Source organism: Microbacterium sp. ARD31 (assembly GCF_031844425.1).
Genome location: NZ_JAUZVE010000044.1, coordinates 1 through 56,998, shown reverse-complemented (window position 1 = coordinate 56,998; position 56,998 = coordinate 1). Strand labels below are relative to the sequence as shown.

The window sequence follows — 56,998 nt, the reverse complement described above, 5'->3', positions numbered from 1 at the left end:
CTACCAGGCCCGCGGCGAGCACGCGATCGTCGCCGAGCGGGAGCGGGTGGCGCGCGACGTCCACGACGTGCTCGGCCACTCGCTCACGGCGTTGTCGGTCAAGGCCGAGCTCGCCGCCCGGCTCATCGACATCGACCCGGCGCGCGCCAAGGAGGAGCTGGAGTCGATCCAGACGACTGCCCGACAGGCGCTCGCCGAGGTGCGCGCGACCGTCGGCGGCCTCCGGGCCGGGAACCTCGACGCCGAGCTCGCCGCCGCCCCCCGGGTGCTGGCCGACGCCGGCATCAGCACGCGGGTCGTGGGCGAGGTCGCCGACACCGATCCGCGGCACCGGGCGCTGCTGGCCTGGGTGCTGCGCGAGTCGGTCACCAACGTCGTACGCCATGCCCGCGCACAGTCGGTGGTCATCGAGCTCGGCCCGCACGGGATCGCCGTCACCGACGACGGGTGCGGGCGCACCGGGCCGGAGGGCAACGGGCTGCGCGGCCTGCGCGAACGCGTGGGCGGTGCCGGCGGCACGCTCGACGTGCTCGACGCGGCGCCCGGCACCCGCGTGGAGGTGGGGTTCCCGTGATCCGACTGCTGCTGGCCGACGACCAGGCGCTCGTGCGCGGCGCCCTGGCGGCCCTCCTCGACCTCGAGACCGACCTCGAGGTCGTCGCCCAGGTCGGCCGGGGCGACGAGGTCGTCGACGCGGCCCGCGCGTCGGGCGCCGAGGTCTGCCTGCTCGACATCGAGATGCCCGGGCTCAACGGCATCGACGCCGCCGCGGCCGTACGACGCGAGCTCCCCGGCGTGCGGTCCCTCGTCGTCACCACCTTCGGCCGCCCCGGCTACGTCCGCCGCGCCATCGAGGCGGGCGCCTCCGGCTTCGTCGTCAAGGACACCCCCGCGCGCCAGCTCGCCGACGCCGTACGACGAGTGCACGCGGGGCTGCGGGTGATCGACCCCGACCTGGCCGCGGAGTCGCTGATCGACGGGCCCAGCCCGCTGACCGACCGCGAGCGGGAGCTGCTCACGCACGCCCTCGACGGAGCGCCGGTGGCGACCATCGCCGCCCGGGTCCACCTCTCCGAGGGCACCGTCCGCAACCACCTGTCCGCCGCCATCGGCAAGACCGGCGCGTCCACCCGCAGCGAGGCGGCCCGGATCGCCCAGGACCGCGGCTGGCTCTAGGCGGGCGCCAGGAACCGGTAGGTGACCGTGAACCGGTCGACGTCGACGGAGTCGGAGCCACGTGTCGTGAAGGTCCACTGCACGCCTGGCGGGACCATCACCTCGTTGTCGTCGGCGTCGAGCGTGACGCGTCCCGCGCCGCCGTAGAGGTTCGTGGCCCAGGGGGTCTCGCCACCACTCGAGCCCCGCACCGAGGCGGACGGCGCGCCCGACGTCCGCAGGCTCAGCTCACCGGCGTCGTCCTCCCCGGTCGTGGTGGGCGCTCCGGTGAAGCCCACCTTGGCCTCGGCGACGCCGCGCACCCCGAGACCCGCCGGCACGGGCAGGAAGTGGGTCCGCGACGCGAGCGGGTACCTGAACGGCCCGCTGCACTCCACGGAGCGATAGCTGAGACCCTCGGCGAACAGCGCGCTCGGCACGACCGTCCCGCACGGCTGGGCGTCCCCGCAGCCGCTCCCCAGGCAGGGCTCGGTGTAGGTGCTGCCCAGCGCCGTCACGGTCTCCGCGCGCTCCTGCCACTCGAGCGCGTCGGCGGACACCCAGATCCTCAGCGGGGTCGAGCGCCCGGTGTTGCCGGCCAGGTCGCGGCCGGTTGCGACCGCCGTGTAGCGGCCAGGGGCCAGCGGCCTGCCGCCGCGCACTGCCGCCCACGGCACCGTGCGACCGGTGCCGAAGCCGGGATCGTCGTCGTCGAGGTCGGCGCGGCGCACGACCCGGCCCCGGGAGTTGCGGATGACCAGCTCGAAACGTCCGATCTTGTCGTCCCACACGTTCGCGCTCAACGCGATGCTGTCCCGGACGGCCGTGCTGCGGGGGTAGACCCGCGCGGGAGTCCCCGGCTCGGCGCCGTAGGTGGGGGCCGTGAGGGTCGGCGCGAAGGAGGTGTCGACCTGGACCTTCTCGGTGGCCAACGACGTCGCGTAGCCGACGGTGGCCGTGTCGTAGAGGCGGACGGAGTACGCACGGTCCGGGACCTGCTTGCCGGACTGGTTGCGGCCGTTCCAGGTCCAGGTGTGCGTCCCCGGTGACAGCGAGCCAAGGTCGACGCGACGGTCGACCGTGCGCTCCGAGGCGGGCCCGATCGTCAGCCGCAGGTGCGTGCGCTCGGACACGGTGATGCGAAGTCGCAGCTCGTCCTTCACCCCGTCGCCGTTCGGGGAGAAGCGGCTCGGTGCAGCGAGGTCCCAGCGCGCCTGGGCGCTCCCGACGGCGCCAGCAGGCGCGATGCCGAGGGTGGGGGGTGCGAGGAGGGCGAGGCCCACGGCGCACCTGACGAGACGTCGTAGCACGAGATCATCCTTCTTCCGGGCGTCAGAGGTCGCGGCGCTCCTCGACGTGGGTGGTGGTCGAGCGCTGCTTGTTCATCACCAGGCCGAGCACGAGGGCGAGGACGCCGGCGACCACCAGGATCCAGCCGACCGTGCCCGGGTCGACGACCTCCTGCACCGCGTCGGGGAACTCCTTGATGGCGAACAGCAGGATCAGGCCGATGACGAGAAGCAGGATGCCCAGTCCGATACCCATGACAGCTCCTTGGTCGAGGTGGGACGGCCGCGTCGGGGACGGCCGTCCCGGGCAGCGTAGGGCGCCGGGACGCACGAACGGCGCAACCCGCCCCCGCAGGGGTGGGGTGCGCCGTTCCGCTCGGAGCCGCGTGTCAGCGGACCTTGCCGACCTTGATGTTCACGGTCTTCGAGGACGCGGCAGCGGTCGCGGTCACCTTGACCGAGAGCTTCGTGCCCTTCATCGCCTTCGTGACCTTGAGCGTGGACTTCGTCGCCTTCTTGATCTTCTTCGCGCCGGCGAACCACTGGAACTTGTACGACACGCCCGTGCTGCGCAGCAGCTTGTCCAGGCCCGTCAGCTTGACCGTCTTGCCGACCTTCGGCTTGCCGGCCACGTCGATGGTGGCCACCAGCGCCGCGAGGGCCGTCGGGACGTCGACCGTGGGGGCCGGCGGGGTCGGCGTGGGCGTCGGCGCGGGCGGGACGACGACCGGGTTGGTCACCGGACCGACGGCCGCGGACTCGGCGTTGCCGTACTCCCAGTCCTCGGCACCGGCGGTCACCAGGACGGTGATCGACTTGCCGAGGTCGGCGGCGGTGAGGGTGTACGTCGAGTCGTACGAGCCGTGGATGAGCTCGCCGTCACGCAGCCAGTCGTAGTAGTACTCCGTCGGGGTCGGCGACCAGGCGCCCGCCGAGGCGGTGAGCGTGGACCCGACGACCGGTGCGCCGGTGATGCTCGGACGGACGGTGTTCTGCACCGTGGTCTCGACGACGTGCTCGCCGGGCACCAGCCGGGCGTCGATGCCGGTCGCCTCACCCGCGACCGCGAGGGGCACGTCCTTGGCGTACTCGAGGCGACCGCGGTTCTGGTAGTACTCGTTCGCCTCCTGGCCGTCGACGACCGCGGCGAAGCGCAGGCGGTAGGTGCCCGCGCGCAGGCCGTCGAGCTCGTAGGTGCCGTCGGCAGCGGTCCAGGCGGAGCCGACGAAGTCCCACTCGCTCCCGGACTTCACCAGGGCCTGGACCCAGGCGTCCTCGATGCCGGCGCCGGCCGCGTCGGTGACCCGCCCGCTGACGGCGGCGTCGAGCGCGAGGGTGGCGTCGACGCCGGGCACGGTGCCTGCCGCGGTCACGGTCAGGTCCTTCGCCGACTCGAGGCTGGACGCGTCGTCGTAGTACTCGCTCGCGTAGGTGTGCGACTCGCCCACGTAGCCGTCGCTGAAGGCGACGCGGTAGGTGCCTGCGGCCAGCCCCCCGACGTCGTACGTGCCGTCGTCGTCGGTGTAGCCGGACCGCACCCAGACGTAGTCGACGTAGCCGTCGTCGTCGACCTGCCGCTGGTAGGCGACGACGCGGATGTCGGCGAGGTCTGCGCCACCGGGTCCGGTGACGTGGCCGGTGACGTGGCCGCCGGCGTTGAGGTCGGCGCTGGCCACGGCGCTGCCGGCGGAGGTCACGGCGATCGTGTCGGCGTCGTCGACGTCGGCGGCATCGTCGAAGAACTCCTCGACGTGGTCGTTGTAGTAGTCCTCGAAGCCGACGCGGTAGTTCCCCGGCGCGACGGTGATCGAGTAGCGGCCGTCCGCATCGGTGTCGGTGTAGTCGAAGGCCTCCCAGTAGCTGTCGTCGCTGTTGTACGTGTACAGCGCGACCTCAACGCTCTCGAGCGGTCCGCCCGACCCGGTGACGACACCGGAGATGGTGCCGTCCGCGGCGTGGGCCGCCGGTGCGACGCCGAGGACGGCGGCCGCCAGCGTGGTGGTGAGGAGTGCGACGGCAGGCCGACGCAGACGTGCATGCATGAGGAACCCCCAGTAGGACCGCTGCGCCGCGATTCGGCCCGGTCGGTCGTGGCGAACGTAGGTGCTGCGGCAGGCCCGCGTGGGCGAACGACGAGAAACCACCCGGACCTGTCCCTCGCCCCACCTACCCAGGGGTGGGCCTACCCTCTGGTCCATGACGTCACCCGTGACCTCGAGCGCGACCGATGCCGAGCGGCTGCGCGCCCTCGTCGCCGTCTGGTGGGAGGCGGTCGACTCCTTCACGCGCCTGCTCGAGCACGTCGGCGACGACCAGTGGGGGACGCAGACCGACCTGCCCGGCTGGGACGTCCACGCGGTCGCCGCGCACACTGCCCACCTCGAGGCCCTGCTCGCCGGCCGGCCGCACGACGACGTCGAGGTCGGTGAGGCCCCGCACGCCCGCGGGATGATGGGCCGGTTCACCGAGCAGGGCGTCGTCGCCCGCCGCCGCCACACGCCCGACGCCCTCATCAGCGAGATCCGGGAGTCGACCACCGCCCGGCACACCCAGCTGCTCGCGGACCCGCCGACCGATCCCTCGGCGCCCGCACCCGGCGCCTTCGGGGCGATCGGCTGGACGACGGGGCTGCTGCTGCGCAACCGTCCGCTCGACGTGTGGATGCACGAGCAGGACGTACGACGTGCCCTGGACCTGCCCGGGAACCTCGACTCGGCGCCGGCACGGCACAGCGCCGACTACCTCATGGAGAGCCTGCCCTACGTGGTCGCCAAGCGCGCGCAGGCACCGGTGGGCAGCGTCGTACGCCTCGAGGTGGCGGGGCACGAGCCGGTGACGGCCGTGGTCGGCGAGGACGGCCGCGGTCGGCCGGGAGGTCCGGACGACGGCGATCCCACGGTCACCCTCGCCACGGACCGGGAGACCTTCGTCGTGCTGGCCGGGGGGCGTCGGCCGGCCGCGCCGGGCGGCGTACGGGTCACCGGCGACACCGCGCTCGGCGAGCGGGTGCTCGCGTCGATGGGCGTCACGCCCTAGCGCCCCTTAGCCTCGGTCGGTCACCCGCACCAGGCCGGCCAGCGTGCCCATCCAGAGCGAACCGCCTGGACCGATGGCCGGACGGGCGCCGTCGCCGCCGGCCAGCAGGCCCGTGCCGGCCCGCACGCCCCACATGCTGCGGCCGGTCTGCACGTCGAGGCCGGTGACGTACCAGGCGCTGACCCCGAGCAGCGAGGGGCGCTTGGTCCAGGCGTAGACCAGCCCGTTGGGCCAGCTCGCCGCGACACCGGAGCCGGGCGCGACCTGGTCGCTGGTCCACCGCTCGGCGCAGGCTCCGTCGACGAGGTCCACCCGCGCGATCCCGGGGGTGCTGGTGAAGCCGAGGAGCGTGCTGCGCGGCGAGGAGTAGTCGTGGTCGTTGGCCACCACGACGCCGGCACCCACCGGCGCCAGGTCCGCGTCGACGGCACCCTTGCCCTTCTCGAAGACCGGCTGGCGGCAGACCTCCTCACCAGTGCCGCGCCGCAGGAACACCACCGCGAGCTGCTCCTCGGTCGTGTCGGTGACCGCGACCGCTCCGCCGTCGACCAGGACGGGTGCGGTGCCGGACGGCTGCTCGGTCACTGCGGTCCAGGCGACCTGCGGTGCGCCGTCCGGTCCGGCGGAGAGGCGGTGCACGGCCTCGGTCGTGGCCAGGAGCACGCCACCGTCGGGGTCGGCGGCGAAGCCGTGCTGCACCTCCTCGTCGAGGTCGAGCAGGCCCACGTCGCCGGAGCCGGGTGCGATCGTGCCGACCAGACCGTCGCGCGAGGCCCACCACACCCGGCCGGACCAGTCGGGCGCGACCGCGACGACGCAGTCACCGAAGGGCACGAAGGGCTTGAGGTCCCAGGTCGAGTCCGTGCGCAGACCGAGCCCGCCCTCGGCCGTCACGGTGCTGACTGCGAGCACGCTGCGGTCGGTGGTCGCCACGACCACCCGGTCCTGCGCGTCGAGGTAGGCCGCACCACCCGGGCAGGCGGAGCGGTCGTCGCCCGCCGGCAGCTCCTTGGTCGCCCGCGGACGCATCGAGTCGGCGTCGACCAGGCGCAGGCTCGGGCCGGACCGGTCGTCGCAGAGCGCGACTAACCCGTCGGCCGAGGTGACCTCGATCCGACCGCAGTGCTGGAGCCCGAACCACGCCGTCTCGACGTGGGGCTGGAGGCCCAGCGGACCGGCGCGGCCAGACGCGGGTGCGGCGAGCTGCGGGTTGGTCGGCAGCTCGGCGGCGACGGCCTGCGGGGTCGCCGGGCGACCGACGTACGACGGCGCGGCGAGGACGCCGGGGGCGGGCGGGATCGGCAGCCAGCCGTCTGGCACGACGACCACGGCGGCGACCAGGACGGCCACCGCGCCGACCGTGCGGACGGCGACCTGCCGGCTGACCTGCAGGTGGTCCTGCACCCACCAGCGCAGGCGTGGCACGCCGAGCGCAGCTGCAGCGACGACCAGGACGGCCGGGCCCCACGCCAACCAGGCGAGCAGCAGCACCCCCACCACCCAGACCACCGGCAGACTCTAGGTCAGCAGGCGGCCCCGATCCGGGAGGCGCCACGGCGCCGGCCCGGGCGGCCGGGCTCAGTCGGTGACGTGGCGGATGTGCGGCGCGGTCACGGTGAAGTCCGCGAACGCGCCGTGCCCCTCGCCGTGTCGCAGGAAGACCCGCGACCGGCGGGGGACGGGAATCAGAGGGCGCGCCGCCTCAGGGATCACGACCACCTCGGGCTCACGCCGAGGGAGCAGTCCCCCCGTGACCCGTTCGAGCTCGGCGAGCCGACCGGCGATCTCCGACGTGTCCATCCTGTGCTCGCCCATGAGCGAACCCCCTCTGGTCCCCACCACCGGGCGACCCCCCACGGATCGCCCGGGGGCCACGTTAGGAGCGCGACCCGCCGCTCGGGAACGGGCTGGACGAAGCCTGCGAAAAGTCTTGAGGGACGGTCCAGACCAGGACCGTCCCTCATCGACGAGCTGACGTGCGCTCGAGCCGCAGGCTGCTCAGGCTGCCGGGAAAGCCGGCACCTCGTCGGCCACCGACCCCCTCGGACGTGGCGCGTAGACCACGACCCGACCGGTGCCCTCCTGGCCGGCCCGCCCCACCGGGCCGACGCGGATCATCGGACCGCCCCCACGGTCGCGATCCTGCTCTGCGTGCGCACGTCCATCTCTCTCCCCTGTGATCCCCCGGATGTTTCCCCCGTGACACCCGCGCCAGGCACCCCCGAGCCTGGCGCGGTGTCGACATCAAGGATGCGCGAGCAGCCGTCCTGATACATCCGCAGGACTACGGATCCGGGAAAAGTGCGTCAGGCAGCGGCGGCGCGCGCCTCGCTCTCGAGCTTGCGGCCGAGCAGGCGGCGCGTACGCCGGTCGCCGGTGGCCATCTTGTAGAGGACGGCCAGCTGCTGCGGGGCGTTCTTCGCGTTGGTGGTGGCGAGCCAGCCGTTGGGGAGGGAGAGCCGGACGACCTTGTGCCAGGCCGAGTAGACCTGCTGCGGCATCGGGCGCGCGCAGTAGGTGAGGTCGTACTTGTCGAAGAGCGCCTTCACCTTCGGCGCGATCTCGGCGTAGCGGTTGGACGGCAGGTCCGGGAAGAGGTGGTGCTCGATCTGGTGCGACAGGTTGCCGGTCATCAGGTGGAGGAACTTCGAGCCGGAGATGTTGGCGCTGCCGAGCATCTGCCGGACGTACCACTCGCCCTTGGTCTCACCGTCGATCGAACGCTTCTCGAAGGTCTCGACGCCCTCAGGGAAGTGGCCGCAGAGGATGACCGAGTTGGACCACAGGTTGCGCACCACGTTGGCGGTGAAGTTCGCGGCGAGGGTCGGCAGGAAGGAGCCGGTCGGCAGGGAGAGCAGCGGGTGGACGACGTAGTCCTTGGTGGCCTGCTTGCGGATCTTGCCCAGGACCGCCTTGGCGCGACGGCGGAACTCGGGGTCCTTGGTCTGCTTCTTCTTGATGACCGCGCCGAGCTCGAGGTCGTAGGCGGCGATGCCGTACTCGAAGAACACGGCGTTGATGAAGCAGAAGAGCGGCTGGGCCAAGGAGGCGGGCGTCCACGCCTGGTCCTCGTCCACGCGCATGATGCCGTAGCCGAGGTCGTTGTCCTTGCCGATGACGTTGGTGTAGGTGTGGTGCAGCTCGTTGTGGCTGTGCTTCCACTGCTCGGCCGGCGAGGCCATGTCCCACTCCCAGGTGGACGAGTGGATCTTCGGGTCGCGCATCCAGTCCCACTGCCCGTGGAGGATGTTGTGGCCGATCTCCATGTTGTCGAGGATCTTGGAGATGCTCAGGCCCGCGGTGCCGAGGATCCAGGCCGGCGGGAAGGCGCTGAAGAGCAGCACCGCCCGCGAGCCGAGCTCGATCTTGCGCTGGGTGTCGATGACGCGGCGGATGTAGGCCGCGTCCTTGGCGCCGCGGGTGTCGAGCACCTCCTGGCGGATGGCGTCGAGCTCGATGCCGATCTGCTCGATGTCGGCCTCGGTGAGGTGGGCGATCGGGTTGGTCTGGCCGAGCACGGCCTTCTTCTGCACGGTGGTCATCTCGGATGTCCTTCCAGGCTCTGGTGGTTGAGGTGCGAGCGGAGCGGGCCTCGAAACCACTCGGTGGGGTCGGTGGGCGTCAGTGGTCGATGTGGCAGGGGCCGGCGGCGGCGTTGATGCAGGTCTGCACCTTGATCTCGCCGGTCTCGCCGGGGACGGCGGTGGTGATGGCGCCGTTGCGGAGGTCGCGGACGCTGCCCTCGCGCAGCGGGATCACGCAGCCCATGCAGATGCCCATCCGGCAGCCGCTCGGCATCAGCATCCCGGCCTCCTCGGCCGCGTCGAGGATCGGCGTGGCGCCGTCGAGCTCGAGGGTGGTGCCGGAGGAGAAGGTGACCGTGCCGCCGTCGCCGGGCTCGACGCGCGCGGTCCGGAACTGCTCGGTGGTGAGGGTCAGGCCCGCGGCCTCGTGGTGGTCGGCAAGGGCGTCGAGGAGGCCGGCCGGCCCGCAGGCGAGGGTCTGGCGCTCGGCGAGGTCGGGGACCAGGTCGGCGAGGTCGGCGACGTCGAGGACGCCGTGCTCGTCGTCGTACCGCGCGACGAGGCGGATCGCGCCCGCGGCGTCGAGGGCCTCGAGGTCGCGGATGAAGATCGAGTCGGGGTGGCTCGGCGCGACGTGCACCACGACGATGTCGTGGTCGGCGCTGCGCAACGGCCGCAGGACGCCCTCGTCGGTGCTCGGGAAGAGGTTGCGCAGCATCCCGATGACCGGGGTGATGCCCGAGCCGGCGGTGACCATGAGGAACTTGCCACCCGCGGGCGGCAGCACGAACTCGCCGGCCGCCTGCTCGAGGTGGACCAGGGTGCCGGGACGCGCCTCGTGGACGAGGTGGTTGCTGACCAGGCCGTCGGGCACGGCCTTGACGGTGATGGAGATCCGGCCGTCGCGCCGCGGGCCGTGGGTCAGGGAGTAGGCGCGCCACTGGCGGACGCCGTCGACGTCGATGCCGATGCGGAGGTACTGGCCGGGCACGTGGCCGGCCCAGTCGGCGCCGGGGCGGATCACGATGGTCGCGGCGTCGGCGGTCTCGGGGTGCACGGACTCGATGCGCCCGCGCAGGTCCGCGCCGGAGCGCAGCGGCGCGAAGAGGTCCATGAAGTCGGCCGGGAGGTACGGCGTGGTGGCAGCCTCGGCGACGCGGACCAGGTGGTCGCGGACGCGGGCGCCACGCACGGGCGGCTCGAGAGTCGTGCTCATGTCATCAAATGTCGCGGATCCGGCGCGGATCTTCCTGCCCCTCGCACGTGAATCGGGGCTAGACTCTTGTTCGTCGCGAACAAAAGACCGACCGGGAGGCCCGATGTCCACACGCCCTGTGCGCGGTGCCACACAAATGCAGACGGTGGTCGGCCTCGACCCCGAGGTGGCCGAGGCGCTGCGCGCCCGGCTGGCAGAAGTCGCCGACCGCGTCGTGCTCACCATCATCGACGAGGTGCCCAGCTATGCCGGCGCGTTCAGCGGCCGGATGGGCGAGGTGATCCGCAACGCGGTCCAGCTCGCGCTCGGCGGCTTCCTCACCCTCGCCACCCGCCAGCACGGCAAGACGCCCCCCAAGGCGCCGGCGATCGAGGGCGCCTACCAGCTCGGCCGCGGCGAGGCCCGCAGCGGCCGGACCGTCGAGGCGCTCCTCGCCGCCTACCGCGTCGGCGCGCGCACGTCGTGGCGCGACATGGCCGACGCCGCGGTCCACGCCGGGATCGACGCCGAGCAGCTGGCCCGGTTCGCCGAGCTGGTCTTCGCCTACATCGACGAGCTCTCGGCCGCCTCCGTGGCCGGGCACACCGACGAGCTCGAGAGCAGCGGCCGGGTCCGGCAGCGCAACCTGGAGCGGCTCGCGCGGGCGCTGCTCACCGGTGCCCCGGTCGACGCCGTCAACGCGGCCGCCGAGCGCGCCGACTGGGAGCCGCCCGGCGCGCTGACCGCCGTCGTGTTGCCGGAGTCGCAGGTCTCCCACGCCCTGACCGCGCTCGACCCACGGACGCTCCAGCCCACCGACGACGTCCCCGGGCTGCCGGAGGGCCACGCCTCGCTGCTCGTCCCGAGCACCGGCTCGGCCACCGCGCGGCGCTCGTTGCTGCGCGCGCTCAGGGGCACCGACGCCGTGGTCGGCCCCAGCACGACGTGGTTGGAGGCGTCGGCGTCGTACCGCCGGGCCCTGCGATGCACCGCGCTGGGGCTCGAGGGCCTGGTCGACTCCGACGAGCACCTCGCGGCGCTCGTGCTGGCCGCCGACGCCGAGGCCCGCGCCGACCTGCGAGCCCGGGTGCTCGCGCCGCTGGCCGACCTGCGGCCCTCCACCGCCGAGAAGCTCACCGACACCCTCCGCAGCTGGCTCCTGCACCACGGCCGCCGCGACGCGGTGGCCGAGGAGCTCTTCGTCCACGCCCAGACCGTGCGCTACCGCGTCGGCCAGCTCCGCGAGGTGTACGGCGACCGGCTGGAGGACCCGGCCTTCGTGCTCGACGCCACCCTCGCGCTGGCCTGAGCGGGCGCCTCAGGACCCAGCAGCCTCGGGCCGGGGCAGGAACGCGAGCTGCGCCGTCTTCGGCGGGAGGTCGGGCATCGGGGCGGGGATCTCGGTGACCGGGCCGAGCTCGGCTCCCAGCCGCTGCAGCAGCGCGACGGACTTGTGGTTGGCGACGTCGGGCTCGAGGACGACGCGGCACACCCGGGGGTCAGCGAAGACGTGGCCCAGGAGGAACTGCACCAGCTCGGGCGTGCGCCCGGCGCGGGCCGCGTCGTTGGCGAGGAAGAGGTGCACGCCGAGGTCACCGGGCTGCCGGTCGTAGTGCTCGCCGATCTCGTCGACGAACGGGTCGTAGGTCTGCACGAGCGCAACGGGGCGGTCGCCGAGGAGCACGAACGAGGCCGTGAGGTGGTCCTGCTCGTCGATCCAGCCGTAGATGCCGGCGACCTCCTCGACCGTGCGCGCGCCCATGCCCCAGAAGGCCGCACGCGGCTCGGTGAACCACCCGTGCAGCAGCGGGGCGTCAGCGTCGGGGGCCACGCGGCGGAGGGCGAAGGTGGCGGTGACGGGGAGCAAGGTGCCGTCCTTCCAGGCGGGGAACTGGTCGTCGTGGTGCGCGTCGCCCGGGATGCCGCGAGCACCGAGCGGGACCGCCCAGCGGCTGCTCGACCGGTCGGCGAGGTCCCACACGAGGCGGGCGATCGGACCGGTGGTGCAGGCGTCGGTGCCGGGGATCCACCGGGTGGAGGCCACGCACTCGGTGTCGCCGTCGAGCCCCTGGCCGGTGACGGCCGGGAGGTACGGCGACGGGTCGAGGCCGAGGTCGGCCAGGGCGTGGCACGGCGCGAACCGGTGGCGCTCGCCCCAGGTCTGCGGCGGCAGGGCCGCGACCTGCGCCAGCGCGTCGGCCGCGAGCGCCGCCAGGTCGAGCCCGGGAGGCGGCGCGGCGAGCAGGTCGGGCAGGACGCGGGCCACCCGGCTGGGGAGGTGCCACCACGGCACCAGCACCTCGGCGTGGACCGGTGGCGTCGCCGCCCGGGCCGACGCGAGGACCGGGTGCGCGACGAGCGCGGCGACGAGCGCGTCGCGCACGGCGGCGTACGTCCCGGCGGTCGTGGAGCCGGCGGACATCGCTCCGTCCCAGTCCTCCAGCTGCGCGACGATCCGGCGGCTCGGGTCCGGGAGGTCGCCGAGGCCCCGCAGCAGCGCGAGCAGCGCACCGCCCGAGGTGTCGAGCACGTCGGTGACGACCGACGTCGCGGCCGCGACGTCGACGTGGCCCTCCTGCAGGAGCGCGGCGATCCGGTCGCGGCGCCAGGAGGGGGCGAAGCGGTCGGACAGCACGTCCCAGCGCTCGTCCGTGCGGTCGTTCGCCGTCACGGCCACGTCCGACGGTGCGACCTCGGTCCGGGGCAGCTCGGCCCAACCGGTCCACTCCCCGCCCTCGCGGACCGGCACCCGGCCGGCGACGCGGTGGAGCACCCGTCCGGACGTGTCGGCGACGAGGACGTTGTTGACCGGTTCCACCCAGTGCTCGAGCGCCGCGTCGACGTCGGCGACCGAGCGGGCCCGGAGGAGCGGCAGCACGGCGCAGAGCCCGGTGTCGCCCAGCTCGGCCGTCGGCGTCCGGACCACCAGGCGGCCGTCGACCACGTCCACGTCCTGGTAGTCGGCCATCGCGTTGGTGACGGCCCACGCGACGTGCCCGGTGTGGCCGAAGTGCTGCACGCCGGGCACGCCGGGGAAGGCCAGCCCGACGACGTCGACCTCGTCGCACGCGAGCCCGACCTGCTGGTAGATCCCCGGCGACTCGAAGACCCGGTGCGGGTCGGCGCCGATGAGCGGCGACCCGGACGCCGTGCGCGCGCCGCCGACCGCGAACGCGTTGCTGCCGTGCGGCGGCTCGCCGACGCCGAGCAGCCCGGCCAGCCGGGGGTCGAGACCAGGCCCGACCGACGCTGCCCAGAGCTTCGTCGGGAACCCTGCGAAGAGGACGTGCTGGACGAGGAAGACCGCCAGGGGCGTCCACGGCTGCCACGAGCCCGGGGCGGGGTGGGCGGCCAGCTCGGGGGACGTGGCACCGTCGGCGAAGCCGGCCCGCACCCCGTCGACGTACGCCGCGAAGAACGCCTGCGACTCCGGGTCGAGCGCGTCGAGCCCGCGACGGGCCGTGCCCTCGATGTCGAGGTCGCGGGCGAGCGCGTCCCAGGCACCCGACCCGCCGAGCGCACCGACGCGGGCCTCGCCCCGCAGCCGCTCGACCTCCAGCTGCCAGGCCCGGTCATGGGCGGTCACCCGCCCCTGCTCGAAGGCGAGGTCGTGGAGTCGGCGGGCGCGGACGTGCGGGACGCCGTACCGGTCCCGGTGGACGCTCACCGGCGTGCGGCCGGGTTGCGGAGGGTGCCGGCGAAGATCAGCGACTCGGCCTGGTCGGCGAGGTCGACCATCTGGAGGGTGTTGCGCAGCTGGAGGCGGTTGAGGCAGCTGTGCGCGAACTCCTCGCGGAGCAGGTCGTACGTCGCCACGGCGGGGGCGAGCTCCGGGTGGTCGGCGGCGTGGTCGGCGATGCAGTCGTGCACCAGGGCCCAGAAGTCGTCGTCGGGCAGCAGGCCGGACTCGTCGAGGAGGGCGCCGAGGTGGCGCAGGAAGCCGTCGAAGACGTCGGTGTGCACCGCCAGCGCGGCCAGGTCGGGCGTGACGACGGCGCGGATCCGGGCGACCGCCTCCGGCAGCGGCCGGTCGGTGAGGACGGCCACCTCCTCGCCGATGTCCTTCATGACCATCCGCGTCGGCACGTGGTCGCGCAGCACCATCAGGAGGTTCTCGCCGTGCGGCATGAAGGCGAGGTCGTGGGCGAGCAGGCAGTGCACGACGGGCCGCAGGTAGGCACGGAGGTAGCGCGCCACCCACGTCGCCGCATCGAGGCCCGAGGCCCCGATGAGCTCGCCGACCAGGGGCACGCCGGACGCGTCGCGGTGCAGCAGCGACGCCATCGTGGCCAGCCGCTCGCCCTCCGCCAGGTGCGGCACCGGGCTCTCGCGCCAGAGCGCGGCGACCATCTTGCGGTAGGGAGACGCGACCGGGATCCGGTGGTAGGCATCACCGGTCCAGCCGATCGCGGCGTGCTCCCTGAGCACGGTGAAGCCGAGCGAGACCAGCTCGTCGTCACCCGCGACCAGCTCGGCCACCCAGTCGTTGATCGCCGGGGTGGCGGCCATGTAGGCCGGCGACAGCCCGCGCAGGAACCCCATGTTCTGCACCGCGAGCGCGACCTTCACGTAGGAGCGCTCGGGGTGGTCGACGGGGAAGAACGTCCGGATGGACTGCTGCGCGCGGTGGGCACCGGGTCCCTCGCCCAGCGGCACGATGGCCTGCCGGGCGACGTCGGGGGCGAAGGTGATCGCGAGCCGGTTGGTCCACTGCCACGGGTGGACGGGCAGGTAGAGGTGGTCGGCGGGGTCGAGCCCGAGGTCGCGCAGCCGCTTCTCGAAGTCGACGAGCACCTCCTCGCCGAGCTCCTCGAGGTAGTGCTGCTCCTCGGTCCGGCCGTCCGAGAGCGAGAGCTGCGCCTCGTCGCGGCGCACGGCGACCCACCACAGGCGCACGTCCGCGCCCGCCTCGGGCGCGAAGGCCGGGTGGTCGTCGGCGCCGAAGCCGATGCGGCCGTTGTTGGCGACGAAGCCGGGGTGGCCCTCGGTCATCGCGGCCTCGATGGTCTGGTGGTCGGCGTGGACGAGGTCGGCCGAGGACAGGGTGTGGTGGGTGAGCTTCCACGCGGCGGACGCGAGGGTGGCCGCGACCTCCTCGAGGTAGACCGCCAGCAGGTGGTCGGGGATGCCGAGGGCGTCGAAGCAGTCGACCACGAAGTCCTGGGCGTCGACGGGTGCGGGCTCCCCCGCGACCGTACGACGCACCGACCCCGCGTCGACGGTCCAGTGCTCGAGCGGGTGCCGTCGTGCGGTGAACGTCCAGGTCGACCCGCCGAGGTCGAGCCGCCACCCGTCGCCGGCCTCGACGGGGGCGAGCAGCCGCTCGTGGCTCAGCTCGGCGATCGCCTTGGCGACCAGGTGGCGGTGGGCGCGCGCCATCGCGCCGGGGGTCAGGTGGGCGGTCAGGTCCGTCATCGGGTGGGTCGTGGCGTGGTCGGTCATGCTGCTCCTCCGAGGGCGGATGCGGTGAAGGCCGCGCGGCTGCAGAAGCTCAGCGCCGCGGTCTTGTCGGGCAGGTCGACGGTCCGCGCGACGAGGAAGCCGGCGGCGGCGTTGAGGGCGGCGATGCGGTCGTTGCGCACGTCGGGCTCGACGACCACGCGCCGCACGGCCGGGTCGGCGAAGCACTCCTGCATCACCCGCCGCACCACCGCCGCGGTGAAGCCGTGGACCGGGCGGTCGGTGGGGGCGACGAGGACGTGCATGCCCACGTCGCCGGGCCGCAGCTCGGGCAGCCCGGCCAGCGGCGAGTGCGCGGGGTCGTAGCGCTCCATCAGGAAGGCCGGGTCCCCGTCGGCGCGGCCGAGGAGCGCGTCGTGGTGCGGGTCGTCGGCGATCCGGGCGTACTCCTCGTGCACGTGCTCCGGCGTGGCGTCCTGCATGCCCCAGAAGACCGAGCGCGGGTGGGTCACCCAGGCGTGCAGCAGCGCGAGGTCGCGGGTCGGGTCGAGGGGTTCGAGGGTGAGCCTCATCGGGCCGCGACCTCCTCGCCCGCCGGGTGGCGGTAGCGGTCGGGGATCCCCCACTCCTGGAAGGCGATCCGCTTCTCGACGGGGTACGGCTCGCGGCCGAGGACCTGGGCGAGGATCACCGAGCTGCGCATCGCGCCCATGCCGAGGTCGGGGGCGACGAAGCCGTGCGTGTGCTCCTCGGCGTTCTGCACGAAGACCTCGGCGTCGGCGTGGTCGACGGCGAAGGTCGGACCGGCGAGGAACCGGCCGCGCTCGTCCCAGCGGATGCGGTCGCGCACCGGCGCGAGGAAGTCGGGCACGCGCGGCGCGTAGCCGGTGGCGAGCACGAGCGACTCGGTGGCGAGCCGCCCGGTCGTCCCCTGCTCGGTGTGGCGCAGGTCGAGGGTGTAGCGGTGCCCGTCCCAGTGGGCGCCGGTCACCTCGGTCGCGGTGAGCAGCGTGGTGTCCACGCCGCCGGTCGCCTCGCGGCGGTAGAGCTCGTCGAAGATCGCGTTGATCGTCTCCGAGCTGATGCCCTTGGAGAGCGCGGCCTGCCCTGCCTGCACCTCGGCGCGTCGCCGGGCCGGCAGCGCCTGGAAGTACGCCGACCACTCCGGCGAGGTCATCTCGAGGGTGAGCTTGGTGTACTCCATCGGGAAGAACCGTGGCGAACGGGTCAGCCAGGTGAGCTCGAAGCCGTGGTCCTCCTGCTCGCCGAGCAGGTCGGCGTAGACCTCGGCGGCGCTCTGCCCGCTGCCCACCACGGTCACCGAGCCGCTGGCGAGCAGCGACGCCTTCCGGTCGAGGTAGTCGGCGGAGTGCAGCGCCGGGCCGTCGACGTCGAACGGCAGCCGCGGCGTGGTGCCGGTGCCGAGCACGAGGTGGCGCGCCCGCCAGCTCCTGCCGGTCGCGGACCGCACCAGGTAGGCCTCGCCGTCGTGCTCGACGGTCACGACCCGCTCGCCCCAGCGCACGGAGTCGAGGCGCTCGGCCGCCCACCGGCAGTAGTCGTCGTACTCACGGCGGAGGGGGTAGAAGCTCTCCCGGATGTAGAAGGGGTAGAGCCGCCCGACGTCCTTGAGGAACGCCAGGTAGGAGAAGCGCGAGGTCGGGTCGGCGAGCGTCACCAGGTCGGCCAGGAAGGGGACCTGCAGCGTCGCGCCGGGCAGCATCATCCCGGGGTGCCAGGAGAACCCGTCGGCGGCGTCGAGGAAGACCGCGTCGAGGTCGTCGATCGGGTCGGCCAGGCAGGCGAGGCCGAGGTTGAAGGGGCCCACACCGATTCCGAGCAGGTCGTACGTCGTCATCGCGCCACCGCCAGCGGCTTCCGCAGCGCCGACGGGGCGGCGGGCTCCCCGGCGATCCGCCGGCCCGCCTCGCGCACCATCTCGACGACGCCGAGGACGTCGGCCACGGTGGCGACCGGGTTGAGCAGGGTCAGCTTGAGGTGGCTGCGCCCGTCGACGCGGGTGGCCGCCACCAGTGCGCGCCCCTCGTCGAAGAGCTCGGCCCGGATCGCGGCGTTGAGCCGGGCGAGCGCCGGCTCGTCGAGACCGGGTGGCCGGTACCGGAACACGATCGTGCTGATCTGGGGCGCGGCGGCGACCTCGATGTCCGGCCAGGCGGTGAGCTCCGCGGCGACCGCGTCGGTCAGGTCGATCACCGTGTCGAGGAGGTCACCGATCGCGTCGGCCCCCATCACCCGCAGGGTCATCCAGAGCTTGAGCGCCTCGAAGCGCCGGGTGGTCTGCAGGCTCTTGTCGACCTGGTTGGGGTGGGCGGAGTCCTTCGGGTTGAGGTAGTCGGCGTGCCAGGTGACGTGCCCGAGCGTCGCGCCGTCGCGGACGAGCAGCGCGCTGCACGAGACGGGCTGGAACCAGGTCTTGTGGTAGTCGACGGCCACCGAGTCGGAGAGCTCGATGCCGTCCAGCCAGCCGCGCCGGCGCCGGGAGACCAGCAGGCCGCCGCCGTAGGCCGCGTCGACGTGGAACCACGCGCCGTAGGCGCGAGCCAGGGCGGCGACCTCGGGAAGGGGGTCGATCGCGCCGAAGTCGGTGGTGCCGGCCGTGGCCACCACGGCCATCGGCACGTCGCCGGCGGCGGCGCAGTCGGCCAGGGCGGCCGCCAGGGCGGCAGGGTCCATCCGCCGGGAGGCGTCGACGGGCACCGGGACCACGGCGGCGTCGCCGAGCCCGAGCATCCGGGCCGCCTTCTGGACCGAGAAGTGGCCGTCGGCGCTGGCGAGGATCCGCAGGCGGTCGGCGGGCGCGCCCTGCTGGTTCATCGTCTGGTCACGGGCCAGCAGCAGCGCCTGCAGGTTGGACTGGGTGCCACCGGTGGTGAAGATGCCGTCGGCGCCGGCGTCGTACCCGATCCGGGCGGCGGTCCAGTCGACGAGGTGCCGCTCGATGAAGGTGGCGCCGGCGCTCTGGTCGAAGGTGTCGAGGCTGGCGTTCACGCCGCTGACGAACACCTCGGCGGCGAGCGCCGGGATGACCACGGGGCAGTTGAGGTGCGCCGCCGCCGTCGGCTCGTGGAACCAGATGGCGTCGTCGAGCCAGAGCCGCGACAGCTCGTCGAGGGCGTCGGCGCCGCCGCCGAGCGGCCGGTCGAGGTCGACGGACGCGACGCGCGTGGCCGCTTCCCGCGGCGTGACGCCGGTGAGCGGGCGTCCGGTCGTCGAGCCGAGGTGGTCGACGAGGCGGTCGACGGCGGCGCCGACGGCCTGTCGGTAGCCGGCGGCGTTGGCCGGGTGGAAGAGGTGCTGCCGAGGTGCGCCCACGTGCGATGCTCCCGAGACGAAGGGGTTAGGTAAGGCTTACCTTACCCATCGCACCGCGATTGGCTACGTGGCCCGGGTCACACCCCGCTCACGGTCGACGCGAGAACACCTCGTCCCCGGCGACCCAGGTCGCCACGACGTGCCCGGCGAAGCCGCGCAGCGCCACGCCGTGGTCCCGGTCGGACGCGCCGGCGAGCGGGTCGGCGTCGAGCTGCACCAGGTCCGCCGGGTGTCCGGCCGCGACGGTGCCCCAGCCGTCGGTCGACGCCGCGAGTGCCTCCCTGGCCGTGATCGCCTGCTCCGGGTGCCAGGGCTCGCGGTCGTCACCCGAGCGGTGCACGGCTGCCGCCATCGCCAGCCAGGGGTCGAGGGGCGAGACCGGCGCGTCCGAGCCGAGCACGACGTCGACGCCGTCGTCGAGCATCCAGCGCAGGGGGAAGCAGCGCTCCGCGCGGCCGGGCCACAACCGCTCGGTCACGTCGCGGTCGTCGATGAGGTGGGCCGGCTGCACGCTGGCGCGGACGCCGAGCGCGGCCATCCGGCGTACGTCGTCGCGGGTGGTGAGCTGCACGTGCTCGATCCCGCCGTGGGCGCCGGTGTCGGCGAACGCCTCGAGCGCCTCGGTGACCGCCCGGTCGCCGATGGCGTGCACGGCGACGTCGAGGCCGCCGGCCACCGCACGGGCGAGCAGCCCGCGGAGCTCGGCCGGCGTCTGGTTGGGCTGGCCCGACTCGTTGCCCGGGACGGCCTTCTCGGCGTAGGGCTCGCAGCACCAGGCGGTGCGGGTGTTGAGCGAGCCGTCGCTGATGATCTTGAGCGGGCCCATCGTCAGCCGCGGGTCGTCGGCGAGCGGGTCGCCGGACCGCAGCCCGCGGGCCAGCACGTCGTCGAGCCCGTCGGCGTAGCAGGCGTGCCGGACCCGGATGAGGTCGGCCCCGCCCGCCCAGCGGGCGACCCAGTCGGCGACGCCGCCGCTGAACTCGAGGTCCACCACGCCGACCACGCCCTGCGCGGCGGCAGCCTCCATCGAGCGCCGGTAGGCCTCGGGGCTCGTCCCGTCCGAGCCGACCATCGCGCCGAGCCGGCCGTAGGCCTGGAACCACTCGGCCTCGCTGACCACGCTGTCGCGGATCGGCAGGGCGAGCATGTGGAGGGCGGTCGTGTTGAGCCAGCCGTGGTGACCATCGCCCGCGATCAGGACGATCGGCTGGTCGGTGTCGATGGCGTCGAGGGCGGAGACCGTGGGGTTGTCCGGCCACGCGGTCGGCCGGTGGCCCCAGCCGATGACGGGGAGGTCCGGCCACTGCCCGAGCCGCTCGCGCACCAGCGCCACCGCCTCCTCGCTCGACCGCGCCGGACCGAGGTCGAGGCGCGCGGACGCCAGGGTCCACTGGCCGAGGTGCACGTGCTGGTCCCAGAGGCCCGGCATCAGCCAGCCGCCGTCGACGTCGTACGTCGTCTCGCTGCCCGCCGCGTCGAGGCCGGCGCCGACCTCGACGACCCTGCCGTCCCGGACCCGCACGTCGACGAGCCCGGGGACGTGCTCGGTGACCGCCACCAGGTGGGCGTTGCGCAGCAGCATGGGGCCACCGTAGGAGGTGACGCGGGCGCGGCGGGGCCCCGGGCCGGTTGGCTAGGCTGGCACTCGTGGAATGGCGGGGGCCTGCAGTGCTGGTCGTGCTCCTGGCGGTCGGCGCCGGGAGCGGCTACGCCGCGTCCGCACAGACCCGCGACACCAGCATCGGCGCCGGGGTGCCCGCCCCCGTGCCCCTCGAGGACCCCGACCTCCCGGTCGAGAAGCCGCGCCCCTACACGCCCGACCCGGACGACCCGACGCTCGAGCCGGACCTGCCGATGACGACGGGGACGATGGGCACGGGGAAGTTCGAGATCCTCTTCCCGGTGCCGCGGGGCTGGCGCACCAACGCCAACGCCTCCAACGAGATGAAGTTCAAGGCGCCGGGCACGTCCAACAACAGCTACGTGATGCGCGTCGAGCAGATCGACAGCCAGGACATCACCATCGAGGACGCGATCGACATCCGCGTCGAGCGGCTGCGCGCCGAGCAGGAGGACGTGGTCATCGTCGACCGCGGCGCGAGCTCGCTGGAGTACACCTACCGCAGCAACGAGGGCAACGCCCGCCACAGCTTCATGCGCTGGCTCGACCTCGACGCCAGCGGGCAGGCCGACGTCGAGATCGTGGTGCACGGCCGCGAGCGCGACGTCCCCGGCAGCAAGGACCTCATCGCGACCGTGGCCGCGGGCATGCGCGGCGCGACCGGCGGGCCCGTCTAGTGGTGTTGGATCCATGGCTGTGACGACACGTGGCCCGTTCGTGCTGGGGCTGCTGCTCCTGCTGGGCACGGCGGCCGGCTTCGGCATCTCGCTGGCCGTCGCCGAGCACCCGCCGGGCAGCGGCGCCGCGACACCGGTGGCCGCCCAGTCCCCGAGCCTGCCGGTCGACCCGGTGCCGGAGCTCCTGCCCGATCCTCCGACCGTGCCGCTCGCGCCGTCGCTCGACCTGGTCCGCACGAGCGTCGGCACCGGCGACTTCAAGATGTCGCTTCCCGTCCCCGAGGGCTGGAACTTCTACGTCAACTCGCTCAACGAATGGCAGTGGCGACCGCCGGACCAGCCCGACTTCGGCTACGTCCTGCGCGTCGAGCAGGTGCTCAGCAACCGGCGCTCCATCGAGTGGACCCTCGACAACCGGATCGCCGAGCTCGACGAGGACGAGGAGAACGTCGAGATCCTCAGCCAGGACGACGGGCTCCTGCACTTCACCTTCGTCACCTCCAACCACCTCCGGCACGGCTACCTCACCTGGCTCGACCTCACCGGCTCCGACAACGCGCAGGTCGAGATCGCGGTCACCGGGCGCAAGGTCGACGACGCGGGCATGGCCGACCTCATCGCCCGGGTCGCGGCCGGGATGAAGCTCGGCTGAGCAGCCCCCGGCACCCCTCGCTCAGGCGAAGACCGACACCGAGTCGAGCACCCGGTTGGCGGTGGCGCGGTCAGCGCTGCGCACCTGCACCCACAGCAGCTGGCTCTCGTTGACCTGGACGACCCGCTCGACGGTGTAGTCGGCGCCGGGGCACCCGTTGAAGAAGACCGTCATCGAGCGGTCGCCGTCGCGCTCGTCGAAGACCGGCTTGCGGGCGGTCTCGCAGGCCGGGTGCTGGGGAACGCGCGTCGGCAGCTTCTCGCCCTCGAGGAGCCCCACGAAGACGCCCTCGGCGGGCTCGGCGTCGGTGTTCCACCCGGCGCGCACGCCGGCGGCGATGGAGGGCTGCTCCTGCTGGCTCTCCGGCGGGGTCCACGACTCGGGGTCGACCTGCGCGGTCCAGGCCTCCGGCACGGTGACCGAGATCGTGCCGGACGCGTCGTCGATGGTGCGGTCGGTGGTCGCCGCCCGCTCGAGGCTCCACCCGAGGCCGCCACCGATCGCCAGCGCGAGCACGCCGGCGACCACCCACGGCCACGCGCGACGGCGTACGGCGTCGGGCAGGGGCGGCAGGCTGCCGGCGATGCCCGTGCCCGCCGGCCCCCCGGCGGCCTGGGTGAGCTCGGGGTCGGGCGGGATCCACGCCTGCGGCGCCTCGTCCATCTCGCCGCCGAGGGAGTCGACGAGCGCGGCGACGAACGACTCGACGTCGGGGTAGCGGTCGTCGCGGTCCTTGGACAGCGCCTTCAGCACGACGGCCTCGGCGTCGGGGTTGTCGATCTCCATCGGCGGCGGCGGAGCCGGGTCCTCGGCCGCGGCGAGGCTCTTGTGGTCGTAGGGCTGGCGGCCGGCGAGGAGGTAGTAGCTCAGCGCGGCGAGGGAGAACTGGTCGGCACGCGGGTCGAGGCCCTCGCCCAGCGCCTGCTCGGGCGCGACGTAGGTCGGCGTGCCACCGACCATCGTCAGCCGCGACGACATGTCCATCGCCTTGCCGAGGCCGAGGTCGCCGACCATGGCGACGACCTGGGAGCCGCGGCCGTTCTCGACCGTGCGGAACAGCACGTTGGCGGGCTTGATGTCGCGGTGCAGCACGCCGCGGTCGTGCAGCGCGGTCAGGCCCTGGCCGACCTGGGCGATGACTGTCAGCGCCTGCGCGGGCTCGAGGGCCGACAGCTCGAGCCGGTCGGCGAGCGTGCCCTGGTCGGCGTACGCCATCACGAGGTAGGGGCGGTCGTCGGCGAGCTCGCCGGCGTCGTAGACGGTCACCACGTGCGGCGACTCGACCTTGCGCAGGAAGCGGCCCTCCTCCAGGAAGCGCTGGCGGATGTGGAGGTCGCCGGTCCAGTTGTCCGCCAGCACCTTGATGGCCACGGGCGAGTCGAGGTGCTCGTCGTAGGCCAGCCAGACGGTCGCGAAGGCCCCGGACCCGATGCGACGGCGCACCGGGTACCGACCGAGACGAGAGGGAGCGGACACCCGGGCATTATCGTGCAGGGGTGGACTATTCGGGGGACGGCGGGGCCGCACTGGCGCCGGACGAGATCGACGCACTGGCCCGGGACGCCCGTGAGGGCGACCGCGACGCGCTGGAGCGGCTGCTCGCGGAGGTGCGCCCGCGGGTGCTGAACATCTGCCGCGGGGTGCTGCCCTACTCCGGCGACGCGGAGGACGCCTGCCAGGAGGCGATGCTCAACGTCGCCACCAAGATCGGCAGCTGGGGCGGCCGCGGCCGCTTCACGACCTGGCTGCACATCGTGGCGGTCAACAGCGCCCGGACGACGTACCGACGACTGCGCAACCTCGCGACGCCGACCGACTTCGAGGACGGCGCCCACGACCGACCCGACCCGCGCACCACGAGCGTCATCGCCGGCACCCGCCTCGACCTCCTCGAGGCCATGGAGACGATCGAGCGCGACCACCCGCAGTTCGTCGAGCCGCTGCTGCTGCGCGACGTCTACGGCCTCCCCTACGACGAGATCGCTGCGCTGGTCGACGCGCCGCTCGGCACGGTGAAGGCGCAGATCCACCACGGGCGCAAGCTCGCCCGGCCCCTGCTCCGGGGCGACAGATGAGGCTCGCCCGCCGGTCGGGTGCGCTGCGCACCCGGCTCGGCGCGGCGGCCGTGCTGGTCCTCCTCGTCGGCTGCTCGACCGAGCAGGGTGGCGACGAGGGGCTCGAGACCCCCGACGCCACGACCAGCGGGGCAACCGGCGGGTCCACCGAGGAGGTCGTCGCGCCCACCTCGCCGGCCCCGGTCACCGAGCCGGTCGAGCAGGACCTCGACCTGGCGCTCTCCACGCCCGTCGAGGACAGCGTCTACCCCGACGTCGGCGACCCGCGCGTCGACGCGCTGCTCTACGACCTCGACCTCACCTGGGACCCGGCCGAGCGGGAGCTGACCGGGCAGGCGGTCATCGACTTCCGCGCCACGCGCCGGGCGCCCCGCTTCCAGCTCGACCTCGGTCGCGCGCTGGACGTCGGCGCGGTCTCTCTCGACGGCGAGCGGGTCGACGTCGTCCGACGCGGCAAGGACCTCGTGGTCCAGGCACCGATCGTCGCCGACCAGCGCTACCGGCTCAGCGTCGACTACGCCGGCACCCCGCGGCCCACGCCCGCGCCCACGACGCGCGGTGACTTCTCCACCACCGGCTTCACGATCACCGAGGCCGGCGAGGTCTGGACGATGCAGGAGCCCTACGGCGCCTTCACCTGGTACCCGGTCAACGACCAGCCGTCCGACAAGGCGCTCTACGACGTGACGGTGCACGCGCCCGCCCCGTGGACCGGCGTCTCCAACGGCCACCTCACCGAGCTGACCACCGACGAGGACGGCACCACCACCTCGTGGCAGCTCACCGAGCCGGCGTCGTCGTACCTCGTCACGCTCGCCATCGGCGACTACGCCCACAGCAGCAACACGACCACGGCCGGCCTGCGCGTCGACTACTGGACGCCGCGCGGCATGGCGCAGCACCTCGACCAGGTGCAGGGTGCGGCGGCCGCGGTGGACTGGATCGAGGCGCGGCTCGGCCCCTACCCCTTCGACTCGCTCGGCCTGGTGGTCACCGACTCGATGAGCGCCATGGAGACGCAGACCATGGTGACCCTCGGCAACAACGACTACGTCCTCTCGCCGGCGGTGATCGCCCACGAGCTCGTGCACCAGTGGTACGGCGACCAGGTCTCGCCCAGCGACTGGCGCGACGTCTGGCTCAACGAGGGCATGACGATGCTGATGCAGTGGCTCTACCAGGACGAGCACGACATCCAGACGCTGCGCGCCAGCGTCGCCGGCGCCCGGGCCGCCGACCAGGGGCTGCGCGACGAGTACGGCCCTCCCGGCGACTACGACCCGCGGCAGTTCGGCGGCTCGAACATCTACACCACCCCCGGCCTGATGTGGAACGAGCTGCGCGTGGAGCTCGGCGACGACGAGTTCTTCCGGGTCGCCCGCTCGTGGCTCACGGAGAACGACAACGCCTCCGTCAGCCGCGAGCAGCTCTACGACCACTGGGAGGAGGAGACGGGTCTCGAGCTGTCCGCCTTCTTCGACGCCTGGATCACCGGCCCCACGACGCCCGAGCCCGGCGTGGCCTAACCTCGCGCAATGAGCGAACGACTGAGCGCGCGCCACCTCATCGACCTCGTCCTGGACCCGGGTTCGTGGTCCTCGTGGGACACCCCGCCGCCGCGTGACGGCATCTCCGAGGAGTACGCCGCCGAGCTGGCGGCGGCGGCCGAGAAGTCGGGCGTCGACGAGTCCGTGCTCACCGGCGAGGCCCGGATGCACGGGCGCCGGATCGGGGTGCTGGTCGGTGAGTTCGGCTACCTGGCGGGCTCGATCGGCCGCGCCGCCGCCGACCGGATCGTCGCCGGCATCGAGCGCGCCACCCGCGAGGGGCTGCCGCTCGTCGCGGCGCCGGTGAGCGGCGGCACCCGGATGCAGGAGGGCACGCCTGCCTTCGTCCAGATGGTCCGGATCTCCGCGGCGGTCGCCGCCCACCGCACGGCGGGGCTGCCCTACCTCGTCTACCTGCGCCACCCCACCACCGGCGGCGTGATGGCGTCGTGGGGCTCGCTCGGCCACGTCACCGTCGCCGAGCCGGGCGCACTGGTCGGCTTCCTCGGCCCCCGCGTCTACGAGGCGCTCTACGGCCGGCCCTTCCCCAGCGACGTGCAGACCTCGGAGAACCTCTACGCCCACGGCATCATCGACGCGGTGCTCCCGCCCGAGGAGATCGCCGACATCCTCGACCGCGCGCTGACCATCCTGATGGCCGCGCGCGAGGGCGTCGCGCCGGTGGCCGACCCGGGTCAGGAGGACGTCCCCGACGTCGACACCTGGGACTGCGTCACGCGGTCGCGCCGCCCCGACCGGCCCGGTGTCCGCCGGCTGCTGCGCTACGCCGCCAGCGACGTCGTACCGCTCAACGGGACCGGGCAGGGCGAGGCCGACCCCGGGCTGCTCATCGCGCTCGCACGGTTCGGCGAGGCGCCGTGCGTCTTCCTCGGGCAGGACCGGCGCGGGCAGACGACCGACCACCCGCTCGGGCCGGAGGCGCTGCGCGAGGCCCGGCGCGGGATGCGGCTGGCCTCGGAGCTCGGGCTGCCGCTGGTCACCGTCATCGACACGCAGGGCGCGGCGCTGTCGGCCGCCGCGGAGAACGGAGGACTGGCCGGTGAGATCGCCCGGTCCCTGGCGGACCTGGTGACGCTCGACGCGCCGACGCTGTGCCTGATGCTCGGCGAGGGCAACGGCGGCGGCGCGCTCGCGCTGCTGCCCGCCGACCGGGTCGTCGCCGCCCAGCACGCGTGGCTGTCGCCGCTGCCGCCCGAGGGCGCCTCGGCGATCGTGCACCGCGACCTCGACCACGCAGCCGACATGGCGCGCGCCCAGCAGGTGCGGGCGATCGACCTCTACCGCCGCGGCATCGTCGACCGCATCGTGGCCGAGAAGCCCGACGCGGCCGACGAGGCCGAGGCCTTCTGCCGCCGGGTCGGCGCGGTGCTCGAGCACGAGCTCAGCGCGCTGCTGTCCGCCGGCCCGGGCTCACCGGAGAAGCGGGCGCGGCGCTACGTCTGAGCCCGGCTGCTAGCGCTGCTCGGTGTCCCCGGACCCGTCGGCGCGCTCGGCCAGGTCGGCGGCTGCCTCGTCCTGCGCCTCGACGACCTCTGCCTCGGTGACGGCCTCGGGCACGTCGGAGTGGTCCTCGGAACCCTCCGCGGAGCCTTCATCGGAGCCTTCGTCCGCGTCCTGAGTCGGGGCGGCGGACTGCTGGGGAGCCGGGTCGGGCGGCACCATCCCGGGCACCGTTCCGGTGAGCGTGGCCAGCATCTGGCGCACGTTGGACAGCTGCGCGTTGATGCTGTCGCGTCGCTGGGCGGCGGCGGCGAGCTCGCGCTCGGACTCCGCGCGCACCCGGTCGGCGGTGGCACGGGCCTCGGTCACCATCGCGGTCGAGCGCTCCTCGGCGTCGGCGAGCATCCGGGCGATCCGGGCCTCGGCCTCGGCGCGGCTGCGCTCCATCGCGGCCTCGGCATCGCGGTTGCGGGCGGTCATCGCGTCGAGCTCGGCTTGGGTCGCGGCCTGCTGGGCCTGGAACTCCGAGGTGGCCTTCTGCCGGCGCTCGGCCAGCGTGGTCTCGAAGTCGGCGGCCGCCTGCGCGGCCTTGGCCCGCTGGTCCTCGTGGAGCGCCTCGGCCTCGGCGCGCCGGGCGGAGGCGTCGCGCTCGGCGGCGTCGCGCTCGGAGTCGGCGGCGGTGCGCGCGTCGGCGAGGAGCCGGGCGCTCTCGGCCTCGGCGTCGCGGCGGGTCTCCTCGGCGTACCGGTCGGCCTCCTGGCGCAGCGCCGAGACCTCCATGTCGGCGTCCTTGCGCATCGCCTCGATCTCGCCGACCACCCGGTCGCGGATCTCGGCGGCCTCGGCCTCGGCGAGGGAGAGGATCTGGCCGACCCGCTCACCGAGGTGGGCGTACGTCGGCGGCTCGGGCTGCTGCGCCTCGCGGGACACCAGCGCCTCGCGGGACGCCGACGCCTCGGCGCGGGCCTCCTCGGCCGCGCGCTCGGCGGCCTCGACGCGCCGGCGCAGGTCGGCGAGCTCGCCCTGGGCGGCACCGAACGCTCGCTCGACCTCCGCCGGGTCGTAGCCGCGGCGCACGGTGGTGAACAACTCTTCAGGCATCGGGGGTCTCCTGGTCGGACTGGAACTCGGGGGCGAAGGGGTGGGGCTCGGGAGCGGCCTGGGCCGCGGACGGCTGCTCGGTCTCGGGGACGGACAACGCCTCGATGACGCCGGACCACTGGCCGAGCTCGGCGACGATGCCGTCACGCCGGGCCTGCAGCTGGGCGACCTCGGCGCGGGCACGCTCGAGGGCGAGGCGGGCGCTCTCGCGGAGCTGGTCGGCCTCGGCACGTGCCTCGGCGAGGTGGGCGACCGCCTCCTCCTTGGCACGGCGCCGCTCCTCGGCGGCGTCGGCGCGCGCGCGAGTGACCTCCTCGGCGACGAGTGCCCGCAGGCTGGCGGCGCCGGTCTCGGCCTCTGCGCGGCGGCGCTCGAGCCGCTCGACGGCCCGCTCGGACTCGTCGGTGGCGTCGGCGATGATCCGCACCGCCTCGGCCTCGGCCTGCTCCAGGACGGCCCTGGCCTCCGCCCTCCGCTCGTCCGCCGCGGTGAACGCGTCCTGCGCGACCTCGTCGGCGCGCTGCTTGGCCTCAGCCAGCTCCAGGGCCATCCGGGCCTCGACGGCGGCGATCACACCCTGGGCCCGCTGGCGCACGAGCCGGGCGTGCTCACCGGCGTCGGCGTGGGCCGCCTTGCGGATCGAGTCGGCCTCGGTGGCGGCGCCGGTGAGGACCGACTCCACCGTGCGGGTGGCCCACTCGGTCTGCTCGGCCGCGTGGCGCAGCTTCTCCTCGCTCTCGGCGCGGGCGGCGGCGAGCGTCTCCTCCGCGGTCCGGCGCATGCGGTCGACCTCGGCGCCGGTCGTACGCCGCAGCTCCTCGACGTGCAGCCCCGCCTCGTCGCGCATCCGGGCGGCGTCGACCGACGCCGTGGCGCGCAGCGACTCGGCCTCGGCCGTCGCGGAGTCGAGGTGCTGCTGGCCGGCGCTGCGGGCCTCCTCGACCAGCCGGGCGGCGGTCTCCTGGGCGAGGGCGACGGCCGACTCGGCCTCGGACCGGGCACCCGCCAGCAGCTCGGTCCGCTCGAGCGCCGCGGTGTCGCGCAGCTCCTGCGCCTCCGCACGCAGCGCCACGGCGTCGTCGTGGGCCTGGGCGCGGAGCTTGTCGCCCTCGATCCGGGCCGCTTCGACCTGCTCGTCGCGCGCACCCGACGCGGAGCTCATCAGCAGGGAGGCCTGCTCGTTGGCGTCGAGGACGATCGTCGCGGCCTCCTCCGAGGCGCCGGCCAGCACCTGCTCGGCCTGCTTGCGCGCGCGCCCGGCCTCGGCCCGGTCGCGCTCCGCCTCGACCTTCAGCAGGCGGGCCTCCTCGCGGAGCGCGGCGAGGTCGGCGGTGAGTCGCTCCGCCTCGAGGCGGGCCTCGCTGACCAGCTCGTCGGCGACCTGCTGGGCCCGCGCGAGCAGGGCGGAGGTCGAGGACTCACCCGGGGTGGCGGAGGCTTCGACGTCCATTGCCCACCTGCTCCTCTCCGGCCGAGTCCGACGCCTCATCCTCTCAGGACACCCCTGAGGGTGACAAAGGGCCGACCGGGCACTTCCTCGCGCTACGACGCAGCGACCGGGCACTTCCTCGCGCTACGACGCAGCGACCGGGCACTTCCTCGCGGTCCAGCGCGAGGAAGTGCCCGGTCGTCAGAAGAGCAGCGCGGTGCCCGGGTCCTGGAGCATCCCGGCCACGTCGGCGAGGAAGCGCGAGCCCTTCTCGCCGTCGATGTGCCGGTGGTCGAAGGAGAGGGCGAGCGTGGTGACGTCGCGTACGACGATCTCCCCCGTCTCCTCGTCGACCCAGGGCCGCTTGTTGATCGCGCCGAAGCACAGGATCGCGGACTCGCCGGGGTTGATGATCGGCGTACCGGCGTCGACGCCGAAGACACCGACGTTGGTGATCGTGAACGTGCCGCCCGCCATCTCCGCGGGCTGCGTCCTGCCCTCGCGCGCGGTGGCCGTCAGCTCGCCCAGCGCCGCCGCCAGCTCGGTCATCGAGAGGGCGTCGGCGTCCTTGATGTTCGGGACCACCAGCCCGCGCGGCGTCGCGGCCGCGATGCCGAGGTTGACGTAGTGCTTGTAGACGACCTCCTGGGCGGCCTCGTCCCAGTAGGAGTTGATCTCCGGGGTGCGCTTCATGGCGAGGATGACGGCGCGCGCGAGGACGAGCAGCGGGCTGACCCGTGCGTCGCGGAGCTCGGGGCGCTTCTTGAGCCGCGCGACGAGCTGCATGGCAGCGGTGACGTCGACGGTGATCCACTCGGTCACGTGCGGGCTGGTGAAGGCCGACTGGCTCATCGCCGCCGCCATCATCTTGCGCACGCCCTTGATCGGCTCGCGGGTCTCGCGCTCGCCGCGAGCGGCCGCGGGAGCGGCCGGGGCGGCCGTGGCAGCCGTGGCAGCCGCCGGCGCGGAGCCGTTGGCCGCGCCCTGGACGTCGTCGCGGGTGATCGACCCCGACGGCCCGGAGCCGGTCAGCGTGGTCAGGTCGACGCCGAGGTCCTTGGCGAGCTTGCGCACCGGCGGCTTCGCCAGCGTGCGTACGACGCCCGGCTCCTGGGCCGCGGCCGGCACCAGCGCCTCGGCGGGAGCAGCCTGCGTCGCCCGCTGGTCGGTCGCGGGGACCGGGGACTCGTCGGCCGGCATGACCTCGTCGGACTGGGCACCGCCGGGCGAGAACGCCCCCTGCACCTGCATCTGGGTCTGGCCGCCGGCGACCGTGCTCGGCGACGCCGAGCCACGGCGGGCACGGCGCATCGGGCCACGCTCGGCCTTGATCCGGCCGACGAGGGACGCGCCCTCCATCGAGCCGGAAGCGGCAGGGTTGGACAGGTCGATGTCGGCGGGGTCCACCTGCGCCTCGGCGGCGCCGGCCTCCAGACCGGCCTTCTGAGCCATGCCGAGGTAGGGGTCGGACTCGGTCTGCTCGGTCGGCGTCGAGGTCGGCGCGGTCGGAGCGGGCGCCTCGCCCTCGGCCCCGATCGAGATGATCGGGGTGCCGACTGGGACGGTCTCGCCCTCGGGGACGAGCAGGCCGAGGACGGTGCCCTCGAACGGCGAGGGCAGCTCGACGAGCGACTTGGCGGTCTCGATCTCGACGATCACGTCGTTGATCTCGACGGTGTCGCCGACCTTGACCTTCCAGGCCACGATCTCGGCCTCGGTGAGGCCCTCGCCGACGTCGGGGAGGAGGAATTCAGACATTCAGGTTCCTTTCGGAGCCAGTGGTCTCGAGGCTCGCTGCGCTCGCACCTCGACCACCGAGAGGGCTTAGAAGGCGAAGGAGCGGTCGACGGCGTCGAGGACCCGGTCGAGGTCGGGGAGGTACTCCTCCTCGATGCGCGACGGCGGGTACGGCGTGTCGAAGGCGCCGACGCGGAGGACCGGGGCCTCGAGGGAGTAGAAGCACTCCTCGGTGACCCGGGCGGCGAGCTCGGCACCCATGCCGAGGTTGACGTGGGCCTCGTGGGTGACGACGCAGCGGCCGGTGCGGCGTACGGAGTCGTAGACGGGCTTCATGTCCAGCGGCGAGAGGGTGCGCAGGTCGATGACCTCGAGGTGGCGACCCTCGGACTCCGCGGCCTCGGCGGCCTTGAGCGCGGTCTTGACGGTCGGGCCGTAGGCCAGCACGGTCGCGTCGCTGCCGGCCCGCACCACGCGCGAGGTGAACAGCGGCTCCGGGGTCGCCGACTCGTCGAGCTCGGCCTTGTCGGCGTGGTACTGCCGCTTCGGCTCGAGGAAGATGACCGGGTCGTCGTGGGCGATGGCCTGCTGGATCATCCAGTAGCCGTCGACGGGGTTGGAGCAGGCCACGACCTTGAGGCCCGGGGTGTGCGCGAACTGCGCCTCGGGGCTCTCGGAGTGGTGCTCGACCGCGCCGATGCCGCCGCCGAAGGGGATGCGGATGACGATCGGCATCTTCACCTTCCCCTGGGAGCGGTAGGTGTACTTCGCGACCTGGCACACGATCTGGTCGTAGGCGGGGTAGACGAAGCCGTCGAACTGGATCTCCACGACGGGGCGGTAGCCGCGCAGCGCCATGCCGACCGCGGTGCCGACGATGCCGGACTCCGCGAGCGGACTGTCGATGACGCGGTCCTCGCCGAAGTCCTTCTGCAGGCCGTCGGTGATGCGGAAGACGCCGCCGAGCTTGCCGACGTCCTCGCCCATGAGCAGGACCTTGTCGTCGTCCTCCATGGCCTTGCGCAGGCCCATGTTGAGGCCCTTGGCGAGGGTGATCTTCTGGGTCGTGCTCATCAGGAGTGGCTCCCCTCGAAGGACGCGAGGTAGGCGGCGAAGCCGTCGCGCTGGGCGGCGATCTCGTCGGTCATCTCGCTGAAGACGTAGCCGAACTGGTCCAGCGGCTTGGGGTCGGGCAGGGCCTTGCAGCCCTCGCGGAGGTGGTGGCCCAGCTCCTTGGCCTCGGCGTCGAGGTCGTCGAAGAACTGCTGGTCGACCAGGCCGTTGCGGCGGAGGTACACCTTGAGCCGCTCGATCGGGTCCTTGAGCTTCCAGTGCTCGAGCTCGTCGTTGAGCCGGTAGCGGGTCGGGTCGTCGGTCGTGGTGTGCGCACCCATCCGGTAGGTGTAGGCCTCGACGAACGACGGTCCGTTGCCCTCGCGGGCACGCTGCAGCGCGGCCTTCGTGACGGCGTACGTCGCCAGCACGTCGTTGCCGTCGACGCGGATGCCCGGGAAGCCGAAGCCCAGCGCGCGCTGGTAGAGCGGGATGCGGGTCTGGCGCTCGATCGGCTCCGAGATGGCCCACTGGTTGTTCTGGCAGAAGAACACCACGGGGGCGTTGTAAGAGGCGGCGAAGATGAACGCCTCGTTGACGTCGCCCTGCGACGAGGCACCGTCACCGAAGTGGGCGATCACGGCCGAGTCGCGGTCGGGGTCGCCGGTGCCGACGACGCCGTCGCGCTGCATGCCCATGGCGTAGCCGGTGGCGTGGAGCGTCTGCGCGCCGATGACGATCGTGTAGAGGCCGAAGTTGTTCTCGTGGGGGTCCCAGCCGCCCTGGTCGACCCCGCGGAACAGGCCGAGGAGCCGCAGCGGGTCGACGCCCTTGCAGTAGGCGACGCCGTGCTCGCGGTAGGTCGGGAAGACGTAGTCCTGCGGGCGCAGCGCGCGGCCGGCGCCGATCTGGGCGGCCTCCTGGCCGAGCAGCTGGGCCCAGATGCCGAGCTCGCCGTGGCGCTGGAGGGCGGTGGCCTCGACGTCGATGCGCCGGGTCAGCACCATGTCGCGGTAGAGGCCGCGCAGCTCCTCGGCGGTGAAGTCGTGGTCGAACTCGGGGTGGTGGACGCGCTCGCCCTCGGGCGTCAGCAGCTGGACGAGGTCGGGGCCACCGTCGGACTGGGAGGGTCCGAAGACCTCCGCAAGGTCGGGGCCGAAGGTGTCACTCCCGGGGGAGGCAGGATCGGACAACGCAGTCTCCTTCAACAGCTAGCGGCAGTCGCGGGATCGCCGGACGCCGACGGCTTGCAGGGTGGTCGTCGGCGTGTGTGACCCCGACCACAATGATGGGCTCAACGTATCGGCCGCAGCCTGACAGCACCAATCCGACGGCGCACCGGCGGGAGCCCACGAGCGGTCCCCGGGCGCAGACGAGCCGGCGCCGACGGACTCGTGGGTGATCCGTCGACGCCGGCTCCCTCCATGGGGGGTGGAGGCTCGGGCGCGAGCTGTCTGCAGGCGCCCGGAGTACGTGCTCCCGGTGTCCGACACCCGGAGGGTCAGAGCCCGGGAGGACCGACGAGGCTCATGTCGCCCCCCTGTCCGACGTGTCGTCGGCCCTCCCGTATCCGCGGCCCCCTGCACACCCCCGTGCATTTCCGCGAAGCTCTCCGCACAGCATCGTGACGTCGGAAGCACACGGCCAGACCCCTGCCCGAAGATCGGGCAAGCGTGCGGCGTCGCTTGACCGTTTCTGGACGACGCGTGCCGATCAGCGTCCCGACCGGACCAGACCGGACGTAGCCTGACGCCCTGCCCAGTCGTCCGAGCGGGGGTGCGCACGTGCGAGACCTCGTCCGTGGGCTGCTCGCGGTCGCCGTCCTGGCGCTCGCCGTCGCGACGTCCACGACGGTGTCGCGCGCCGACGTGACCGCGTTCCCGCCGCGACCGCTGTTCTGGGAGCGGCCGCTCGCCGATCCCTCCGTGGTCCACGACGGCACCCGCTGGTTCGCCGCCGGCACCGGCTGGCGCGGCGGCACCAGCACGAGCACCCAGGAGTACGCCGGCTGGGTCCCGGGCGCGCCCCTGCTGGACTCCCGCCCGCTCTGGGCGCGCAATGGCGACGTGTGGGCACCGGAGGTGGCGCGGGCGGCCGACGGCTCGTGGCTCGCGTACTACTCGATCCCGGTCATCGGCCTGCCCGACGTCAACGACCGCTGCATCGGCGTGGCCACCTCGCCCGACCTCGCGACACCGTTCACACCGCTGCACTCCCAGCCCCTGGCCTGCCCGTCCGGCGCCTCGACGGCCCCGGCGAGCGACGTCGTACCGACCGAGGACGGCCTGCCGCGGCGCGGCGTGATCGACCCGTCGTCCTACGTCGCCCCGGACGGGCGGCGATTCCTCCTCTACCGCACCCAGGGCACGCCGTCGTCGATCCGGATGGTGCGCCTCACCCGGAGCGGGCTGCGCGCGGCCGGACCCAGCCGGGAGATCCTGCGCGACCCCGGCATCGTGGAGAACCCCGAGCTCGTCGACGCGCGCGGCCGCCACCACCTGCTGCTCAGCCGCGGCGACTTCGCGCGCTGCGGCTACCGCACCGTGTGGCGCGAGTCCGCCTCGATCAGGCGCGGCTGGCAGTCCGCGTCCGAGCGGGTGCTGCTCGACCGCGAGAGCACCGGGATCTGCGGGCCGGGCGGGGCCGACTACGTGGCGGGGACCCCGAACCGGCTGTTCGTCCACGGCTGGGTCTGCGACGGCGTCAACGGGCCGTGCGAGTCGACGTACTCCTCGCGCTCCGACGTCGCCCGGCGCGGGCACCGGGTGCTCTACCTGGCGCGGCTCCGCTGGACCGCCGACGGGCCGCGGCTCGCGCGTTTCGGCCAGGGGCCGGCCTGGACGGCGCCACCCAGCCCGACGCCGACGCCGACGCCCACGCCGACGCCCACGCCGACACCGACGGTCCCGCCGACGCCGTCCGCGCCTCCGACGCCACCGGACGGCTGAGGGTCGCGGGCGTCAGCCGCGCCCGTGCGGCGTGAGCCAGCCCGACTCGTCGGGGCCCACGGGCACGATCCCGGTGGGGTTGATGTCCTCGTGCACGACGTAGTAGTGCTTCTTGATCTGGTCGAAGTCGACCTCGTCGGCGAAGCCGGGGGTCTGGAAGAGGTCGCGCGCGTAGCCCCAGAGGTGCGGCATCTCGGTGAGCTTGTTGCGGTTGCACTTGAAGTGGCCGTGGTAGACCGCGTCGAAGCGCACGAGCGTGGTGAACAGCCGGACGTCGGCCTCGGTGATCGCGTCGCCCATGAGGTAGCGGCGGTCGGCGAGCCGCTCCTCGACCCAGTCCATCGCGGTCCAGAGCCGGTCGTAGGCGTCCTCGTAGGCCTCCTGCGAACCGGCGAAACCGCAGCGGTAGACGCCGTTGTTGATCTCGGTGAAGATCCGCTTCATCACCGGCTCCATCTCCGCGCGGAGCTCCTCGGGCCACAGGTCCGGTGCGTCCGGGCGCTGGTGCTCGCGCCACTCGAAGAAGAGGTCGTGGGTGATCTGTGGGAAGTCGTTGGTGACGACCTTGCCCGACTCGACCTCGACGATCGCCGGCACGGTGATGCCGCGCGGGTAGTCGGGCTCGCGGGCGAAGTAGGCCTCCTGGAGCCGCTCGATGCCGAGCACCGGGTCCTTGCCGCCGGGGTCGAGGTCGAAGGTCCAGCTGCGCTGGTCGTGCGTCGGGCCGGGCGCGCCCCACGAGATGACGTCCTCGAGGCCGAGCAGGCGGCGCACGATGATCGAGCGGTGCGCCCACGGGCAGGCGCGCGCGGCGACGAGGCGGTAGCGGCCCGGGACCGCCTCCCACACCGGCACGTCGCGCGGGCTGTCCTTGGAGCCGCTGGGGAACTCGTCGTCGAGCGGGTCGGCCGACCGCTCCCCCGCCAGGATGCGGTCGGGGAGGTAGGTCATGTCGCGCTCGAAGGGTTCGCCCTGCTTCGTGTAGCTCGCCTTGTCGTTCACGCTTCAACCTTACTGACCGCCCCACGCGGGGGCGGTCCGGTGAGCTCAGGGCGCGAAGCGGGCCGCGACCTCGACCACCCGGTCGAAGGCCTCCGACTCGCCGATGCTGACCCGGACGCCGTCGCCGGCGAACGGTCGCACCGAGATACCGACCTCGCCGCAGGCGGCCGCGAAGTCGAGCGCGCGGTCGCCGAGGGGGAACCAGACGAAGTTGCCCTGCGCGTCGGGCAGCTCCCAGCCCACCTCGCGCAGCCGGGCGACGAGGTCGGCGCGGCGCGTGACGAGGTCCTCGACGCGCGCGAGGAGCTCGTCCTGCGCCTCGAGCGAGGCGATCGCGGCGGCCTGGGCGACGTGGCTGACGCCGAACGGCAGCGACACCGCGCGGAGGGCGGCGGCGAGCGGCGCGGGAGCGACGGCGTACCCGACCCGGAAGCCGGCCAGGCCGTAGGCCTTGGAGAAGGTGCGGGTGAGCACGACGTTCTGGTGGCGCTGGTAGGTCGCGATGCCGTCGGTCGCATCGTCCATCCGGACGAACTCGAGGTAGGCCTCGTCGACCACCACGACGACGTTCGTCGGCACCTTCGCGATGAACGCGTCGAGCTCGGCCTGGGTCACCGCGGGGCCGGTCGGGTTGTTGGGGGTGCAGACGATGACCACCTTGGTGCGCTCGGTGACCGCGTCGGCCATCGCGTCGAGGTCGTGGCGGCCGTCGGCGGTGACGGGCACCTGGACGCTCGTCGCGCCGCCGGCGGTGACGGCGATCGGGTAGGCCTCGAAGGAGCGCCAGGCGTAGACCACCTCGTCGCCGGGCTCGCAGAAGGCGTTGACCAGCTGGTAGATCAGGCCGACCGAGCCGGTCGCCGCGGCAAGGTCCTCCACCGGGACGCCCATCGCCTCGCCGAGCGCGGCGTAGAGCGCGGTGCTGCCCATGTCGGGGTAGCGGTTCATCTGCGCCGCCGCCTCGGTCGCGGCCTCCAGCACGCCGGGCAGCGGCGGGTACGGGTTCTCGTTGGAGGACAGCTTGTAGGACGTCAGCCCGGGCCGGGCGACGGGCGGCTTGCCGGCGACGTACGCAGGGATGGCGAGCACGTTGGGCCGGGGCTGGGGACTCGTGGTCATGTGCGCACCCTAGTGAGCCGGTTCGCGGCCTCGCCACGGCCTCACGACCGGCAGCAGCACCAGCCCGATCACGAAGCCGATCGCGGCGCCGAGGACGTTGTCGACCATGTCGGTCACGTCGCACGCGCGGTCGAGCCGGGCGAGCTGGAGCTGCACGAGCTCGATCCCCAGGCTGTACGCCGCCAGCGCCAGGAGGCCGAGCGGAGCCAGCACGAGCCCCGACCACCGACGCCCGACGGCCAGCACGAGGAACAGCCCTGCCGGCACGAACAGCAGCACGTTGAGGGTCCGCTGGTCGAGGCCGAGCACCTCGAACGCCGCGCCCGACGGACCGCCGTAGTCCCACGAGCAGCTCTCGCTGCGACCCTCGGCCGGGACGATGCCCACGTCGGCGCGGGTCGGGACCAGGGTGACCAGGGCGATGGCGACGAGCGACCACAGCAGCCCCGCGACGGAGACCGCCGACGCCGTGCCGAGCCAGCGGCGGGTGACGAGCGCGAGGGCGACCGCGGCCAGGCCGGCCACGAGGGCGCCGAGCACCATCACGCCCGTCCCGCCGATCGTCACCACGTCGGCGAGGGTAGCCACCCACCGCTGGTGAAACCGCAGCCGGACTCGGTCCCCCGGCCCCGCTAGGGTCACCCCATGCGCTTCGTGACGTGGTTGTTGACGTACGCCGCGGGACTGGCCGTGGCGGCGTGGCTGCTGGACGGGATCTGGTTCGACGGACCCGCGAACGGGCAGGCCGAGCTGCAGGAGAAGATCGTGCCGCTGCTGGTCGTGGCGCTGATCCTCGGCCTGGTCTCGACCTTCATCGAGCCGGTGATCAAGCTGCTCTCGCTGCCGTTCATCATCCTCACGCTCGGCTTCCTGCTGCTGGTGATCAACGCGCTGATGCTGCTGCTCACCGCCCGGCTGGCCGACGCCTTCGACCTCGGCTTCCACGTCGACGGCTTCTGGAACGCCCTGGTCGGCGCCGTCATCGTCACCATCGTCGGCTGGGGCGTCCGGGCGGCGCTGCCGGCGCGGGACTGAGGCGCGTGCGGCTCCCGGCACCGCGCACGCCCGGGCACTACCGCATCGCGCTGGTGTGCCTGGGCAACATCTGCCGTTCCCCGATGGCCCACGTGGTCCTGGAGAGCCGCCTCGCCGACGCCGGGCTCGACGACCGCGTGGAGGTCCGCTCCTCCGGCACCGGCGGCTGGCACGTCGGCAACCCGATGGACGACCGCGCCGCCGCGACGCTCAGCGGCGCCGGCTACGACCCGACCCGGCACCGCGCCCAGCAGTACGACGCCACCTGGCCCGAGGCGTACGACCTGGTCCTCGTGATGGACGAGTCGAACCTGGCCGACGTCGGCGGGCGACGGGAGCGCGTGGGCCTCTTCCGCGATCTCGATCCGGTCGATCCGGGTGGTGAGGTACCGGACCCGTACTACGGTGGGCCCGACGGGTTCGAGGAGGTGCTGGCGATGGTCGAGCGCACGAGCGATGCGATCGTGACCGCACTGGACGGCGCGCTGGGGCCCCGCGCCTGATGGCTCGCCAGCCGCTGGTCGCCAGACGAGCCGAGGAGCTCCTCGGCTCGTCGGTGGTCGCGACCTCCCCCGTCGCCGGCGGCGACATCGCGACGGCGACGCGCCTGCGGCTCTCCACCGGCCAGACCGCGCTGATGAAGACGCTGCCGCACGCCCCGGAGGGCTTCTTCGAGGCGGAGGCCGCCGGCCTGCGGTGGCTGGCCGAGGTCGAGGGGGGCGTGCCGCTGCCCGAGGTGCTCGGCGCCGCCAGCGACTGCCTGATCCTGGCGTGGGTCGAGCAGAGCCCGAAGACGCCCGTCGAGGCCGCCGCCGCCTTCGGCCAGCAGCTCGCCACCACCCACGCGGCCGGAGCCGACGGGTGGGGACTGGACCACGACGGCTTCATCGGCCGCCTCCCGCTGCCCAACAGGACGGCCGACTCGTGGCCGGAGTTCTACGCCGTGCGCCGCGTCCTGCCGTACCTCAAGCTCGCCCGCGACCGCGGCGCGATCACCGAGGAGGACGCCGCGGCGGTCGAGGCGGTCGTGCGCCGGCTCACCGAGCTGCTGCCGGAGGAGCAGCCCGCCCGGCTGCACGGCGACCTCTGGAACGGCAACTGCCTCTGGGGCCAGGACCTCGCCATCCACGTGATCGACCCGGCGGCCTACGGCGGCCACCGGGAGGTCGACCTCGCGATGCTCCACCTGTTCGGGCTGACCCACCTCCCGCGGGTGATGGCGGCCTACGACGAGGCCATGCCCCTCACCGAGGGCTGGGAGGAGAGGCTGGGCATCCACCAGCTGTTCCCGCTGCTCGTGCACGCCTGCATGTTCGGCGGCGGGTACGGCGCCCGGGCGGGCACCGTCGCGGCGCGCTACGCCTGAGCGGCGCCACCGGGTTCGCCCAGCCCACCCCTCCGGCTGGACCGCGCGGCGGCGCGGCGGGGGCAGGGTGGAGGCATGACCGACGCACCCGACGCCAGCCCCTGGGTGCCGCCGTCGCGCGACGTCGGGGCCCTCGCGGCCGCCGCCGAGGACTGTCGCGGGTGCGAGCTGTGGGAGCCCGCGACGCAGGTCGTGTTCTCCGCCGGCAGCCCGTCGGCGGCGGTCGTGCTCGTCGGCGAGCAGCCCGGCGACCAGGAGGACAGGCAGGGGGAGCCGTTCGTCGGCCCCGCCGGCCGCCTGCTCGACGACGCCCTCGCCGAGGCCGGCATCGCCCGGGAGGCGGCGTACCTCACGAACGCGGTCAAGCACTTCCGCTTCGAGCCGCGCGGCAAGCGGCGCATCCACGCCACCCCCGAGCTGCGGCACGTCAAGGCGTGCCACCCGTGGCTGGAGGCCGAGCTGGAGGCGGTCGCGCCCCGGGTGGTCGTCGCGATGGGCGCGACGGCGGCGCGCGCCGTGCTCGGCCGGGCCGTGACCATCGGCCGGGTGCGCGGGGCCGTGCTGGACGACACCGACCCGCCGGTCGTGGTGACCACGCACCCCTCGGCGGTGCTGCGGCTGCGCGGCAAGGACGGCTTCGACGCCGCCTTCTCCGACCTCGTGGCCGACCTGCGCCTGGCCGCGCCCTACGCCTGACCGGCGCCGCGCAGCCCGCTGCGACGGAAGACGCCCAGCCACACCCGCCCGCTCCAGAGCTCGAGCTCACCGTCCCGGGTCGGCGAGGGGTAGAAGCCCGGTGGGTCCTGCGCAGGGTCGGGAGGGTCGGCCGAGGCGACGGGCCCGAGCCGCCAGACGCCGGAGTAGTCCCAGGGCGGCCGGTCGCCGAAGGAGCGGTAGCGACGCGGGACCGAGAGGCCGTACCCGCCGAAGACCAGCGTCGTCGTGGTGTAGCCGCGGTGCAGCTCGGCGAGGGCCGCGGCCCCGACCCAGCGCCACAGCGCAGCCAGGACCACGAGGACGACGGTCGCCGCGACACCCACGAGGGCGACGGCGCCGGGACCCGGGTCGTCGCCCAGCAGGCCCAGACCCAGCACGACGGTGGCGGTGAGCCCGCCCACCAGGGCGACGACGAACAGCCGCTGGCGCGCGGCCGCGCTCGGACGCACGCTGGGCTGGGGTGCCGTCGCCGGCCGGGCGGGCGCGATGCCGGCGGCGACGGCCTCCGCGAAGCCGGGCACGTCGCGCGGACGCGGCCGGTCGTGGTCGGAGAGCCCCGTCAGTCGGACCACACTCCCTTGTCGAGCAGGCTCACGGCCGAGTCGTAGATGCCGTCACCCACGTCGGCCACGCTGATCGACACCTGCACCGGCTGGCCCGGCGTCACCGCGACGTCGCACTGCAGCGGCACGGTCAGGCCGTCGAAGGTGTTGGCGTAGCCGGCCCCTCCCTCGTTGTCGATGAAGTACTGCGCGTACGACCCGCTGTTGACCGAGTCGACCGAGACCGGGGTCGAGGTGCCCGGCACGTAGGCGCAGTTCTGCCCTCCGACGAGCACTGCCATCACGTCGTTGAAGCCCGCGTCGACGTACTCGGGATACTCCTCGGACGCGAAGAGGTACCGGACGTGGAGCGTGTCCCCCTGCGGCACGACGGTCAGGTGGTAGCCGACGGCGTCGTAGGTGTCGGCGCCGGCCAGGGACGTGAGGTACGCACTGCCCGCGCCGCCCAGGTCGGTGCTGGCGAACTGGTCCGGGGTGCCCACGGCCTGCGCCGCGACGCCCGTGCTGGCGACCCAGCTCTTCTGCCCGGTGACGAACCCCTCGAGATAGTCCGACTGGCTGGGGTCCCCGATCAGCTCCGCGTCGACGAGGGTGACGCCCGGACCGACGACCGTGTCCTCCGGCTCGTCGGGGTCGGGCGGCAGGTTCTCGCAGTTGGTGGGCCAGTACCACGTCGCGTAGGGGAACTCGCCCTGGAGCTGCTCCGGGCTGTACGACGCGGACGCGCTCCACGAGCCGAGCCAGGCCTTCGCGGTCACGGCCAGGCTCATCTGCAGCGAGGCCTGCGCCTTGAGGCACTTGTCGAAGCGGTAGTCGGTCTGGGCGAAGTAGCCGCCGAGGCTGAGCTTCAGGGGCGTGACGGTGCCGTTGATGCCGGCGATGGCCCCGTGGTCGGGCGTGCCCGTGCCCGGCCCGATGATGAACTCGCCGCCCATCTGCGCGCCGATGCCCAGGGTGCCGACCGTGGTGAGCGGGTTGGGGCTGAACTGCTTGATCAGCCCGGCGTCCACCGAGCTCTTCAGGCCCAGCGTGCCCTTGACCCAGAAGCCCCCGGTCACCTTGGCGCCGATGTTCTTGAAGGTGCCGGAGCCCTGGGCGTTGACCTCGATCACGGGCGCGAGGTAGAGCGAGATCGGCACCGGGGCGGTGGTCAGCGGGATGAGCGCGGGGTAGGTCGGGATGCCGCACGACAGGCTGCCGTTGACGCTGACGTCCATCGAGAGCCCGGCGGTGACCTTGGCCTCGGTGTCGAACCACGCGCCGGTCGGGATCCCCCACTTCTTCTTCAGCCCGCCCTTGAAGTGCCCGCCCGGCTTCAGGGTCGGCTTGACCGCCACCGTGCCGCCGATCGAGCCACCGAGGCAGTTCTTCAACCCCGCGGGCAGCCCGCGGCGCTCGCGCTCGCTCTTCGAGGCGACGTACGCGTCGAGCGCCTTGCGGGCCCCGACGCCGACCGGCATGGGGGTGAGCTCGACCTCGGGGAGGTCGCCCAGGGTGGCGGCCACGTCGAAGTAGTCGAACGCGTCGGCCAGGCCGCCACCGGTCAGCGTGACCGTGCGGCCGTCGGACGAGATGGACTCCACCACGCCGAGGTAGCCACCCGGGAGGACGGTCGAGGCCGGGAGGATGAACCCGGCGCCCAGCAGCGGCGTGGCCCGCTTGGCGGAGAGGGTGACCTGGACGCCTCCCGGCACCAGCGTCACCCGGTCGGGGTCGCCCGGCTCGACGATGACAGTGGACGGCGACGCGGAGTAGGCGGCCTCGCCGGCGGCTCCGGTGGGCATCCCGACGGTCAGCGTGACGGGTGGGGCCCACCGGCCGCCGACCTTGGTGAAGAGTGCGTAGGTGTAGGTGGCGCCGGGGCGGGCCTTGGCGTCGACGGCCTTCGCGCCCGCCTTCGCGGCCTTCACCGGCGCGCCCTGCCGGACCGTGCGGGCCGCGCGGTCCCCGGTCGTACGACGAAGCGCGACCGTCATCGACTTCTGCTGCTTCCACGCGAGGGTGACCGATGAGCTGCTCATCTCCTCGACCATCAGCCGGTCGGCCGCGCGCACGCGTCGGTAGCGCACCTGGATCCTGGCCTTCTCCTTGGCCCGCAGCACCTCGGTCGCCTGAGAGGTCGAGGCGGCGTACAGGCGACCGCGGTAGGAGAACGTGGGGGCCTGCACGCGGTAGCGGCCGGGCTTGAGGGCGAGGGTGTCGGAGGCCTTGCTGCCGGACGCGTCCTTGCCGACCACCGCGCGCTGCGGCCCCGCGAGGGTGACCGTGGCCGGGACGCCCTTCGGTGCGGAGACCTTCACCGTGATGCGGCCGGTCGGCGCCTGGGCCGCGGCCGCGGCACCGCCGCTCCCGGCGTCGACGACCCCGAGGCCGGACAGGGACAGGAGCAGCGCGAGGGGGATGGAGAGCGTGAGGGAGGAGAGGACGGCGCCCCTGCCCGCTCGTGTCGAGTTCAGCACGGTCTTCTCCCTCTGTCGGGGTCGGGGCTCCGACGCTAGGACCGCTCGGCGGGGGGCTCATGCCCAATACGGGTCACTTCCGCTCGCGCCACGTTCAGCCTGCGCTCAGGCGCGGCTGGCATCCTTGCGACGTGAGTGAGTCCCGTCCCCGTGTGCTCGTCGTCGACGACGACCGGGCCGTGCGCGACTCGCTGCGCCGGTCGCTGGAGTTCAACGGCTACGAGGTCGTCCTCGCCGCCGACGGCGCGGAGGCGCTCGTGACGCTCGGCGTCCAGCACCCCGACGTGGTCGTGATCGACGTGATGATGCCGCGCCTCGACGGGATCGAGACCACGCGGGCGCTGCGCGCGGCCGGCAACGACGTACCCGTGCTGGTGCTGACTGCGCGCGACGCGGTGGGTGACCGGGTCGAGGGCCTCGACGCCGGGGCGGACGACTACCTCACCAAGCCCTTCGCGCTCGAGGAGCTGCTGGCCCGGCTGCGCGCGCTGCTGCGCCGGGTCGTGGCCGACCCCGACGCCGAGGGCGAGGTGCTCACCTTCGCCGACCTCACCATGGACGTCTCCAGCCGCGACGTCTCCCGCGGCGGCCGGCCGATCGAGCTCACCCGCACCGAGTTCACGCTGCTCGAGATGTTCCTGCGCAGGCCGCGCCGGGTCCTCGAGCGCTCGTTCATCCTGGAGGAGGTCTGGGGCTACGACTTCCCGACGAGCGCGAACTCCCTCGAGGTCTACGTCGGCTACCTCCGCCGCAAGACCGAGGCCGAGGGCGAGCCGCGGCTGATCCAGACCGTCCGCGGCGTGGGCTACGTCCTGAAGGAATCATGAGCACCGCCACGAGGTCCGCGTCCACGTGGCCGGACGGCCGCTGGCACTACCGGCGGTCGCTGGCGTCGCGGGTCGCGGTGCTCACCACGCTGGCGCTCGGCATCTCGATCGCGATCATGGCGTTCACCGCCTTCCTGGTCATGCGCCAGCAGCTGATGAGCTCGCTCGACCAGTCGCTGCTCAATCGGGCCCACAAGGCGACCGCCGTCTCCGCGCTGTCCGAGCTCACTGTCAAGGGCTGGCCGCCGTGGGTGCTCGGCGCCGCCGACGTGCGGGTCATCTACGTGACCCTCGACGGGCCGCCGGCCGGCACCGACATCCCGCACTTCTCGCTCGGGCAGCCGGAGTACGACGTCGTCACCGGTGAGCGCGAGTCGGTGGTGCGGACGCTGGTGACCGAGGAGGGCGAGCGGTTCCGCGTCGCGACCGTGCGCGCCGGCAGCGGCCAGGCGCTCGTGCTGGCCCAGCCGCTCGCCGCCAACGACCGCACCCTCGAGAAGCTCAGCGGCGTCCTGTTCGTCTTCGGGGCGCTCGGCGTGCTGGCCGCCCTGATGGCCGGCTGGATCGTGGCCCGCAACGGCCTGCGGCCCGTGCGCCGGCTCACCTCCGCCGTCGAGCGCATCGCCATGACGGAGGACCTCACGCCGCTGCGGGTCGAGGGTGACGACGAGGTCGCCCGGCTGGCGACCGCCTTCAACCAGATGCTGCTCGCCCTCGGCGCCTCCCGCGACCGGCAGCGCCGCCTCGTCGCCGACGCCAGCCACGAGCTGCGTACGCCGCTGACCTCGCTGCGCACCAACCTCGACCTGCTCCGCCAGGCGGAAGGCAACAGCGCTCTGCCGCCCGAGGCCCGGCTCGAGCTGCTCGACGACGTGCGCGGGCAGATCGAGGAGCTCAGCGCGCTCGTCGGCGACCTCGTCGAGCTGGCTCGCGACGAGCCGATGACGCGCGTGGTCACCCGGGTCGACCTCGCCGAGGTGGTCGAGCGGGCGGTGACGCGGGTGCGTCGCCGGGCGCAGGGCATCTCCTTCGACCTCGAGCTCGACCACTGGCCGGTCGTCGGCGACGCCAGCAGCCTCGAGCGCGCGGTGACCAACCTGCTGGACAACGCCGGCAAGTGGAGCCCGCCCGACGGCACGGTGTGGGTGCGGCTGGCCGACGGCGTGCTCACCGTCGACGACGAGGGGCCCGGCGTCGCCGAGTCCGACCGCCCGCACGTCTTCGAGCGGTTCTTCCGGTCCGACGAGTCGCGGGCGATGCCCGGCTCGGGCCTCGGGCTCGCGATCGTGCGCCAGGTCGTCGACCGGCACGGCGGGCAGATCGAGGTGTCCGAGTCGCCCTCCGGCGGTGCGCGGTTCTCGCTGTCGCTGCCTGGCGTGGCGGCCGACGCTGTAACGCCGGGTTAGTGCAACTACCCACCCCCATGCATCAGGGAGGGTAGAGCGACTAACCCGGCGTTACAGCGAGTCGAAGACGCGCAGCAGGCGCTCGGCCTTCCACTCCGACTCGGCCCACTCCTCGGCCACGTCGGACCGCACGGTGATGCCGCCTCCCGTGCCGAGGCTCCAGCGCCCGCTGCCGTCGGTCGTCAGCGAGCGGATGACGACGCCGAGGTCCGCCGGCCCGTCACCGCTGATCCAGCCGAACGCACCGGCGTACACCCCGCGCGGGGTCGCCTCGACCTCCTCGATCACCTGCATGGTGCGCAGCTTCGGCGCGCCGGTCATCGAGCCCGCGGGGAAGAGCGCGCGCAGCGCGCCGACCGTCGTGACGTCGTCACGCAGCCGCCCGCGGACGGTCGACACCAGCTGGTGCACCGACTCGTAGGACTCGACCTCCATCAGCGCCGGCACCTCCACCGACCCGACCTCGCACACCAGCGACAGGTCGTTGCGCAGCAGGTCGACGATCATCAGGTTCTCCGCGCGGGTCTTGGGGTCGGTGGCCAGGCGGGCCCGGTGGGCCTCGTCCTCCTCCGGCGTCGTACCGCGCGGCGTGGTGCCCTTGATCGGCTTGGTCTCCAGGTGCCGGTCGGGCGTGACGAGGGCGTACCTCTCCGGCGAGCTCGACAGCAGCCAGGCGCGCGCGTCGTCGACGTCGTGCTGGAGGAAGCCGCTGTACGGCGCGGGGTTGAGCTCGCGCAGCCGGAGGTACGCCGTCACCGGGTCGAGGTCGGCCTCGCGGGTCAGGCGGTGGGTCAGGTTGACCTCGTAGGAGTTGCCGGCGTGCAGGTGCTCCTGGACGGCGGCGAACGCGACGTCGTACTCGTCGGGTCGCGGTTTCGAGGCTCGCTCCGCTCGCACCTCAACCGGCAAGGCCTCGGTGGTCGAGGTGCGAGGAGGCGGCCCCTCGGTGGTTGAGGTGCGAGGAGCGCCAGCGACGAGCCTCGAAACCCCCGGATGAGGGGCGTGCTCGAAGACCCGCACCGACGACGGCCGCATCCAGACCGCGTCGGGGAGGAGGGGGTCGGCGGCGGCCGGGAGGTCGGTGCGGCTGGCGTACCCGAGGTAGCCGAACCACTGCTCCCCCGGCCGGAGCCACTCCTCGAGGACGGCGAAGACGTCGTCGCCGACGACCCTCGACGAGCCGCCGGAGTGGGCGCGCACCTCGCGTCGGGCGGACGACCACGTCAGGGAGACGTCGTCGTCGTCGAGCCAGCCGATGAGCGAGCGCCGGCCCGACCACTCCCGGGCACCGCCGCCGTCGAGCCAGAAGCACCGCCGGCGCTCGGCCGCGACGGAGGCGAAGTACGAGACGGGGTCGGTCATCGCAGGAAGTTCCTGACCATCGCCTCGCCGTGCTCGGAGAGGATCGACTCGGGATGGAACTGCACGCCCTCCAGCGGCAGGTCGCGGTGGCGTACGCCCATCACCACGCCGTCGTCGCTCCAGGCGGTCGCGACCAGCGAGGCGGGCAGGTCGGTCGCGGCGAGCGAGTGGTAGCGCACCGCTGCGAACCCCTGCACCAGCCCGTCGAAGACGCCGGCCCCGTCGTGCCGGATCGCCGCGACGTCGCCGTGGGCGGGGACGTCGCGCTCGACCGTGCCGCCGTAGGCCGTCACCAGGCCCTGCATGCCCAGGCACACGCCGAGCACCGGCCGCGACCCGTCGAGCAGCACCGCGGTGCCGACCGAGAAGTCGGCAGGCGACGCGGGGTGGCCCGGGCCGGGCGAGAGGACCACGTGCGAGTGCCGCAGCACGTCGTCGGCCGCGACCTCGTCGTGCTGGACGACCCGCGGCAGGACACCGGTGACCGCGGCGACGAGGTGCACCAGGTTCCAGGTGTAGGAGTCGTGGTGGTCCACCACGATCACGTCCGGCGTCACGCGCCGAGGGTACTCACCGCGCCCCTCACTGGGTCAGCAGCCGGCAGGCCTCCGAGACCGGCTGGTCCGCCTTCTCGCGACACCCGTCGAACGCGTCGAGCCGGGCCATCAGCGCGGCGACCTCCTCGCGCCGCTTCGGGCTGGTGACCTCGTTGCGCTTCTCGAACCGGTTCTTGCGGTAGCTGTAGTACTCGTAGCCCCACTTCTCCCTGCCGGGCCGCGGGTCGAGGTCGAAGCGGGCCAGCAGCGCGGTGCGGCTGCGCACCGCCGTGAAGGACGGGATCCGGTCGAGCTCCGAGCCGGTGAAGGCGGCGTCGGGGTCGCCGCCGGTCAGCGTCTGCTGGGTGTGCTCGAGGAAGGCGTACGACCGGCGCACCAGCCGGGGCTGGGCGAAGGTCGCCACGAGCGAGGCGCCGCTGCGGTAGGGCGCCGGCGGGAGCCCGGCGAGCTCCTCGAAGGTCGGCGCGAGGTCGATGTTGCTGGTCACCTCGCGACGCTTCCCGGGAACGACGCCCGGGCCGGTGACGAGCAGCGGCACCCGCACGTCGGTGTCGTAGGGCGTGCCCTTGCCGCGGCCCATGCCGTTCTGTCCGAGGTGGAAGCCGTTGTCGGAGGTGAGCACGACGTAGGTGTCGGGGCCAACGGAGCGCAGGATCCGCTGCACGAGCCGGTCGGCCGACCGGGCCATCCGCGCCCGGTCACGGAGGTCGCGCACCGCGACCGCGGCGGGCAGCGTGGCCGTGGTGTTCCACGCCCGCAGCTTCGCGCCCTTGCGGGAGCGCGGAACGTTGTCGCCGCGGGCGTCGCCGTAGCCCAGCAGGTCGTCGACGGTGAGCTTGTCGCAGGCGACCCGGCCGCAGCTGCGCGGGCCGCTGCGGTCGCGGAACATCGGCGGGAACAGCGGGTCACCGGCGTAGTGCCCCTGCGGGTTGGTGCGGTTGTGCGGCGCGTAGAGCGCGACCTCGAGGAAGTACGGCGCGTCGCCCGCTTCGCCCCTGGCCAGGAAGTCCATCGCCAGGTCGCCGATCACGGTGCCGGCGTAGGCGCGGTCCTTCTCGGCGTTGCTCGCCGACGCCGGCGGCGCCGGGTGCTGCTGGAGCTGGAGCCGGCCGTCCGCCACCGACGTGCTGGCGAAGTCCCAGCCGTCGTAGGCCGACCCGAAGACGGTGTTGAAGGTGGACCAGCCCGGCACCACGGGCGGCAGCGCGCGACCCGGCGCCCACTCGTACTCGTTGAGGAACTTGCCGACGAAGCCGGTGGTGTAGCCGGCCTCCTGCAGGCGCACGTTGAACGCCCGCTCCGGGTTGCCGTGCGTGTCGTAGGCCGGCCAGCCGCCGAGCATCGACGTCCCGTTGTTGGACGTGTTGGTCCGTACGCCGGTCTGGTGCGGGTACTGCCCGGTGAAGAAGCTCGACCGCGAGACGCAGCACAGCGAGTCGGTGACGAACGAGTGCGGGTAGCTGGCGCCGGTCTTGCGCATGCGCTGGACCGACCGCATCGTCTGGACGAGGTCCATCGAGAAGTCGTCGAGCATCACCACGACGATGTTGGGCCGGGCGGCCCGGCTGGCCGCCGGTTGCAGGTCGGCCACGGGGGCGGCCTGCCCCGTCTCCCGGGGCGGGCGAACGTCCTCGCCCGTCGTCGTACGGCTGGTGCCCCCGCAGGCCACCAGCCCGAGCAGGCACACGCCTGCCAGCGCTCGCTTCAGATGTCGCACGTCTCCCCCGTCATGTCCCGAGCCGGCCTCCAGAGGATGACGTCGCGGGCAGCCGATCGGTTGCATGCCACGCCGAACCAATGTCGACCATTCAACTCGACTTTAGCCCACCGTCGGCCCTTGACCTGTCACCGGTGGTTGAGGTGCGAGGTCACCTCCTGGTGGTTGAGGTGCGAGCGGAGCGAGCCTCGAAACCACGAGTTCGGCGGAGCAGAGGTTTCGAGGCTCGTCGCTGGCGCTCCTCACACCTCGACCACCAACCAGCGCTGGCGCTCCTCGCACCTCAACCACCAACCAGCGCTGGCGCTCCTCGCACCTCAACCAACGACCTGTCACCGGTGGTTGAGGTGCGAGCGAAGCGAGCCTCGAAACCACGACGTCAGCGGAGCGCCGTCGCGTCAGGCGAGGAGGTCGCGCACGGCGCGGTGGAGCAGGTCGTAGCCGTTCTCGGTGAGGATCGACTCGGCGTGGAACTGGATGCCCCGGAAGTGCGGGCCGGTGATGGCGTGGATGTCGCCGGTGGCCTCGTCGGCCTCGACCACCACGCCCTCGGGTGCGGTGCCGCCGGCCGGCACCCGGCCGACGAAGGTGTTGTAGAACCCGACGCGCTCGGTGCGGCCGTCGAGCCGGACCGGCGACTGGGTGCCCTGGAAGACGACGTCCTTGTAGCCGAGCTCGAGGCCGAGCCGCTGGCACAGCGTCTGGTGGCCGAGGCACACCGCGAGGAACGGCTGGCCGGACGCGAGCAGGTCGTCCACGGCCCGCCGGAACGACGCGATCTTGGGGTGGTCGCCCTCGCGCGGGTCGCCCGGTCCGGGGCCGACGATGACGAGGTCGGCGCCGTCGAAGGCGCCGGTGACGTAGTCCTCGTGGCGCACGACCCGCGCGGTCATCCCGAAGACGCCGAGCACGTGGACGAGCATGTTCACGAAGTCGTCCTCGCCGTGGAGGATCACCACGCTCCTCCCGGCGAGGCCGGGGTCGGCGGGCTCGCCGGCCTGGTCGGTGAGCCAGAAGCGCGAGAGCCGCTGGTTGCGGCTGCCCAGGGCCAGGACGACGTCCTCGTCGCGCGCGAGGTCGGCGATGTCGGCGCCGTCGGTGCCCGCGGCCGGGGCGAGGCCGAAGGCGCTGAGGATGCCGCCGGCCTTGGCTCGGGTCTCGGCCACCTCGTAGGCGGCGTCGGAGTCGCGGACCAGCGTGGCACCGGCCGTGACCTTGAGCTCGCCGGACGGCGACACGTCGGCCGTGCGGATCAGGATCGGGCTGTCCATGGTGGGCGTGCCGTCCGGGGCGCGGCCGAAGAGGGCGAGCGCGGCGCCGTAGTAGCCGCGGCCCTCCGGCTCGTAGTCGGCGATCAGCCGGCAGGCGTTCTCGACCGGTGCGCCGGTCACCGTCGCGGCGAACATCGTGTCGCGGAGGATCTCGCGGTGGTCGCGGTCCGAGCGGCCGGCGAGGAGGTACTCGGTGTGCATGAGGTGCGTCATCGGCTTGAGGAACGGGCCGAGCACCTGGCCACCCTCGTGGCAGATGTCGCACATCATCTTCAGCTCCTCGTCGACGACCATGAAGAGCTCGAAGACCTCCTTCTCGTCGGCCAGGAACTCCAGGAGCCGGTCCTTGAGGTCGTCACCGTGGCCGGCGACGCGGAAGGTGCCCGAGATCGGGTTCATCCGGACGTCGCCCTGGCGCACCGACACGTGCCGCTCGGGGCTGGCGCCGATGAGGAACCGCTCGCCCGTGAAGAAGCAGAACGTCCAGTAGGCGCCGCGCTCGCGCTCGAGCAGCCGGCGCAGCACGGTCAGCGCCTTCGTGGCGTCCCAGTCGGCGACGACCGCGCGGTAGTGACGGCCGATGACGAGGTTGGCGCCCTCGCCCTGGCCGATCTCGTCACGGATGATCGCATCGACCACCTTGGCGTAGTCGTCGTCGTCTGTGGTGAAGCCGCCGCGGTCGGCGAACTCGACGGGTACGTCGGGCAGCGCGGCGAGGAGGTCCTCGACCGTCACCTCGTGCTCGGCCTCGATGTCGACGACGGTCAGCGGGGTGCCGTCGTCGATCGCCGAGAAGCCCCGCTCGCGGACCTGGCGGAACGGCACGGCGACCAGTCGATCGGCACTGCGCCCGGGCTCCGGCGTACCGGTCTCGAGGGGGATGTCGAGCAGGCTGGCCACCTCGTGGGGGGTGCCGCCGACGAGACCGACGGTCGGCGCGGCCTTGCGGCGGATGACCGCCCAGGCGCCGTGCTCCTGGATCTGCTCCAGGAGGTCGGCGACGGTTGGGCTCTCGGTCATGGCAGAGACCCTACGACCGCGCGGCGGGCTCCTTGACGGGCGTCCCAGCGGCTGGCGCCGGCTGCGGGCGCGGTCGGGCGAAGCGGCGCACGATCCGGTCTTTCAGCTTGAGCGAGGGGTGCTCGACGAGGTGCCAGGAGGCGAGCGCCAGCACCGCGGTGATCGCGGTGACGACGAGGAGGTTGACCGACATCCTCTGGACGCCCCACAGGTCGATCACCAGCTGCTGCACCGGGAACGCCCAGAGGTACAGGCCGTAGGACAGGTCGCCGTAGCGCGACGCGCGCCGGACGTACGGCGTCGACGCGAGGCCCACCGTCAGCACGATGTAGGGGAGGAAGATCCACGCGATCTTCGTCGTGTGCTGCGGCAGCGTGCCGGCGATGACGAGGTAGACCGCGAGCAGCCCGACCGCCACGTCGGTGCGGAACCTCATGCCGCGCTCGGCGAGCAGCCGCAGGATCGCGCCTGCGGCGAAGAAGACCCACATGAGGGCGTTGTCGGAGATGCGGGAGTGCCAGATGACGGCCGAGTCCATCGGCGGGGTCATGGAATACCAGACCGACGCCGCGAGCAGCAGCGCGATCACCGGGATGCGGGCGACCTTCGGGAAGAGGAACACCAGCGGCACGAGCAGGTAGCAGAAGAACTCCGCCGGCAGCGTCCACAGCGAGCCGTTGACCGCGTTCGGGTAGGGGTGGTCGCCCCAGACGCCGGGCAGCTCGTACTGCGGACGCAGGATGATGTTTCCGAGGTAGGACCAGAGGTTGGGAGCGTCGAAGTACTGCCCCATCGGCAGCACGGTCACCAGCGGACCGATGACGAACATGCAGACCAGCACGACCAGGACGAGCGCCGGGAAGATGCGCAGGCTGCGCGCCGCGAAGTAGCTGACCGGGTTCTTCGTGCGGCTCCAGCTGGCGGTGATGAGGTAGCCGGAGATGCTGAAGAAGATCACCACGCCCAGCGTCTGGACGGGGTAGCCGGCGACGACCGGGTTCTCGAAGGGCCGTCCGACGATGTGGTAGGCGTGGCCGAAGATCACCGCGAGCGCGCCGATCAGCCGCAGCGCGTCGAGGTTGTTGGACCGGTGCGCGGTGGCGGTGACCGGCGCGGTCGCCGGCACGCCGGCGGCGGGTACGCCGTCAGGCGCGGGCAGGGGGGTCGAGGCGGCCATCAGTCGAGCTGCGTCGCGATCCATTCCTGGAGACCGGCGACGCCGTCGCGCAGGCTCCAGCGGGGCTCCCAGTCCAGGCGGCGCACGGTGTCCTCGACGGTGCACGACGCGTGGCGGACGTCGCCGTCGCGGTACTGGCCGGTGACGTGCGGCTCGGGGGCGGAGTGGTAGCGGGCGATCTCGCGGGCCAGGTCGCCGATGGTCGTGCGCACGCCGCTGCCGATGTCGACGGTGCGCATGTGGTCGGCGGGCATGTGGGCGATCGCGGCGACGAGCGCGCTGACGACGTCGTCGATGTAGACGAAGTCGCGGGTGATGTCGCCGTCCTCGTAGAGCGGGATCGACTTGCCCTCGCGGGCCAGCCGCGAGAAGAGGGAGACGATGCCGGTGTAGGGGTTCGACAGCGACTGGCGCGGGCCGTAGACGTTCTGCAGGCGCAGCACCGAGAGGCGGGTGTCGTGCGAGCCGGTCCAGGCGGCGAGGATCTGCTCCTGCGCGAGCTTGGTGGCGCCGTACACGTTGATCGGGTTGGGGTGGGTGCCGGCCACGGAGTTGGGCACGTGGGCGGCGCCGTCGCCGTGGTCCCACTTCCCGGCCTCGAGCTGCGCGTGCGTGCGCAGGCCGGGCTGGAACGTCGAACCGTCGGGGTTGCGCCACACGCCCTCGCCGTAGACCGCACGCGAGCTGGTCAGCACGAAGTGGGCCGGGACGTGGCCCGCACGGGTCAGGGCGTCGAGGAGCTGGGTGGTGCCGACGACGTTGACCATGCCGTGCCGGGTGCTCTCCGACAGCGACTGGGCGGTGCCGGTCTCGGCCGCGAGGTGCACGACGGTGTCGGGACGCAGGTCGGCGACGACCGCGTCGAGGTCGTCGGCGCTGGTGACGTCACCGACGCGGAGGTCGACCGAGTCCGGGAGGTCGGCCGGCGGCTTCGAGTCGGGGTGGACCTGCGGGTGCAGGTTGTCCAGCACGACCCACGCCTCTGCTTGGTCGGCCAGCTGGGTGGCGAGCGTGGTGCCGATGAAGCCGGCACCGCCGGTGACGAGCACGCGGCCCGGTCGGACGTCAGCTGCGGAAGTCATGCGGTCGAAGGTTCCCCTCGTCGGTGTCTGGCACGGCTCGTCCGCCTCCGACGGACACCCGATGCTAGGCCACGCGCGCCCACCCACCGAAAAACGTGCAGCCGGGGCGCGACACGTTTGGCATGATCGCCGCCATGAGCCCGACGCCGCGCCTGCTCCCGCCTCCGCCCGCCTGAGGCGGGGCGGCCACCGCTCCGCACCCGAGCCCCTGTCCCGACTCGCGCCCGGAGCGTTCCTGCATGTCCAGCCACTCGTCCCACCTGCGCGGCCTCGCCGAGGTCGCCGCCGCCAGCGTCCTCTGGGGCACCGGCGGCCTCGCCGTCCAGCTCGTCCGCGAGCAGGCCCCGCTGTCCCCGGTCACCATCAGCGCCTGGCGGATGGCCCTCGCCGCCCTCGCGCTGCTCGTCGTCCTCGTCGCCGTCCGCCGGGTCGGCGACCTGCTCGCCCTCGCCCGGTCCCGGCCGCGTCAGCTGCTCGCCGTCGGCGTCGGCACCGCCGCCTACCAGGGCTTCTACTTCGTGTCGGTGACGCAGGTGGGGGTCGCCGTCGCGACCGTGGTCAGCCTCGGCCTCGCACCCGTGCTGCTCACGGTCGCCGAGGCCGTACGCCGGCGTCGCGCGCCCGCGCCGGCGCGACTGGCAGTCCTCGCAACGGCGCTCGCCGGGCTGCTGCTGGTCAGCCTGGCCGGGGGCGAGGCGTCGACCGGCCCCGCCCCGGCGGCGGGAGTGCTGCTCGCGATCGCGTCGGGGACGACGTACGCCCTCACGACCGTGGCCGGTGGCTCGGTCAGCCGCGAGGCGCACCCGGTCGTGCTGACGTCGGGGATGACCCTCGTCGGTGCGGCGGTGCTGCTGCCGGCCGCCGGCCTCGTCGACGGCCCGCACCTCACCGCCGACCCCGTCGCCCTCGCGTGGCTGGTCTACCTCGGCGTCCTCACCATGGCGCTGGCCTACGTCCTGCTCTACTCCGGGCTCCGCGTCACCGAGCCCAGCACCGCGGTGACCGCCAGCCTGGTCGAGCCAGTGACCGCGGCCGTCGTGGCCGCGCTCGTGCTGGAGGAGCCGCTCGGGCCGGCCGCGGTGCTCGGCATCGTGCTCGTGCTCGACGCGGTGGCCGGGCTCGGGCGGCCCGCCACGGGCGCGGGGCCGGTGCTGCCAGATCCCGAGCTGGGGTGAGGGTCGGCCGGCTCACCTCCGGAACGCCGGCGCCAGGTCGAGGGGGACGGTCCCCCACCTCTCACGCAGGGCGGAGTGCAGGTCTGCGGCCATGGCGGCGAGAGCAGGATGGTCGTCGTTGCCGGCAACCGCCGCCAGGCGGTGCAGCACGAACGCCCGTCGGCTCGGCCGTCGCGCGTCCCCCGTGGGGTCGGCGCCGGCCAGGGCACCAGCGATGAACCAGGCGGGGGTCATCGCCCGCCACCCGAGGGTGGCGAGGGAGAGATCGGCGCCGAAGGTGGCGTCGTCGACGGCCGTGCCGGCTGCCTGGCGGTACGCCGAGACAGCGGCCTCGGCAGCGTCGTGGGGCAGCATCCAGGCGCACCAGCAGCTGGGCCACGGTGCGTACAGGTAGGCGACGTCCCACGCACGGTGGCGCAGCTCGGCGTACTCGAAGTCGAGCAGGTGCGCCCGCCCCGTGGTGAGCACGTTGTTGTCCGGACAGGTGTCGGCCGGGCTCAGGACCTCGTGGCGGGGATCGGCCAACCTCGACGGCAGCCTGCGCAGGTCGTCCAAAGCTTCCGGGTGCGGCGGCAGACCGAGCTCGTGGAGCACGTCGGCATACCTGTCCGCGGCCACCCTGAAGTCGCCGGCCAGTGTGCGGGGCTCGAGCTGGGGCGCTCGCGCGGCGAGCGCTTCGACGAACGCGGTACGCGTGTCGGACGTGCCCGCGGCATGCAGCCCGGCCAAGGCCTGCGCCCACAGCGTCAACGCCCGGCGAGCAGCCGGCGCATCCGCCCCCAGGAGCGCGTCGGCCAGGCTGCCGGTCCCGTCGAGGTGGGTCATCACCACCATCGGCGGATCGTCACCCTCGGCCAGCAGCGAGGGCGTACCTGCGGCGCCGTCGAGCGCGCTCAGCGCGGCCCGCTCCCGCGCCCCGCGCAGACCGTCGTCCGACGGGTAGGCCTTGACCACGTGTGCGACCCCGTCCCGCCACGCCAGGTGGGCGCCGCCCCTGCCGCCCGCGAGGGTGGCGAACGTGTCCCATCCGTCGAAGCCCAGCAATCTGGCCGAGGAGGACTCGACTGTGGTGTCCATGCCGTCAGCCTCTCGCTCGGTCGGCAGCACCGTGACACCGGGCTCGGCTGGGACCGTGCGAACGCACGCATCTGCCGATGTGCGGATGCGTCGAGGCAGACTTAATTCCATGGCCAAGCACGACGAACACGCGCCCACGGAGGGTCACTTCTCGTATGAAGCGGTGGACCACGAGAGTGCCGACGCGTGGGAGCCACCGCCGGACGGATCGTTGATCAGGCTGATGGGTGACTACGGAGCCGACATGCCACTGTGGCATGACGGACTGCTGCTCGCTGACGCTGACGGGGCAGTTCGACTGCTCGGGCTCAGTCAGGGACTGGCGTTGACCTTAGAGGACTGGGGGAGGCGCTGGGATGGGCGCGAAGACCACGCCCAGCGCCATGCAGAAGCCGAGATGCTCCTAGGGCGGCTACGTTCCGAACTCGGCGATCGGTACGAGTTCCGCTACCACCGTTAGCGATGCGTCCGGATCTGCCGCGATGAGGATCGATCCGAGGGCTCCGGACGTGCCTGTGGCCCCGCCGTCGTGGGGACTGGCGGGGTGCGGGGCGGGGTCAGGGTCGGTCGGGTGGCCGGGGCTCTGCGATCGGGGTGGTCCCGGTGGGGTCGCGGCGGTAGTGGTGGCCGTGGGGGCTGGTCCACTCGAACACCCCGGGCGTGACCGTGCGGTAGTGCCAGGCGGTGTGGGTCTTCAACCGGTGGTGGGACCGGCACAAGCAGGCCAGATTCGACGTGGTGGTCGGGCCGGGCTGTGGTCGGCCCTCGGCGTCGGCGTCGTGGTCGTAGGCGACGATGTGGTCGATGTCCGAGCGGCGGGCGGGTCGGGTGCA

Annotated in this window: 49 protein-coding genes and 1 pseudogene (1 of these 50 cut by a window edge); 18 read left to right on the top strand and 32 right to left on the bottom strand. The window is 73.2% G+C overall.

The annotated features are described in order from the left end of the window. Nucleotides 1-574 carry the 3' portion of a sensor histidine kinase gene (locus tag Q9S36_RS42075; protein ID WP_311290721.1) on the top strand. Its footprint begins 494 nt before the window's first position, so 574 of the gene's 1,068 nt are visible here — the last part of the coding sequence; the start codon falls outside the window, past its left edge; the stop codon is at nt 572-574. Further along, a complete protein-coding gene (locus Q9S36_RS42070) occupies nt 571-1,176 on the top strand; it encodes a response regulator transcription factor (RefSeq protein WP_311290720.1) in 606 nt (201 codons plus the stop codon). Before Q9S36_RS42075 ends, Q9S36_RS42070 begins: the two co-directional genes overlap by 4 nt. Here the strand turns inward: Q9S36_RS42070 and Q9S36_RS42065 are convergent. From Q9S36_RS42065 to Q9S36_RS42055, 3 genes are all read right to left on the bottom strand, one after another. Continuing rightward, a complete protein-coding gene (locus tag Q9S36_RS42065; RefSeq protein ID WP_311290719.1) occupies nt 1,173-2,465 on the bottom strand; it encodes a FlgD immunoglobulin-like domain containing protein in 1,293 nt (430 codons plus the stop codon). The two genes, Q9S36_RS42070 and Q9S36_RS42065, sit on opposite strands and share 4 nt — an antisense overlap. 22 nt (nt 2,466-2,487) lie before the next feature. After that, nucleotides 2,488-2,700: a DUF6458 family protein gene (locus tag Q9S36_RS42060; RefSeq protein ID WP_311290718.1), complete on the bottom strand. Its 213-nt coding sequence runs from the start codon at nt 2,698-2,700 to the stop codon at nt 2,488-2,490. A gap of 133 nt (nt 2,701-2,833) precedes the next feature. After that, nucleotides 2,834-4,486 (bottom strand): carboxypeptidase regulatory-like domain-containing protein, encoded by a 1,653-nt coding sequence (locus Q9S36_RS42055; RefSeq protein WP_311290717.1) that lies wholly within the window; start codon nt 4,484-4,486, stop codon nt 2,834-2,836. Nucleotides 4,487-4,640: 154 nt separating this feature from the next. On the opposite strand from Q9S36_RS42055, the gene Q9S36_RS42050 reads away from it, so the two are divergent. Then, nucleotides 4,641-5,480 carry a maleylpyruvate isomerase family mycothiol-dependent enzyme gene (locus tag Q9S36_RS42050; protein ID WP_311290716.1) on the top strand — a complete coding sequence of 280 codons (840 nt, stop codon included), beginning with the start codon at nt 4,641-4,643 and terminating at the stop codon, nt 5,478-5,480. Nucleotides 5,481-5,486: 6 nt separating this feature from the next. Here Q9S36_RS42050 and Q9S36_RS42045 read toward each other — a convergent pair whose 3' ends face one another. From Q9S36_RS42045 to Q9S36_RS42030, 4 genes are all read right to left on the bottom strand, one after another. Further along, nucleotides 5,487-6,989: a hypothetical protein gene (locus tag Q9S36_RS42045; RefSeq protein ID WP_311290715.1), complete on the bottom strand. Its 1,503-nt coding sequence runs from the start codon at nt 6,987-6,989 to the stop codon at nt 5,487-5,489. A gap of 69 nt (nt 6,990-7,058) precedes the next feature. Then, nucleotides 7,059-7,295, bottom strand: coding sequence for a hypothetical protein (locus Q9S36_RS42040; RefSeq protein WP_311290714.1), 237 nt, complete (start codon nt 7,293-7,295; stop codon nt 7,059-7,061). A gap of 491 nt (nt 7,296-7,786) precedes the next feature. Further along, nucleotides 7,787-9,022, bottom strand: coding sequence for an acyl-CoA desaturase (locus Q9S36_RS42035; protein WP_311290713.1), 1,236 nt, complete (start codon nt 9,020-9,022; stop codon nt 7,787-7,789). Nucleotides 9,023-9,101: 79 nt separating this feature from the next. Next, the gene (locus tag Q9S36_RS42030; protein WP_311290712.1) at nt 9,102-10,220 is read right to left on the bottom strand and encodes a ferredoxin reductase; all 1,119 of its coding nucleotides are present in this window, start codon (nt 10,218-10,220) and stop codon (nt 9,102-9,104) included. Nucleotides 10,221-10,323: 103 nt separating this feature from the next. Here Q9S36_RS42030 and Q9S36_RS42025 point away from each other — a divergent pair, with 103 nt between their 5' ends. Further along, nucleotides 10,324-11,508, top strand: coding sequence for a helix-turn-helix domain-containing protein (locus Q9S36_RS42025; protein WP_311290711.1), 1,185 nt, complete (start codon nt 10,324-10,326; stop codon nt 11,506-11,508). A gap of 9 nt (nt 11,509-11,517) precedes the next feature. Here the strand turns inward: Q9S36_RS42025 and Q9S36_RS42020 are convergent, their stop codons facing one another. From Q9S36_RS42020 to Q9S36_RS41995, 6 genes are all read right to left on the bottom strand, one after another. Continuing rightward, nucleotides 11,518-13,866 (bottom strand): GNAT family N-acetyltransferase, encoded by a 2,349-nt coding sequence (locus Q9S36_RS42020; RefSeq protein WP_311290710.1) that lies wholly within the window; start codon nt 13,864-13,866, stop codon nt 11,518-11,520. After that, entirely contained in the window at nt 13,863-15,641 is a 1,779-nt protein-coding gene (locus Q9S36_RS42015; protein WP_311290709.1) for an IucA/IucC family protein, read from the bottom strand. The genes Q9S36_RS42020 and Q9S36_RS42015 overlap by 4 nt, the downstream gene beginning before the upstream one ends. Beyond that, a complete protein-coding gene (locus Q9S36_RS42010; RefSeq protein ID WP_311290708.1) occupies nt 15,638-16,171 on the bottom strand; it encodes a GNAT family N-acetyltransferase in 534 nt (177 codons plus the stop codon). Before Q9S36_RS42010 ends, Q9S36_RS42015 begins: the two co-directional genes overlap by 4 nt. Then, the gene (locus Q9S36_RS42005; protein ID WP_311290707.1) at nt 16,168-17,457 is read right to left on the bottom strand and encodes a SidA/IucD/PvdA family monooxygenase; all 1,290 of its coding nucleotides are present in this window, start codon (nt 17,455-17,457) and stop codon (nt 16,168-16,170) included. The genes Q9S36_RS42010 and Q9S36_RS42005 overlap by 4 nt, the downstream gene beginning before the upstream one ends. Next, the gene (locus tag Q9S36_RS42000; protein WP_311290706.1) at nt 17,454-18,932 is read right to left on the bottom strand and encodes an aspartate aminotransferase family protein; all 1,479 of its coding nucleotides are present in this window, start codon (nt 18,930-18,932) and stop codon (nt 17,454-17,456) included. The genes Q9S36_RS42005 and Q9S36_RS42000 overlap by 4 nt, the downstream gene beginning before the upstream one ends. An 88-nt stretch (nt 18,933-19,020) precedes the next feature. After that, nucleotides 19,021-20,514: an amidohydrolase gene (locus Q9S36_RS41995; RefSeq protein ID WP_311290705.1), complete on the bottom strand. Its 1,494-nt coding sequence runs from the start codon at nt 20,512-20,514 to the stop codon at nt 19,021-19,023. A gap of 65 nt (nt 20,515-20,579) precedes the next feature. Between Q9S36_RS41995 and Q9S36_RS41990 the strand changes: the two genes are divergently transcribed. Continuing rightward, entirely contained in the window at nt 20,580-21,230 is a 651-nt protein-coding gene (locus Q9S36_RS41990) for a hypothetical protein (protein WP_311290704.1), read from the top strand. 13 nt (nt 21,231-21,243) lie between these two features. Continuing rightward, on the top strand, nt 21,244-21,882 hold the full coding sequence (locus Q9S36_RS41985; protein WP_311290703.1) for a hypothetical protein: 639 nt from the start codon (nt 21,244-21,246) through the stop codon (nt 21,880-21,882). A 21-nt stretch (nt 21,883-21,903) separates the two neighbouring features. On the opposite strand, the gene Q9S36_RS41980 is transcribed toward Q9S36_RS41985, so the two are convergent. Further along, the gene (locus Q9S36_RS41980) at nt 21,904-23,358 is read right to left on the bottom strand and encodes a serine/threonine-protein kinase (RefSeq protein ID WP_311290702.1); all 1,455 of its coding nucleotides are present in this window, start codon (nt 23,356-23,358) and stop codon (nt 21,904-21,906) included. Between the two features lie 20 nt (nt 23,359-23,378). Between Q9S36_RS41980 and Q9S36_RS41975 the strand changes: the two genes are divergently transcribed. From Q9S36_RS41975 to Q9S36_RS41965, 3 genes are read left to right on the top strand one after another with little or no spacing between them, the layout of a single operon-like run. After that, nucleotides 23,379-23,957 (top strand): RNA polymerase sigma factor, encoded by a 579-nt coding sequence (locus Q9S36_RS41975; RefSeq protein ID WP_311290701.1) that lies wholly within the window; start codon nt 23,379-23,381, stop codon nt 23,955-23,957. Beyond that, complete coding sequence (locus Q9S36_RS41970) at nt 23,954-25,483, top strand: M1 family metallopeptidase (RefSeq protein WP_311290700.1); 1,530 nt, start codon at nt 23,954-23,956, stop codon at nt 25,481-25,483. Before Q9S36_RS41975 ends, Q9S36_RS41970 begins: the two co-directional genes overlap by 4 nt. A 9-nt stretch (nt 25,484-25,492) precedes the next feature. Next, nucleotides 25,493-26,968: a carboxyl transferase domain-containing protein gene (locus Q9S36_RS41965; RefSeq protein ID WP_311290699.1), complete on the top strand. Its 1,476-nt coding sequence runs from the start codon at nt 25,493-25,495 to the stop codon at nt 26,966-26,968. 9 nt (nt 26,969-26,977) lie between these two features. Here Q9S36_RS41965 and Q9S36_RS41960 read toward each other — a convergent pair whose 3' ends face one another. From Q9S36_RS41960 to pdhA, 5 genes are all read right to left on the bottom strand, one after another. Continuing rightward, entirely contained in the window at nt 26,978-28,066 is a 1,089-nt protein-coding gene (locus Q9S36_RS41960; protein ID WP_311290698.1) for a hypothetical protein, read from the bottom strand. Continuing rightward, on the bottom strand, nt 28,059-29,516 hold the full coding sequence (locus Q9S36_RS41955; RefSeq protein WP_311290697.1) for a hypothetical protein: 1,458 nt from the start codon (nt 29,514-29,516) through the stop codon (nt 28,059-28,061). The genes Q9S36_RS41960 and Q9S36_RS41955 overlap by 8 nt, the downstream gene beginning before the upstream one ends. A gap of 180 nt (nt 29,517-29,696) precedes the next feature. After that, entirely contained in the window at nt 29,697-31,253 is a 1,557-nt protein-coding gene (locus Q9S36_RS41950; protein ID WP_311290696.1) for a dihydrolipoamide acetyltransferase family protein, read from the bottom strand. Between the two features lie 66 nt (nt 31,254-31,319). Then, a complete protein-coding gene (locus Q9S36_RS41945; RefSeq protein ID WP_311290694.1) occupies nt 31,320-32,306 on the bottom strand; it encodes an alpha-ketoacid dehydrogenase subunit beta in 987 nt (328 codons plus the stop codon). Continuing rightward, the gene (gene pdhA / locus Q9S36_RS41940; protein ID WP_311290725.1) at nt 32,306-33,379 is read right to left on the bottom strand and encodes a pyruvate dehydrogenase (acetyl-transferring) E1 component subunit alpha; all 1,074 of its coding nucleotides are present in this window, start codon (nt 33,377-33,379) and stop codon (nt 32,306-32,308) included. The genes Q9S36_RS41945 and pdhA overlap by 1 nt, the downstream gene beginning before the upstream one ends. 690 nt (nt 33,380-34,069) lie before the next feature. On the opposite strand from pdhA, the gene Q9S36_RS41935 reads away from it, so the two are divergent. Then, nucleotides 34,070-35,233 carry a family 43 glycosylhydrolase gene (locus tag Q9S36_RS41935; RefSeq protein ID WP_311290693.1) on the top strand — a complete coding sequence of 388 codons (1,164 nt, stop codon included), beginning with the start codon at nt 34,070-34,072 and terminating at the stop codon, nt 35,231-35,233. Nucleotides 35,234-35,245: 12 nt separating this feature from the next. On the opposite strand, the gene Q9S36_RS41930 is transcribed toward Q9S36_RS41935, so the two are convergent. From Q9S36_RS41930 to Q9S36_RS41920, 3 genes are all read right to left on the bottom strand, one after another. Next, entirely contained in the window at nt 35,246-36,184 is a 939-nt protein-coding gene (locus tag Q9S36_RS41930) for a glutathione S-transferase C-terminal domain-containing protein (RefSeq protein WP_311290724.1), read from the bottom strand. A 96-nt stretch (nt 36,185-36,280) separates the two neighbouring features. Further along, nucleotides 36,281-37,354: a histidinol-phosphate transaminase gene (hisC, locus tag Q9S36_RS41925; RefSeq protein ID WP_311290692.1), complete on the bottom strand. Its 1,074-nt coding sequence runs from the start codon at nt 37,352-37,354 to the stop codon at nt 36,281-36,283. Nucleotides 37,355-37,363: 9 nt separating this feature from the next. Continuing rightward, entirely contained in the window at nt 37,364-37,942 is a 579-nt protein-coding gene (locus Q9S36_RS41920; RefSeq protein ID WP_311290691.1) for a VanZ family protein, read from the bottom strand. A gap of 57 nt (nt 37,943-37,999) precedes the next feature. Between Q9S36_RS41920 and Q9S36_RS41915 the strand changes: the two genes are divergently transcribed. From Q9S36_RS41915 to Q9S36_RS41900, 4 genes are all read left to right on the top strand, one after another. Continuing rightward, complete coding sequence (locus tag Q9S36_RS41915) at nt 38,000-38,389, top strand: phage holin family protein (protein WP_311290690.1); 390 nt, start codon at nt 38,000-38,002, stop codon at nt 38,387-38,389. Between the two features lie 5 nt (nt 38,390-38,394). Next, nucleotides 38,395-38,892: a low molecular weight protein-tyrosine-phosphatase gene (locus Q9S36_RS41910; RefSeq protein ID WP_311290689.1), complete on the top strand. Its 498-nt coding sequence runs from the start codon at nt 38,395-38,397 to the stop codon at nt 38,890-38,892. Further along, the gene (locus tag Q9S36_RS41905) at nt 38,892-39,755 is read left to right on the top strand and encodes a fructosamine kinase family protein (RefSeq protein ID WP_311290688.1); all 864 of its coding nucleotides are present in this window, start codon (nt 38,892-38,894) and stop codon (nt 39,753-39,755) included. The genes Q9S36_RS41910 and Q9S36_RS41905 overlap by 1 nt, the downstream gene beginning before the upstream one ends. A 75-nt stretch (nt 39,756-39,830) precedes the next feature. Continuing rightward, the gene (locus Q9S36_RS41900) at nt 39,831-40,451 is read left to right on the top strand and encodes a UdgX family uracil-DNA binding protein (RefSeq protein WP_311290687.1); all 621 of its coding nucleotides are present in this window, start codon (nt 39,831-39,833) and stop codon (nt 40,449-40,451) included. Here Q9S36_RS41900 and Q9S36_RS41895 read toward each other — a convergent pair. Beyond that, on the bottom strand, nt 40,442-41,044 hold the full coding sequence (locus tag Q9S36_RS41895) for a hypothetical protein (protein WP_311290686.1): 603 nt from the start codon (nt 41,042-41,044) through the stop codon (nt 40,442-40,444). The two genes, Q9S36_RS41900 and Q9S36_RS41895, sit on opposite strands and share 10 nt — an antisense overlap. After that, nucleotides 41,032-43,494: a choice-of-anchor L domain-containing protein gene (locus tag Q9S36_RS41890; protein WP_311290685.1), complete on the bottom strand. Its 2,463-nt coding sequence runs from the start codon at nt 43,492-43,494 to the stop codon at nt 41,032-41,034. Before Q9S36_RS41890 ends, Q9S36_RS41895 begins: the two co-directional genes overlap by 13 nt. A 131-nt stretch (nt 43,495-43,625) precedes the next feature. Between Q9S36_RS41890 and Q9S36_RS41885 the strand changes: the two genes are divergently transcribed. Continuing rightward, complete coding sequence (locus tag Q9S36_RS41885) at nt 43,626-44,321, top strand: response regulator transcription factor (RefSeq protein ID WP_311290684.1); 696 nt, start codon at nt 43,626-43,628, stop codon at nt 44,319-44,321. Then, nucleotides 44,318-45,727 (top strand): HAMP domain-containing sensor histidine kinase, encoded by a 1,410-nt coding sequence (locus Q9S36_RS41880; RefSeq protein ID WP_311290683.1) that lies wholly within the window; start codon nt 44,318-44,320, stop codon nt 45,725-45,727. The genes Q9S36_RS41885 and Q9S36_RS41880 overlap by 4 nt, the downstream gene beginning before the upstream one ends. Nucleotides 45,728-45,778: 51 nt before the next feature. Here the strand turns inward: Q9S36_RS41880 and Q9S36_RS41875 are convergent, their stop codons facing one another. From Q9S36_RS41875 to Q9S36_RS41850, 6 genes are all read right to left on the bottom strand, one after another. Further along, the gene (locus Q9S36_RS41875; protein WP_311290682.1) at nt 45,779-47,089 is read right to left on the bottom strand and encodes an anthranilate synthase component I family protein; all 1,311 of its coding nucleotides are present in this window, start codon (nt 47,087-47,089) and stop codon (nt 45,779-45,781) included. Beyond that, entirely contained in the window at nt 47,086-47,646 is a 561-nt protein-coding gene (locus tag Q9S36_RS41870; protein ID WP_311290681.1) for an aminodeoxychorismate/anthranilate synthase component II, read from the bottom strand. Before Q9S36_RS41870 ends, Q9S36_RS41875 begins: the two co-directional genes overlap by 4 nt. Before the next feature lie 25 nt (nt 47,647-47,671). Beyond that, nucleotides 47,672-49,363 carry a sulfatase-like hydrolase/transferase gene (locus Q9S36_RS41865; protein ID WP_311290680.1) on the bottom strand — a complete coding sequence of 564 codons (1,692 nt, stop codon included), beginning with the start codon at nt 49,361-49,363 and terminating at the stop codon, nt 47,672-47,674. Nucleotides 49,364-49,761: 398 nt separating this feature from the next. Then, on the bottom strand, nt 49,762-51,654 hold the full coding sequence (locus Q9S36_RS41860) for a chorismate-binding protein (RefSeq protein WP_311290679.1): 1,893 nt from the start codon (nt 51,652-51,654) through the stop codon (nt 49,762-49,764). A gap of 10 nt (nt 51,655-51,664) precedes the next feature. Then, nucleotides 51,665-52,831, bottom strand: coding sequence for an acyltransferase (locus Q9S36_RS41855; RefSeq protein ID WP_311290678.1), 1,167 nt, complete (start codon nt 52,829-52,831; stop codon nt 51,665-51,667). After that, the gene (locus Q9S36_RS41850; RefSeq protein WP_311290677.1) at nt 52,831-53,913 is read right to left on the bottom strand and encodes an NAD(P)-dependent oxidoreductase; all 1,083 of its coding nucleotides are present in this window, start codon (nt 53,911-53,913) and stop codon (nt 52,831-52,833) included. Before Q9S36_RS41850 ends, Q9S36_RS41855 begins: the two co-directional genes overlap by 1 nt. 239 nt (nt 53,914-54,152) lie before the next feature. On the opposite strand from Q9S36_RS41850, the gene Q9S36_RS41845 reads away from it, so the two are divergent. After that, entirely contained in the window at nt 54,153-55,088 is a 936-nt protein-coding gene (locus Q9S36_RS41845; protein WP_311290676.1) for a DMT family transporter, read from the top strand. Between the two features lie 12 nt (nt 55,089-55,100). Here Q9S36_RS41845 and Q9S36_RS41840 read toward each other — a convergent pair whose 3' ends face one another. After that, nucleotides 55,101-56,165, bottom strand: coding sequence for a phosphotransferase (locus Q9S36_RS41840; RefSeq protein ID WP_311290675.1), 1,065 nt, complete (start codon nt 56,163-56,165; stop codon nt 55,101-55,103). A gap of 109 nt (nt 56,166-56,274) precedes the next feature. On the opposite strand from Q9S36_RS41840, the gene Q9S36_RS41835 reads away from it, so the two are divergent. After that, nucleotides 56,275-56,625, top strand: coding sequence for a hypothetical protein (locus Q9S36_RS41835; RefSeq protein WP_311290674.1), 351 nt, complete (start codon nt 56,275-56,277; stop codon nt 56,623-56,625). 97 nt (nt 56,626-56,722) lie between these two features. On the opposite strand, the pseudogene Q9S36_RS41830 reads toward Q9S36_RS41835, so the two are convergent. Continuing rightward, a pseudogene (locus Q9S36_RS41830) lies at nt 56,723-56,998 on the bottom strand (HNH endonuclease signature motif containing protein); the annotation flags it as partial.

Bases quoted from the DNA above. Each gene is read 5' to 3' on its own strand.
- Q9S36_RS41945 (WP_311290694.1), bottom strand. From the start codon at position 32,306: ATGAGCACGACCCAGAAGATCACCCTCGCCAAGGGCCTCAACATGGGC.
- Q9S36_RS41855 (WP_311290678.1), bottom strand. From the start codon at position 52,831: ATGGCCGCCTCGACCCCCCTGCCCGCGCCTGACGGCGTACCCGCCGCC.
- Q9S36_RS42035 (WP_311290713.1), bottom strand. From the start codon at position 9,022: ATGACCACCGTGCAGAAGAAGGCCGTGCTCGGCCAGACCAACCCGATC.
- Q9S36_RS41845 (WP_311290676.1), top strand. From the start codon at position 54,153: ATGTCCAGCCACTCGTCCCACCTGCGCGGCCTCGCCGAGGTCGCCGCC.
- Q9S36_RS42010 (WP_311290708.1), bottom strand. From the start codon at position 16,171: ATGAGGCTCACCCTCGAACCCCTCGACCCGACCCGCGACCTCGCGCTG.
- Q9S36_RS41860 (WP_311290679.1), bottom strand. From the start codon at position 51,654: ATGACCGAGAGCCCAACCGTCGCCGACCTCCTGGAGCAGATCCAGGAG.
- Q9S36_RS41930 (WP_311290724.1), bottom strand. From the start codon at position 36,184: ATGACCTACCTCCCCGACCGCATCCTGGCGGGGGAGCGGTCGGCCGAC.
- Q9S36_RS42040 (WP_311290714.1), bottom strand. From the start codon at position 7,295: ATGGGCGAGCACAGGATGGACACGTCGGAGATCGCCGGTCGGCTCGCC.
- Q9S36_RS42055 (WP_311290717.1), bottom strand. From the start codon at position 4,486: ATGCATGCACGTCTGCGTCGGCCTGCCGTCGCACTCCTCACCACCACG.
- Q9S36_RS41995 (WP_311290705.1), bottom strand. From the start codon at position 20,514: ATGCTGCTGCGCAACGCCCACCTGGTGGCGGTCACCGAGCACGTCCCC.
- Q9S36_RS42005 (WP_311290707.1), bottom strand. From the start codon at position 17,457: ATGACGACGTACGACCTGCTCGGAATCGGTGTGGGCCCCTTCAACCTC.
- Q9S36_RS41960 (WP_311290698.1), bottom strand. From the start codon at position 28,066: ATGCCTGAAGAGTTGTTCACCACCGTGCGCCGCGGCTACGACCCGGCG.
- Q9S36_RS41915 (WP_311290690.1), top strand. From the start codon at position 38,000: ATGCGCTTCGTGACGTGGTTGTTGACGTACGCCGCGGGACTGGCCGTG.
- Q9S36_RS42030 (WP_311290712.1), bottom strand. From the start codon at position 10,220: ATGAGCACGACTCTCGAGCCGCCCGTGCGTGGCGCCCGCGTCCGCGAC.
- Q9S36_RS41955 (WP_311290697.1), bottom strand. From the start codon at position 29,516: ATGGACGTCGAAGCCTCCGCCACCCCGGGTGAGTCCTCGACCTCCGCC.
- Q9S36_RS41840 (WP_311290675.1), bottom strand. From the start codon at position 56,165: ATGGACACCACAGTCGAGTCCTCCTCGGCCAGATTGCTGGGCTTCGAC.
- Q9S36_RS41965 (WP_311290699.1), top strand. From the start codon at position 25,493: ATGAGCGAACGACTGAGCGCGCGCCACCTCATCGACCTCGTCCTGGAC.
- Q9S36_RS41900 (WP_311290687.1), top strand. From the start codon at position 39,831: ATGACCGACGCACCCGACGCCAGCCCCTGGGTGCCGCCGTCGCGCGAC.
- Q9S36_RS41880 (WP_311290683.1), top strand. From the start codon at position 44,318: ATGAGCACCGCCACGAGGTCCGCGTCCACGTGGCCGGACGGCCGCTGG.
- Q9S36_RS42050 (WP_311290716.1), top strand. From the start codon at position 4,641: ATGACGTCACCCGTGACCTCGAGCGCGACCGATGCCGAGCGGCTGCGC.
- Q9S36_RS41905 (WP_311290688.1), top strand. From the start codon at position 38,892: ATGGCTCGCCAGCCGCTGGTCGCCAGACGAGCCGAGGAGCTCCTCGGC.
- Q9S36_RS41950 (WP_311290696.1), bottom strand. From the start codon at position 31,253: ATGTCTGAATTCCTCCTCCCCGACGTCGGCGAGGGCCTCACCGAGGCC.
- Q9S36_RS41875 (WP_311290682.1), bottom strand. From the start codon at position 47,089: ATGACCGACCCCGTCTCGTACTTCGCCTCCGTCGCGGCCGAGCGCCGG.
- Q9S36_RS41850 (WP_311290677.1), bottom strand. From the start codon at position 53,913: ATGACTTCCGCAGCTGACGTCCGACCGGGCCGCGTGCTCGTCACCGGC.
- Q9S36_RS42015 (WP_311290709.1), bottom strand. From the start codon at position 15,641: ATGACCGACCACGCCACGACCCACCCGATGACGGACCTGACCGCCCAC.
- Q9S36_RS42025 (WP_311290711.1), top strand. From the start codon at position 10,324: ATGTCCACACGCCCTGTGCGCGGTGCCACACAAATGCAGACGGTGGTC.
- Q9S36_RS41970 (WP_311290700.1), top strand. From the start codon at position 23,954: ATGAGGCTCGCCCGCCGGTCGGGTGCGCTGCGCACCCGGCTCGGCGCG.
- hisC (WP_311290692.1), bottom strand. From the start codon at position 37,354: ATGACCACGAGTCCCCAGCCCCGGCCCAACGTGCTCGCCATCCCTGCG.
- Q9S36_RS42060 (WP_311290718.1), bottom strand. From the start codon at position 2,700: ATGGGTATCGGACTGGGCATCCTGCTTCTCGTCATCGGCCTGATCCTG.
- Q9S36_RS41985 (WP_311290703.1), top strand. From the start codon at position 21,244: ATGGCTGTGACGACACGTGGCCCGTTCGTGCTGGGGCTGCTGCTCCTG.
- Q9S36_RS41835 (WP_311290674.1), top strand. From the start codon at position 56,275: ATGGCCAAGCACGACGAACACGCGCCCACGGAGGGTCACTTCTCGTAT.